Here is a 54,093-nt window from a genome sequence, read left to right on the forward strand (position 1 = left end):
GAGCGGCCCACGCTCATCGTGCTGAACGAGCCGGAGCGCAGCCTGCACGCCGAGCTCTTCGCGCCGCTCGCCGCGCTCATCCGCCGCGCGAGCGAGCAGACGCAGGTGCTCGTCGTGACGCATCAGCGGCAGCTCGCCGACGCGCTCGACGGCGCGCGCATCGAGCTCGAGAAGGAGCACGGGCAGACGGTGGTCGCGGGCCGCGAGGGCCTGCTCGATCAGCCGGGCTGGCACTGGCCGAAGCGCTGACGCCGCGCCGGGCGCTCGTCAGAAGAGCGTGGGCGCTGCGACGAGCGGCTCGCTCGTCGACGCGAGCTGCCGCGCTCGCGGCGGCGGCGCGCTCCCGGGCGCGGCGAGGCCCGTGCCAGCGGTCACCTGCACCGGTCCGAGCCGGTGCTCGCGCATGAGCGGGCGGATGCGGTCGCGCAGCCAGTCGCGGTAGCCGCGGTCGGCGTAGCTGCCGGTCCCGTAGATGCGCGCGTAGAGCGGCACCAGGTGCGGGTGCGCCTCGCGCAGCCACTGCGTGTACCACTCGCGGGCGCCGGGCCGCAGGTGCAGGGCGCTCGCGATCGCGCGCGTCGCGCCCGCCTCGGCGATCGACGCGAAGGCCGTCTCGAGGTGCGCGCGCGTGTCGGTGAGCCCCGGCAGCACCGGCATCGCGAAGACCGCGCAGTCGAGCCCGGCGTCGCGCACCGCGCGGACGGTCTCGAGCCGCGACCGGGTCGTCGGCGTGCCGGGCTCGACCTGCTGCTGCAGCTCGTCGTCGAAGATGGCGATCGACATCGCGATCGAGACCGGCACGTCGCGCGCGATCGCGGCGAGCAGCGGCAGGTCCCGGCGCAGCAGCGTGCCCTTCGTGAGGATCGAGATCGAGGCCCCGTGCCGCGCGAGCGCCCGCAGCACGCCGGGCATGAGCCGGTAGCGGCCCTCCGCGCGCTGGTAGGGGTCAGTGTTCGTGCCGAGCTGCACCGCGGTGACGTCCTTGCGCGGCCCGGCGAGCTCGCGCTCGAGCACCTCGACGAGGTTCGCCTTCACGACGATGCGTGAGTCGAAGTCGGCACCCGCGTCGAGGTCGAGGTAGGTGTGCGTGTTGCGCGCGAAGCAGTAGCGGCACGCGTGCTGGCAGCCGCGGTAGGGGTTGATCGTCCACGCGCCGCCCATGAAGCCGTCGCCGGCGACGTGGTTGAGGGCGCTCTTCGCCGTCACCTCGAGGAAGGAGGCGCCGTCGAAGCCGGGCGTCGGCCACGACTCCAGCACGCTGCCGCGCTCCTCGAGCCCCGGCAGCGCGTCCGCGTCGACGTGCGTCGCCGTCTGTCCTTCCCACCGCATGCGACCATTCGAACACACGTTCGATCGCCGCGCAACCTCGCCCCGCGGCCGACCCCGCGCGCCGCGGGAGCCTCCCCTCGTGCGCGCACAACGCAAGCCCGCCGGGCTGGTCCAGCGGGCGAGCGGGCGAGCGTCACCCGATGGGGCCGGATCCGGGCTGCCGGGCTTGCGTGGTGCGGAGGGGTCGGCGGGCCGCGGAGCTCGCCGGGAGGCGCGAGCGGGGAGGCCGGCGCGGCTAGGGTGCTGAGGTGGCGATGCGACGGCGGATGCGCGTGCTCGCCCCGGCGCTGTGGGCGGCGGTCGTCGTCGCCACCGGCGCGCTGCTCGCCGCGAGGCTGCTGCAGCAGCCGGTCGCCGCGTGGCTCGACGTGCCGCTCGAGCACGGCGGATGGGCGCTGCTCGTCACCGTCGCGGCGATCGCGACCCTCGGCCTCGGCGCCGCCTCGCTGTGGCACGCGCTCATGCTGCCCCGGCTCGTGCGCGTCCGCCGCGTCGATCGGCTGATCGCTGCGCTGGGCGCCGGCATGGCGGGGTTGGCCTCGGCGATCGCCGTGGCCGGCGCGATCGACCCTCCGCTCGCCCGGGCGGCGCTGCTCGTCGCGCTCCCGCTCTGGGCCGCTGGCCTCGGCACCGCCGTGCTCGTCGTCGCGATGCTCGTGCACGCCCGCGCGGCGCGCACGCCGCCACCGCCCGGCACCGTGCTCATCCTCGGCGCCGGCCTCCGCGGTCGCGAGGTCGGCCCGCTGCTGCGCCGCCGCGTGCAGCGGGGCGCCGAGGTGTGGCGCGATGCGCTGGCCCAGCGGCCGGACGCGCGGATCGTCGTCTCGGGCGGCCAGGGCGCCGACGAGGTGCGCTCCGAGGCGTCGGCGATGGCCGAGCACCTCGAGCGGCAGCTGGGCGTGCCGGCAGCGGCGATCGACCTCGAGGACGCGTCCACCACGACCCGCGAGAACCTGCGGCTGTCGAGGCCGCTCGTCACCGCGCCCGGTCGGGCGCCGCTCGCCGTCGTGACGAGCGAGTACCACGCCTACCGCACCGCGGGCCTGCTCGCCGAGGCCGGCATCGACGGCACCGTGATCGGCGCATGGACCCGGCCCTCCTACCGCCCCGGCGCGATCGTGCGCGAGGCGCTCGCCATCGCCGCCGACCTGCGGTGGTGGTGCCTCGCCGCCGCGATCGCGCTCGAGGCGCTCGCGGTCTGGGCGGTCGTCGCCACGCAGCGGGTGAGCCCGTAGCCGGTCCGCCACCGCGGGGCCGGACCGTAGGATTGAGCGACCCCCGCCGCCGCAGAGGAGACGCATGTCCGAGATCACTCGCGAGGAGGTCCAGCATCTGGCTGGACTCGCTCGCATCGCGCTGACCGACGACGAGGTGACGAGCCTCACGACCGAGCTCTCCGCCATCGTCGACGCGATCGCCACCGTGCGCGAGATCGCCGGCGACGACGTCCCCGCCACGAGCCACCCGGTGCCGCTCACGAACGTGCTGCGCGCCGACGTCGTCGGCGAGACCCTCGTGCACGAGCAGACCTTCGCCGGCGCTCCCAGCCACGACGGCGAGCGCTTCCGCGTCTCGGCGATCCTGGGGGAGGAGCAGTGAGCGGCGACCTCACGCGCCTCGCAGGCCACGAGCTCGCCGGCCTGCTCGCCTCCGGCGACGTCTCGAGCGTCGAGGCCACGCAGGCCCACCTCGACCGCATCGCTGCGGTCGACGGCGAGATCCACGCTTTCCTGCACGTCAACGACGGCGCGCTCGACGCCGCCCGGGCGATCGACGAGCGCCGAGCAGCCGGGGAGCAGCTGCACGCGCTCGCGGGCGCCCCGATCGCGATCAAGGACGTGCTCTGCACGATCGGCATGCCCTCGACGGCAGGCTCCCGCATCCTCGAGGGCTGGATCCCGCCCTACGACGCGACCGTCGTCGAGCGCGTGAAGGCGGCCGGCCTCGTCGCGCTCGGCAAGACGAACATGGACGAGTTCGCGATGGGATCGTCGACCGAGCACTCCGCCTACGGCCCCACCCGCAACCCCTGGGACCGCGAGCGCATCCCCGGCGGCTCGGGCGGCGGCTCGGCCGCTGCCGTCGCCGCCTTCGAGGCGCCGTTCGCGCTCGGCTCCGACACCGGCGGCTCGATCCGCCAGCCCGCCGCGGTCACCGGCACCGTCGGCGTCAAGCCGACCTACGGCGGCGTGAGCCGCTACGGCGCCATCGCGCTCGCCTCGAGCCTCGACCAGGTCGGCCCCGTCACCCGCACGGTGCTCGACTCGGCGCTCATCCACGACGTCATCGGCGGGCACGACCCGCACGACTCCACGAGCCTCGCGCGCGAGTGGCCGTCGTTCACGGCCGCGGCCCGCGAGGGCGCCGCATCCGGCAGCCTGCAGGGCGTGCGCGTCGGCATCGTCAAGGAGCTCGACGCCGAGGGCATCGCCGCCGACGTGCAGGCGCGCTTCCGCGAGACCGTCGACGTGCTGACGGCCGCTGGCGCCGAGGTCGTCGAGGTCTCGTGCCCGTCGTTCGCCTACTCGGTCGCCGCGTACTACCTGATCCTGCCGGCCGAGGCGTCGAGCAACCTCGCGCGCTTCGACTCCGTGCGCTTCGGGCTGCGCGTCGAGGGCCTGGGCCAGACGGTCGAGGACGTCATGGCGGCCACCCGCGAGGCAGGCTTCGGCGCCGAGGTCAAGCGACGCATCATCCTCGGCACCTACGCGCTGTCGGCCGGCTACTACGACGCCTACTACGGCTCTGCGCAGAAGGTGCGCACGCTCATCCAGCGCGACTTCGACGCCGCGTTCGAGCAGGCCGACCTGCTCATCAGCCCCGCGGCGCCCACGACGGCGTTCAAGCTCGGCGAGAAGCTCGACGACCCGCTGGCGATGTACGTCAACGACATCACGACGATCCCCGCGAACCTCGCGGGCATCCCCGGCATGGGGCTCCCGATGGGGCTCGGCGACGACGGTATGCCCGTCGGCCTGCAGATCCTCGCGCCGATGTTCGAGGACGAGCGGCTCTACCGCGCCGGCGCCGCGATCGAGGCGCTGCTCGCCGACCGCTGGGGCGGCATCCTCACGACCAAGGCACCCGAGCTCACGGAGGCGGCGCGATGAAGGACAAGCTGATGGACTTCGACGAGGCGCTCGAGCGCTTCGAGCCGGTGATGGGCTTCGAGGTGCACGTAGAGCTCGGCACGCGCACGAAGATGTTCTCGGCGGCGCCCAACCCCGCGCACCCCGACTTCCACGACGTCGAGCCGAACACGCTCGTCGACCCGCTGAGCCTCGGCCTGCCGGGCAGCCTGCCGGTGGTGAACGAGCAGGCGGTGCGCTACTCGATCGCGCTCGGCCTCGCGCTGAACTGCGAGATCGCGACCTCGAGCCGCTTCGCGCGGAAGAACTACTTCTACCCGGACACGCCGAAGAACTACCAGATCTCGCAGTACGACGAGCCCATCGCCTTCGAGGGCTCGGTCGAGGTCGAGCTGGCCGACGGCCGACGGATCACGATCCCGATCGAGCGCGCGCACATGGAGGAGGACGCCGGCAAGCTCACGCACGTCGGCGGCTCGACCGGCCGCATCCAGGGCGCGGAGTACTCGCTCGTCGACTACAACCGCGCAGGGGTGCCGCTCGTCGAGATCGTGACGAAGCCGATCTTCGGCGGCGAGCACTCGGCGCCCGAGATCGCGAGGGCCTACGTGGCGACGATCCGCGACATCGTGCTGTCGCTCGGCATCTCGGAGGCGCGGATGGAGCGCGGCAACCTGCGCTGCGACGCGAACGTGAGCCTGCGCCCGCGCGGCCAGGAGGCGCTCGGCACGCGCACCGAGACGAAGAACGTCAACTCGATGCGCTCGGTCGAGCGCGCCGTGCGCTACGAGATCCAGCGGCAGGCCGCGATCCTCGCGGCCGGCGGCACGATCGTGCAGGAGACGCGGCACTGGCACGAGGACACCGGCACGACGAGCCCCGGTCGCCCGAAGTCGGACGCCGACGACTACCGCTACTTCCCGGAGCCCGACCTGCTGCCCGTCGCGCCGAGCCGCGAGCTCGTCGAGGAGCTGCGCGCGCAGCTGCCCGAGCAGCCCGTCGCCCGCCGTCGCCGGCTGAAGGCCGACTGGGGCTTCACCGACCTCGAGCTCCAGGACGTCGTGAACGGCGACATGCTGCACCTCGTCGAGGCGACGGTCGCCGCCGGTGCGACGCCGCAGTCGGCCCGCAAGTGGTGGACGGGCGAGCTCGCCCGCGTCGCCAACGAGCGCGGCGTCGAGGCGTCGACCCTCGTCGATCCTGCGCACATCGCGGAGCTGCAGCGGCTCATCGACGAGGGCACGCTCACCGACCGGCTCGCGCGCCAGGCGCTCGAGGGCGTCATCGCCGGGGAAGGGTCGCCGAGCGAGGTCGCGGCCGCTCGCGGCCTGCAGGTGGTCACCGACGAGTCGGCGCTCGTCGCGGCGGTGGACGACGCGCTCTCGGCGCAGCCCGACGTGCTGCAGAAGATCCGAGACGGCAAGGTGCAGGCTGCCGGAGCGGTGATCGGCGCGGTCATGAAGGCGATGCGGGGACAGGCAGACGCAGCAAGGGTCCGCGAGATCGTACTCGAGCGCGCCCAGGCCTAGTCAGGCGAGTTCCCAGGAATTCTCAATGAATCCGCGTACGCTTGCAGTCGGACATCGCAGAGCGCGAAGTCCCGGCGGAGCGACACCCTTGCACCGCTGCGACACGGAAGGATCACTTACATGGGATTCCTCGTCTTCCTCATCTTCGGCCTCATCGCAGGCGCACTGGCCAAGCTCATCCTGCCCGGCAAGCAGGGCGGCGGCTGGATCACGACGCTGATCCTCGGCGTCGTCGGCGCCATGATCGGTGGCTGGATCGCCGGTGGCATCTTCAACCTCGACATCTACAACAGCTTCTTCGAGCCGCTGGCGTGGGTGTTCGCGATCGGCGGCGCGATCATCGTGCTGCTCATCTGGGGCCTCGTCACCAAGAACCGCGGTCGTACGCGCGCCTGAGTCTCGGCGCACACGGAGGGGGCTGCCTGCGGGCGGCCCCCTTTCGCGTGCCCGGACGGCGCGCCGAGCGCCCGGCAGCATCCCGACACTCGCCGGCGAGCTCGCCCCTGGCGATCGGCGAGTGTCGGCTTCGTGCAGGAGTGTCGGGACACTCGAGCAGCATCCCGACGCTCGCCGCACCGGGTCAGGCGGCGCGGACCCCGGCGAAGGCCGCGATCTCGTCGAGGTGATCGAGGTCGGTCATGTCGAGCACCTGCAGGTAGACGCGCTCCACGCCGTCGTCGGCGAGCGCGCCGAGCCGGTCCTCGACCTCAGCGCGCGAACCGGCGATGCCGTGCTCGCGCAGCTCCGCCGGCTCGCGGCCGATCGCGGCGGCGCGACGGGCGAACGTCGCCTCGTCGTCGCCCACGACCGCCACGAGCGCCGCCGACCGCACGACCGGCGTGGTGCGCTCGGCGCGCTCGATCGCGCGGTCGAGCGCCGCGAAGAGCGGTCGGATGCGGTCGAGCTCGGGGAAGGGCAGGTTGTGCTCGTCGGCGAACTCGGCGGCGAGGCGAGGCGTGCGCCGCTCACCCAGGCCCCCGACGATCACCGGCAGCCGCTCCTGCGCGGGCTTCGGCAGCGCGGGGGAGTCGTCGAGCCGGTAGTGCTCGCCCTCGAACGAGAAGCGTGCGCCGACCGGCGTCGCCCACAGCCCGGTCACGATCGCGAGCTGCTCCTCGAGCAGGTCGAACCGGCGCTCCGGGAACGGGATGCCGAACGCCGAGTGCTCCTCGGCGAACCAGCCCGTGCCGAGCCCGAGCTCCACGCGGCCGCCCGACATCTGGTCGACGTTCGCGACCTGCACGGCGAGGATGCCCGGCAGCCGGTAGGTGACGGACGACACGAGCGTGCCGAGCCGCACCCGCACGGTGTCGCGCGCGAGGCCGGCGAGCGACGTCCACGCATCCGTCGGGCCGTAGCCGGGATCGCCGTCGCCCATCCGGAGGTAGTGGTCGGAGCGGAAGAAGCCGTCGAAGCCGAGCTGCTCGGTGCGCTGCGCGATCGCGAGCAGCTCGTCGTAGGAGGCGCCCTGCTGCGGCTCGGTGAAGATGCGGAGGTCCATGCCGGAAGCCTGGCACAGCGCGCCTCACGGGCCGCGGCGCGACGCCCGCGTACGCTCGATCGGTGCCGAACGACAGCCTGCGGATCGACTGGGATGCCTGGGGCGGCGACGTGCTGTCGCCCGAGGCGAAGGCCGCCAGGAAGCCGGCGCCGCCGAAGCGGGTCCCGGCCGAGCGCGACCTCGTGGTCGAGCGGCACGACGGCTGGGTGGGTGCCGTCGTGCGCGTCGAGACCGGCAACGTGCACCTCGAGGATCGTCGCGGCCGGGTGCGCGCCTTCCCGCTCGGCCGCGGCTTCTTCGTCGACGGCGTCGAGGTCGAGCTCGTGCCGGCAGCGTCGCGACAGCAGGCGGCGACGCGCACGGCGTCCGGATCCCGCGCGGTCGCCGACGTGCGGGCGCGCGTCGCGCTGCCGAGCCGCATCCTCGTCGAGGGCGTGCACGACGCCGAGCTCGTCGAGCAGGTCTGGGGGCACGACCTGCGGGTCGAGGGCGTCGTCGTCGAGCCGCTCCACGGCGCCGACGACCTCGCCGGCATCGTCGCGGACTTCGCACCGACCGCGGAGAAGCGGCTCGGCATCCTGCTCGACCACCTCGTGCGCGGCTCGAAGGAGACGCGCATCGCCGAGGCCGTGCTGCGCGGCCCGCACGGGGCGCACGTGCGCATCGTCGGCCATCCGTTCATCGACATCTGGCAGGCGATCAAGCCAGCCAGGCTGGGCATCCCGGCGTGGCCGGACGTGCCGAAGGGCGAGGACTGGAAGCGCGGCACGCTGCGCAGGCTCGGCATGCCGCACGAGTCGCAGGAGGACGTCGGCCGCGCGTGGCAGCGGATGCGCACGCGCGTGCGCGACTGGAACGACCTCGAGCCCGCGCTGCTCGCGCGCGTCGAGGAGCTCATCGACTTCGTGACGACCAACCGCCACTGAGGGGCGCCGGCGTCGCGCTACGCGATCGGCTGCACCTCGGTGAGCGTCGGCAGCTTGGGGTCGCGGCCGTCGCCGGAGGAGCGCCCGGTGAACCGGCGCCCGAGCCACGGCAGCACGTACTCGCGGTAGTAGCCCAGGTCGCGCCGGCCCTCCGCCGTGCTCGCGCCGGCCAGGTCGCGCCAGCCGGGAGGCGCCTCGTGCCCGAGCGCGCGCAGCACGTTGCGCGCGACGTGCGCGTGCCCGGCCGCGTTGAGGTGCAGCCGGTCGACCGACCAGAAGCGGGGGCTCGCGAGCTCCGGGTCCGACCAGTTGTCGACGTAGGGCGCGTCGAGGTCGCGGATGCGTGCGTGGACGGCGCGGGCGAGCGCGTCGCCCCGGCGCTGCATGACGGCACCGATCGGCATGACCTGGCTCGGGTTGCCGCCCGAGAGCAGGATCGGGCGGATGCCGGCGGCGGCGATGCGGTGCGCCGCGTCGGCGAGCCGCTCGCCCACGTGCTCGATCGAGACCTTCGGGCGCAGGATGTCGTTGCCGCCGCCGTTGAGGCTGATCGCGTCGGGCTGCAGCGCGATGGCCGCATCGAGCTGCTCGTGCAGGATGCCGGCGAGCTTGCGCCCCCGGATGGCCAGGTTGGCGTAGCGCACCGGCTGCCCCTGCGCGGTCGCGAGGCCCGCGGCGACGAAGTCGGCCCAGCCGCGCACGCTGCCGTCGGGCAGCTCGTCGCCGACGCCCTCGGTGAAGCTGTCGCCGATGGCGACGAACGATCGGATCGGCTGCACCGCTCCACCCTACGCGCGCCGCGAGGGGGCACGCGCGGCGCCGTCGGCCGGTCGGACCGCGGGGCTACACTGAGGGCATCACGGGAGTCCGGTGCGCCGGGCTGAGAGGAAGGCCGAAGCCTTCGACCGTCAAACCTGATCTGGATCATGCCAGCGCAGGGAGGACACCACACCCGTGCCATCTCCTCGAGGAAGGCACTGCAATGACCACCACCGCACCCGCGCCCACGCGCACCCGCTCCAGCCGCTGGCGCGTCGTCGACATCGTCGTCGCCGCGGTGCTCGGCGTCGCGACCGGCCTGCTGTTCGTCGTCTGGAACGGCGTCGGCTACGTCTGGTTCAGCGCGATGGACGCGCTCACCCCCGGCTTCGGCGGCCTCGCGGCCGGCATCTGGCTCATCGGCGGCGTGCTCGGCGGGCTCATCATCCGCAAGCCCGGCGCCGCGCTCTTCGTCGAGCTGCTCGCCGCCAGCGTCTCCATGCTGCTCGGCTCGCAGTGGTCGATCGAGACCGTGTACTCCGGCATCGCGCAGGGACTGGGCGCCGAGCTGATCTTCCTGCTCTTCGCGTACCGCCGCTTCGGCCTCCCGGTCGCGATGCTGGCCGGCGTCGGCGCCGCCGTCGCCGCCTGGACGCTCGAGCTCTTCACCTCCGGCAACCTCGCGAAGGGCGCCGAGTTCCTCGGCATCTACCTCGGCTGCCTCGTCGTCTCCGGCGCCCTGCTCGCCGGCCTCGTCGGCTGGCTGCTCACCCGCGCGCTCGCCGCGACCGGCGTGCTCGACCGCTTCGCCTCTGGTCGGTCGCGCTCCCGGTGACCGGCTCCCGCATCCGCGCGCGCGGGTGGGGCTGGCGGCACGCGAGCCGGTCGGCGCCCGCCGTCGCCGGGCTCGACCTCGACGTCGAGCCCGGCGAGCGCGTGCTGCTGCTCGGGCCGTCCGGGGCGGGCAAGTCGACGCTGCTCGCGGCGCTCGCCGGCGTGCTCGGCGGCGAGGACGAGGGCGACGAGACCGGCGAGCTCTCGGTCGACGGCGTGCATCCGTCGGTCAGGCGGGGCGTGCACGGCCGCGGCACCGCCGGGCTCGTGCTGCAGGACCCGCAGGCGAACACGATCATGTCGCGCGTCGGCGACGACGTGGCGTTCGGCTGCGAGAACCTCGCCGTGCCGCGCGACGAGATCTGGCGGCGGGTCGGAGCCGCGCTCGACGCGGTCGGGCTCGACGTGCAGCTCGACCGCTCGACCGCGGCGCTCTCCGGCGGGCAGCGGCAGCGGCTCGCCCTCGCCGGGGTCATCGCGATGCGGCCGGGGCTCATCCTGCTCGACGAGCCGACCGCCAACCTCGACCCCGCGGGGGTCGCGGAGGTGCGCGATGCGGTCGCCCGCGTGACCGCTGAGACCGGGGCGACGCTCGTCGTCGTCGAGCACCGGGTCGAGACGTGGCTCCCGGTCGTCGACCGCGTCATCGTGCTCGAGCCTGGCGGGGGAGCAGCGGCCGACGGCTTGCCCGAACTGATGCTCGACGCCCACCGGGACGAGCTGGCAGCGCACGGCGTCTGGGTGCCGGGGCTGCCGGTCGGGGTGCCGCGCGGCCGCCGGTCGCCGGGCGACGCGCTGCTCGTCGCCGACGCCGTGCGCTCCGGCCGCGCCGGCGCGCCCGTGCACGCGGCGGTCGACCTCGAGATCCGGGCGGGAGAGGCGCTCGTCGTCACCGGCCCGAACGGCGCGGGCAAGTCGACGCTCGCCCTCACGCTCGCGGGACTGCTGCCGCCGGTCGCCGGTGCGGTGCGGGCCACGCCGGCGCTGCGCGGCGACGTCGCCGCCGAGGCGCCGATCCGGTGGCGGCCCAAGCAGCTCGCCACCCGCATCGGCACGGTGTTCCAGCAACCCGAGCACCAGTTCGTCGCCGCTCGCGTGGGCGACGAGGTCGCGGCGGGGCTCCGCGCGCTGCGGCTGCCGCCCGCCGAGATCGAGGCGCGCGTCGGCGGGCTGCTCGCCGCGCTGCGGCTCGACGCGCTCGCCGACGCCAACCCCTTCACGCTCTCCGGCGGCGAGCAGCGGCGGCTCTCGGTCGCGACCGTGCTCGCGCCGGCGCCGCGCGTCATGGTGCTCGACGAGCCCACGTTCGGGCAGGACCGCCGCACCTGGCAGGAGCTCGTGCGGCTCATCGCCTCGCTCGTCGACGATCGCGGCTGCGCCGTCGTCGCGGTGACGCATGACGCCGACGTCGAGCGGGTGCTCGGCGACCGCATGCTCCGGCTCGGCACGCAGGCGGCCGACGAGGCCGCGGCATGAGCGCGCTCGACCGCGTCAACCCGGTGACGCCGCTCGCGGCCGCCGTGCTGTACTCCATCCCCATGCTCATGACGATCGACGTCGTGACCGCGGCGGTGGCGCTCGGCGCCTGGCTCGTCGTCTTCGTTGCCGTGGGCATCGGCGCCCGCACGGTGCTGCGCCGCTCGTGGCCGCTGCTCATCGCTGCGCCCCTCTCGGCCGTGAGCATGCTGCTCTACGCCGAGCCGGCCGGGCGCATCCACGCGCAGGTGTGGCTCGCCACGATCAGCGACGGATCGATCGAGCTCGCGCTCGCGATCGGGCTGCGCGTGCTGGCGCTCGGCGTGCCGACGCTCGTCGCGCTCGTCGGGCTCGACCCGACGCGGCTCGCGGACGGCCTCGCGCAGGTCGCCCGACTGCCGCACCGCTTCGTGCTCGCGGCGCTCGCCGGCACGCGGCTGTTCGACGTGCTGGGCGAGGACTGGCGGCAGATCGCGCTCGCGCGGCGCGCGCGGGGGCTCGGCGACACGGGCGCCGTCCGGCGGGCGCTGCAGTCGGCGTTCGCCCTGCTCGTCGTCGCGCTCCGCCGCGGCGGGACGCTCGCGACCGCGATGGAGGCGCGCGGGTTCGGCGGGCCGACGCGCACGTGGGCGCGCCCGTCGACGATCGGTCGCGCCGACGCCGTGCTGCTGATCCTCGCGATCGCCGTCGCGGCGCTCGCGATCGGCGTCTCGATCGCGGCAGGATCGTTCCGACCCGTCTGGGAGGGAGCCTCGTGGTGACGCGCACGCCGATCACGATCGTCGACGGCCGCTCGGGCGCGGGCAAGACCGCGCTCGCCGCGCGGCTCGCCGAGGCGTCGGGAGCGCGCGTGCTGCACATGGACGACCTCTACGCCGGCTGGCACGGTCTCGCGACCGGCTCCCGCCTGCTCGAGCGCGGCATCCTCGCGCCGCTCGCCGCCGGTCGCCGCGCGGTCTGGCGACGCTGGGACTGGGAGATCGGCGACTGGGGCGCCGAGGACAGCGCGTCGCCGGGGGAGCCGCTCATCGTCGAGGGCTGCGGCTCGCTGACGCTCGAGAGCCGCGAGCACGCCGGCCACGCCATCTGGCTCGAGGCGCCGGAGGAGGTGCGGCGCAGCCGCGCGCTCGCCCGCGACGGCGACGACTCCTGGTGGCTGCTGTGGCGCGAGCAGGAGGACGCGCACGTCGCGGCGAACGACCCGGCGTCGCTCGCCGACGAGGTGCGCGCGACGTAGCGGCACCCGGCGAGCTCGCCGCTGCCCGGTCGTAGGCTTGCGGCCGGCGTCGCACGATGCCCCACGACGAGGAGGCGCCATGCCCATCCGCACCCGAGCCCTGCAGAAGACCGCACCCGACCAGCCGTTCCGGATCGCCGAGATCGAGCGGCGCGACCCCCGTCCCAACGACGTGGTCATCGCCATCAAGGCCGCCGGCATCTGCCACAGCGACATCCACACGATCCGCGACGAGTGGGGTGCGGCGCCGTTCCCGCTCACCGTCGGCCACGAGATCGCGGGCGTCGTCGAGGCGGTCGGCGAGGCCGTCACGCGCCACGCCGTCGGGGACCGCGTGGGCGTCGGCTGCATGGTCGACTCGTGCGGCGAGTGCGAGCAGTGCGTCGCCGACCAGGAGCAGGACTGCCTGAACGGCACCGTCGGCACCTACGCGTCCGTCGACCGCGACGGCACCGTCACGCAGGGCGGGTACAGCGAGCACGTCGTCGTCGACGAGCGCTTCGTGCTCGGCATCCCTGAGGGGATCGAGCTCGACGTCGCGGCGCCGCTGCTGTGCGCGGGCATCACGCTCTACTCGCCGATCGACCGCTGGGGCGTGGGCCCCGGCACGAAGGTCGCGGTCGTCGGGCTCGGCGGCCTCGGCCACATGGGCGTGCAGCTCGCGGCCGCGAAGGGCGCGGAGGTGACCGTGCTCTCGCGCTCGCTCTCGAAGGCCGACCTCGCGGCGGAGCTGGGCGCCGCGCGCACCGTCGCCACCGGTGAGGAGGGATGGGCGGCGGCGCACCGCGGCGAGTTCGACGTCATCCTCAACACGGTGAGCGCGGATCTCGACCTCGGCATGTACCTCTCGACGCTCAAGCCCCACGGCGCGATGGTCAACGTCGGACTGCCGCCCGAGCCGCAGCAGCTGTCGCTCGGCTCGCTGATCGGCGGCGGGAAGGTGCTCGCCGGCTCGAACATCGGCGGGATCCGGCAGACGCAGGAGATGCTCGACTTCTGCGCCGAGCACGGGATCGGCGCGGTCATCGAGCGCATCGGCGTCGACGATGTGGATGCGGCCTACGACCGGGTGGTCGACGGCGACGTGCGCTTCCGCTTCGTCATCGACACGGCGACCTTCGCCGACGCCGTCCCTTCCCGCTGATCGAGTAGCAGCCGGCGGAGCCGGCCGCGTATCGAGATCAGGTGCTGTCGTCTCGATACGCGGCCTCCGGCTGCTACTCGACGAGCGGGTGGGCGGAGCGCGGCGGCCGCCCTCTCCCGCTGATCGAGCAGCAGCCGCCCCACCCCGCTGATCGAGTAGCAGCCGGCGGAGCCGGCCGCGTATCGAGATCAACTTCTCTCGTCTCGATACGCGGCCTCCGGCTGCTCCTCGACGAGCGGTCGCCCGCGGACGCCGCTACGCCCAGCCCAGCTCGTGCAGCTGCTCGTCGTCGAGCCCGTAGAAGTGCGCGATCTCGTGCACGAGCGTCGTGCGCACCTCGGCGCGCAGCTCATCGAGGGTCTCGGTCGTCTCGAGGTGCGGCAGCCGGTAGACCATGATGCGGTCGGGCAGCTCGCCGAAGCCGTACTGCCCGCGCTCGGTGATCGCGACGCCCTCGTAGATGCCGAGCAGGTCCTCATCCGGGTGCTCGTCCTCGACGAGGAACACCACGTTGTCGAGGCCCTCGACCATCTCGTCGGGCAGTGCGTCGAGCACCTCGGTGACGAGCGCCTCGAACGCACCCTGGTCGAGGTCCAGCATGCGTCCTCCGGTCTCTGCACGATCATCGTGAGCCTACCCGCGGCTCGCGGGACGGCCCCGCATGAGCCCCGCTGCTAGCGTCGAGAGCACCATGAGCATCCCCGGTCGCGCGCCCCGCCCCAACCGCCCGCAGCACATCATGGAGGTCCTCCGCACGGAGCGGATCGCGCCGAGCCTCGTGCGGGTGTGGATCGGCGGACCGGGCTTCGGCACCTTCGTGCCGAACGACTTCACCGATGCCTACGTGAAGCTCCACTTCGTGAAGCCCGAGCTCGGCCTCGAGCCGCCCTACGACCTCGCCGCGCTGCGCGAGACGCTCGCGCCCGACGACCTGCCGGTCACGCGCACCTACTCGGTGCGGGCCGTCGCGTCCGACGCGATCGCGCTCGACTTCGTCGTGCACGGCGACGCCGGCATCGCCGGCCCCTGGGCGGCGCGCGTGCAGCCGGGGGAGCGGGTCGTCTTCGGCGGTCCGGGTGGCGCCTTCGCGCCCGACCCGGCCGCCGACTGGCACCTCTTCGCCGGCGACGAGTCGGCGCTCCCGGCGATCGCGCGCGCGGTCGAGGCGCTGCCCGACAACGCGCGCGGCATCGCGGTGCTCGAGGTGCGGGACGCCTCAGAGCAGATCCCGCTCCGGCACCCGGACGGCGTCGAGCTGCACTGGCTGCACCGCGGCGAGCCGAGCGAGGCGACCATCGGGCTGCTCGCCGACACCGTCGGCGCGCTCGCGTGGCCGGAGGGCCGCGTGCAGGTCTTCGCGCACGGCGAGCGGGAGTCGATGAAGGCGATGCGCGAGCAGCTCTTCGCGCAGCGCGGCCTCGAGCGGTCGCAGGTGTCGCTCTCGGGCTACTGGGCGCTCGGCCGCACGGAGGACCGCTTCCAGGCCGAGAAGCGCGAGCCGATCGGCGTCGTGCTGCCGCCGGCATGACGGCACGGATGCGCTGCGGCGCGTGCCGCGCCAGGATGGCGGCATGACCGACGACGCGATGGAGACGGCGATCCTCGAGCTGCTCGAGACGCGGCGGCCGGGCGCCACCATCTGCCCGAGCGACGCGGCACGGCGCGTGGCGGGCGACGATCCGGAGGCATGGCGGCCGCGCATGGACGACGCGCGAGCGGCGGCCGCACGGCTCGTCGGCCGCGGCGAGGTCGTCATCACGCAGCGCGGCGATCCGGTCGATCCGGAGCTCGCACGCGGGCCCATCCGCATCCGCCGCATCCATGAAGAGCAGGCGCCCGAGGACGAGTGAAGGCCCGGAGGACGAACCTCCGGGCCTCTCTGGGTGAGTAACGGGACTTGAACCCGCGACATCCGCCACCACAAGGCGGCGCTCTACCAGCTGAGCTATACCCACCATGTGCGCTCGAAACGCAACCAGGACAGCATACGACATCCTGAGCCCGATCGCCGCATCGGGCGATCCGGCGCCGATCACTCGGGCAGCAGCTCGCCGAATCCCTCGGTCACCTCGCGGGCGATGCCCTGCAGCTCGTCGCTCGGACGACCGGGCGCATCCGTGAAGACCGCGCGGCGGTAGTAGCGCAGCTCGCGGATCGACTCGAGGATGTCGGCGAGCGCGCGGTGCCCGCCGGCCTTCTCGGGCGCCTGGAAGTAGGCGCGAGGGAACCAGCGGCGCGACAGCTCCTTGATGCTCGACACGTCGATCGAGCGGTAGTGCAGGAAGCCGTCGAGGGTCGGCATGTAGCGCGCGATGAACATCCGATCGGTGCCGATCGTGTTGCCGCCGAGCGGCGCCGATCGCTCGACCGGCACGAAGCGCTGCACGTACTCGAGCACCTCGAGCTCGGCCTCGGCGAGCGAGACGCCGTGCGCGAGCTCCTGGTCGAGGCCGCTCGTCGCGTGCATCGTCCGCACGAAGTCGCCCATCTGCGCGAGGGCGGCGTCGGAGGGCTTGATGACGATCTGCAGCCCCGGGTCGAGCACCTCGAGCTCGAAGTCGGTGACGACGACGGCGATCTCGACGAGCTCGTCGACCGACGGGTCGAGCCCCGTCATCTCGCAGTCGATCCAGACGATCCGATCAGCAGCAGCCACGGGCAGAGTCTACGTCGCGGGGACCGAGCCGCCGAGCGCGGCGAAGAGCTCGTCGGCATCGACGTCGGCGAGCGTGCCGATCGTGCGCTCGGCGGGCACGGGGGATGCGGTGAGCTGCGTCGTGAGGAACCACAGCCGGGCGCCTGCTGCGGTCGCGGCGCGCGCACCGCTGCCCGAGTCCTCGAAGGCGATGGATGCGGCCGCGTCGGCGCCGAGCCGCTCGATCGCCCGGGCGTACGGCTCGGGGTCCGGCTTCGAGCGCGACACGTCGTCGGCGGAGATCGCGAAGCGCAGCGCTCCCTCCGGCGCGGCTTCGAGCATCGCGCGGGCGTTCTCCGCCGACGCGTTCGTGATGAGCGCCGCTGGGATGCCTGCCTCGGCGACGCGCTCGAGCAGGGCGAGGCTGCCGGGCAGCCACGGCACGTCGTCGCGCACGAGCGCCGCGACGGCGCCGGCGACCGTCGCGATGATCGACGGGGCCTCCATCGTCACGCCGCGCTCGCGCATCCGCTCCGCCCACTCGACCATCGGCCTGCCGGTCGTCCAGTGCGCGTCGTCGGCGGTCCACTCGATGCCGTGGTGGCGGGCGAAGACGCGCATCTGCTCGTGCCACATGGGCTCCGAGTCGATGAGGGTCCCGTCCATGTCGAACAGCAGAGCACCGGCCATGGCATCAGCCTGGCATGCCGACGCTGCGGGTGCTCACCAGCGGAAGCGCGTCACGTCCTTCGGGAACGAGAACCAGGCGAGCACCCGCTCGGGCGTGACGACGCGCAGCCCGCCGCCGTCGTCGCCCGACCAGGCGTCGGACGCGGGTGCGTAGCCGTCGTCGGCGTACTTGCCGAACGCCGCCGAGAGGCGCTCGCCCAGGCCGTCGGCCTCCGCCCGGGTGGCGACCGAGGTGCCCTCGACGATCACGACCTGGGTGCCGCTCTCGAGCGTGAGCGTGACCGCAGGATTGCGCTGAGCGTTCCGGGCGTGCTGCGTGGTCGGTGCGCCGTCGTACCACCAGCGGCCGTCGACCCACACGCCCCAGCGGGGGATGCTGTGGGGCCGGCCGTCCGGTCGCACCGACGAGATCCAGTAGTGCTTCGCCGTGACGAGGCGCGCCTCGACGTCGGCCCAGTCGAGCAGGCCGTCGTCGTCGGCGGGGAGGCCGTAGCCCTCGGGGAGTCGGGCGCGATCGCGGCGCGGAGCAGGCAGCACGGGCAGGGGAGCGTCCATGCGCCGGACGCTATGGGGTACCGCCCACACGGCACCAGGAGGCGGTCGTCGCTGCTCCCGGTAGATTGGATGAGCCCCCGTAGCTCAGCGGATAGAGCAGAGGCCTTCTAATCCTTTTGTCGCGGGTTCGACTCCCGCCGGGGGCGCACGGCTGCCTGCGAACCGCGGCGGCCGTTCAAGCCCAGGGCCGCCGTGCGCTTGTCGACAGGCTGTCGGTGGTGCGGCTTACCCTCCGGCCATGAAGCGCTGTGCGCGGTGCCTGGCGGAGCGACCGATCGACGACTTCAATCGGAGCCCGAAGAACAAGGACGGTCGGCACTCCTATTGCCGCGCGTGCCAGAAGGCGTACTACCGAGCGAACGCGGTCCGACACAAGGCCAACGTGCGCCGCACGAGCAAGGCCCGGCGTCAGCAAGCGCTCGAGGCGATCATGGAGCGGTTCTGTGCAGGCTGCGTCGACTGCGGCAGCTCGGACATCAGGGTGCTCGAATTCGACCACGTGCGCGGGACGAAGATCGCGAGCGTCAGCAGCATGGTTCGCAGAGGGCGTGCGCTGAGCATCATCCGGGCTGAGATCGCGAAGTGCGACGTGCGCTGTCGGAACTGCCATGCCATCGTCACGATCGAGCGCAGGGGCTCGTCGTGGCACGACGCGTACATGATGCGTTCCTGATGCGTCGGCCGGATCGACGACCGTAGGCTGTCGTGATGCTCCCGACGATCCTGCAGTCCGTTCCCGACACCTCCGAGCTCACCGGTGTCGCTGGCTGGGCCGTCGGGCTCATGGAGGCGGTCGGCGCGCCGGGAGCTGCGATCGCCATCGCCGCCGAGAACCTCTTCCCGCCGATCCCGAGCGAGGTCATCCTCCCGCTCGCCGGGCTCACCGCCTCTGCCGGCGGCTTCACGCTCGTCGAGGCGATCATCTGGACGACGGCCGGCTCCGTCGTCGGCGCCCTGCTGCTCTACACGCTCGGTCGCATCCTGGGCCACGAGCGGCTGTCGCGCATCGCAGCGAAGATGCCGCTCGTGCGGGCGAGCGACATCGACAAGACCACCGCGTGGTTCGCCAAGCACGGGTGGAAGACCGTGCTCTTCGGCAGGTTCCTGCCCATCTTCCGCAGCCTGATCTCGATCCCGGCGGGGATCGAGCGGATGCCCGTGCTGCTGTTCCTCGGCCTCACCGCGGTCGGCTCCGCCATCTGGAACACGATCTTCATCATGCTCGGGTTCACGCTGGGGCAGAACTGGCACGTCATCGAGCCCTACATGGACTGGCTGCAGTGGCTCGTGATCGCCGCGGTGGTCGTGGTGATCGCCTGGTGGGTGACGCGCCGCATGCTCCTCAACCGCCGCGAGGGGAAGCACCTCTTCCACGGCGAGTGAGGCGTCGCCCGGATCCGTCCGACGGATCGGGAATGGATCGGCGACGGAGGCAGTTCCCTCCTCTCGGACCGCTCGTTCGATTCTGAACGACTCCCCCTGACAGAGAGGCACCCATGCTGCAGAACATCCCCGGCTACCAGCCCGGCACCTACGTCATCGACGGCTCGCACTCGAACGTGACCTTCTCGGTCCGCCACATGATGGTGGCCAAGGTCCGCGGCGAGATCGAGGGCCTCGAGGGCACGATCGTCCTGGCCGAGCAGCCCGAGGCGTCGTCGATCACGGCGACCGTCGACCCGTCGACCATCAACACGAAGAACGCGGACCGCGACACGCACCTGCGCTCGGGCGACTTCTTCGCGACCGAGGAGCACCCCGAGTGGACGTTCACGTCCACCGGTGCGCGCGTCGAGGGCGACGACCTCTACATCGACGGCGACCTGCAGCTCCGCGGCGTGACCAAGCCGGTCTCGCTGCTCGTCGAGTTCGGTGGCATCGGCCCGGACACGTGGGGCAACACCCGCGCCGGCGCCTCCGCCCGCACGCGCATCAAGCGCAGCGACTTCGGCATCACCTGGAACGTCGCCATCGAGTCGGGCGGCGTCATGCTCTCCGACGACATCGACATCGAGATCGAGATCTCGGCGATCCAGCAGGCGCCCGTCGCGGCCTGAGCCGATCCCCAGCAGCGGGGCCGGGGCGCGAGCCTCGGCCCCGCTGTCGCGTTCGCAGGCTAGGGCCCGGTGAAGCACGCGAGCGCGTCGGCGAGCGACCACCCGCCGCCGATCGGCACCATCGCCGTGCCGCCGGGCAGCAGGCGCCGCGCCTCGAAGGCGGGCCCGGTCGGGCCGTCGACGCGCGCGATGTAGCCGAGCGCGAGGCCGGATGCGCTGACGACGCGCCAGAGGTCGTCGCGCACGCGGCGGGTGGCGACGTGGCTCGCCTGGGGCGCAGTGCGCCGCTGGGTGCTGGACATGATGGCCATGGCCGCTCCTCTCCCTCGTCTCCGACGCTACGACGGGCCACCCACACGGGCGCGGGCTAGGCTCGACCCATGCAGGAGATCGTGCTCGCCGGTGGTTGCTTCTGGTGCCTGGACGCCGCGTATCGCGTCGTCGAAGGCGTCGAGGATGTCGTGTCCGGCTACACGGGCGGCGACGTCGCCCACCCGAGCTACGAAGCGGTGTGCACCGGCAGCACCGGGCACGCGGAGGCCGTCAAGGTCGTCTACGACGAGGAGCGGCTGCCCACCGAGGTGGTGCTCGACATGTTCTTCACCATGCACGACCCGCGCCAGCTCAACCGGCAGGGCAACGACATCGGCACCCAGTACCGGTCGGCCATGTTCTACCGCGACGACGCCGAGCGCGAGCGCTTCGAGACGGCGATCGCCCGCGCGAGCGAGTGGTGGCCGGGCGAGATCGTCACGACGCTCGAGCCGCTCGGCGAGTTCTACGACGCCGAGGACTACCACCAGGACTTCTTCGCCAAGAACCCGACGCAGGGCTACTGCCTCGCCGTCGCAGCCCCCAAGGTGAACAAGATCCGCGCCGGCTTCGCCGACTACCTGCGCGTCTGACGGTCCCCGAGGACTGACGCTCTCCACAGGTCGCCCGGTCCGTCGCACGCCGTCGTGCGTCGCGGATGCATGCTCCGTGGCATGAACGAAGACGTCATCACCGTCGTCGGGCGCCTGGGCGGCGACCCGATGCTGAAGTCCGTGCACGGCGACCGCGTCGCCGAGTTCCGCCTGAGCAGCAAGCCGCGGCGCAAGGAGGGTGAGACCTGGGTCGACGGCCCTCCGAACTGGTACTCGGTCGAGGCCTGGGGCGACTTCGCGCAGCACGTCGCCACCTCGCTGCGGAAGGGCGACCTCGTCGTGGTGCTCGGCAAGCTCAAGGTCGAGCAGTGGGAGTCGGGGGAGCGGCGCGGCACGAGCGTGAAGATCCGCGCCGACCACATCGGCCACACGCTCCGCGCCGGTGCGGTCGCGAAGGACCGCAGGCCGCGTGAGCAGGACCCGGCGCGCGCGCCCGAGCACCAGCCGGTCGCGGCGGCCGAGCCGGACCGGGAGCCGGAGCGCGAGCCCGCGATGGCGCTCACGGCGCAGGAGGCGTGGACCGCGCCGCTCACGGAGCCCGACACGCCCTTCTGACACGCCTGGCTCGACGCCTCGAGGCGCAGAGCGCTGCCGCCGTAGGCTTGCACGGTCCGGCAGCGGCGGAGGAGGGTGCGTGCATCGGCATCGGCATCGGCATCAGATCGTCGCGGTCGCGGTCGCGCTCGCAGCCGCCGTGCTCGCCGGCTGCACCTCGACCGGCATCACCGAGCCGCCCGTCGCGAGCGAGGGTGCCGTCGAGACGCCGGGTGCGGCGGGTGGCGGCGCGGCAGACGCAGCGCCCGACGCCGAGCTCGACGCCTTCCGTGCCGCGATCGCCGGGCACGCCCCCACGGATCCCGACGCGCTCGTCGCCGCTGTCGAGTCCGCCGGCTTCCCGCGATCGGCGATCGAGCGCACCCGCGAGGTCGACTCGCTCGGCGCGCCGGTGACCTTCCTGCAGATCGCCGTGCGCACCGACGCGGGCTGCATCGTCGGCGAGGTGGGCGCCGGCGAGCCGAGGGCCGTGCGGGCGGCTGCGCTCGGCGGCGGCCGGTGCCTGGTCGGGGAGATCGTCACCGTAGACTGAGGGCATGGCCGAATACATCTTCTCGATGGTGCGCGCCCGCAAGACTGTGGGCGACAAGGTGATCCTCGACGACGTCACGACGGCGGTGATCCCGGGCGCCAAGATCGGCGTCGTGGGTCCCAACGGCGCGGGCAAGTCGACGATCCTCAAGATCATCGCCGGCCTCGACACGCCGTCGAACGGCGAGGCGAAGCTGACCCCCGGGTACTCCGTCGGCATCCTCATGCAGGAGCCCGAGCTCGACGAGTCGAAGACGGTGCTCGAGAACGTCCAGGAGGCGTTCGGTCACCTGACGGCGAAGCTCACGCGCTTCAACGAGATCTCGGCCGAGATGGCCGATCCGGATGCCGACTTCGACGCGCTCATGACGGAGATGGGGCAGCTGCAGGAGCAGATCGACGCCGCCGACGCGTGGGACCTCGACTCCCAGCTCGAGCAGGCGATGGACGCGCTCCGCTGCCCGCCCGGAGACTGGCCCGTCACGACCCTCTCCGGAGGTGAGCGCCGCCGCGTCGCGCTCTGCAAGCTGCTGCTCGAGAAGCCCGACCTGCTGCTGCTCGACGAGCCGACGAACCACCTCGACGCAGAGAGCGTGCTCTGGCTCGAGCAGCATCTCGCGAAGTACCCCGGCGCCGTCATGGCCGTCACCCACGACCGGTACTTCCTCGACCACGTGGCCGGCTGGATCTGCGAGGTCGACCGCGGTCGCCTCTACCCCTACGAGGGCAACTACTCGACCTACCTCGAGAAGAAGGCCGAGCGCCTCCAGGTGCAGGGCAAGAAGGACCAGAAGCTCGCGAAGCGCCTCTCGGACGAGCTCGAGTGGGTCCGCTCCAACGCGAAGGGCCGGCAGGCGAAGTCGAAGGCCCGCCTCGCCCGCTACGAGGAGATGGCAGCCGAGGCCGAGCGCACCAGGAAGCTCGACTTCGAGGAGATCACGATCCCGCCCGGCCCGCGCCTCGGATCGATCGTGCTCGAGGCGAACGGCCTCGAGAAGGGCTTCGGCGACCGCAAGCTCATCGACGGCCTGTCGTTCTCGCTGCCGCGCAACGGCATCGTCGGCGTCATCGGCCCGAACGGCGTCGGCAAGACGACGCTCTTCAAGACGATCGTCGGCCTCGAGCCGCTCGACGACGGCGCGCTGAAGATCGGCGAGACGGTCAAGCTCAGCTACGTCGACCAGAGCCGCTCGAACCTCGACCCGAACAAGAACCTGTGGGAGGTCGTGTCCGACGGGCTCGACTACATCCAGGTCGGCAACGTCGAGATCCCGTCGCGCGCCTACGTCAGCCAGTTCGGCTTCAAGGGTCCTGACCAGCAGAAGCGCGCCGGCATCCTCTCCGGTGGTGAGCGCAATCGCCTGAACCTGGCGCTCACGCTCAAGGAGGGCGGCAACCTGCTGCTGCTCGACGAGCCGACCAACGACCTCGACATCGAGACGCTCGGCAGCCTCGAGAACGCGCTGCTCGAGTTCCCCGGCTGCGCCGTGGTCATCACGCACGACCGGTGGTTCCTCGACCGCATCGCCACGCACATCCTCGCCTACGAGGGCACCGACGAGGACCCGGCGCAGTGGTACTGGTTCGAGGGCAACTTCGAGGCGTACGAGCAGAACAAGATCGAGCGCCTCGGCCCCGACGCCGCCAAGCCGCACCGCTCCGCATACCGGAAGCTCACGAGGGACTGATGCGCCTCGAGGTGCCGGTGCAGGTGCGCTGGTCGGACCTGGACGCGTACGGGCACGTCAACAACGCCTCGCTGCTGACGCTCCTCGAGGAGGCGCGGGTCTCGGCCTTCTGGGCGGGAGGGCCCGAGGGCTCGCCGACGACGGCGATCATCGACGCCGGTCCCGGCGCGACGAGCATCACTGTCATCGCCCGCCAGGAGGCGGAGTACCTCGGGCAGATCCCGCACCACCGGGAGCCGATCCTCGTCGACACGTGGGTGGGCCACCTCGGCGGCGCGAGCATGCAGGTCTGCTACGAGGTGCTCTCGCCCGACCGCACCGAGCTCTACGCGCGCGCCGCCACGATCGTCGTGATGCTGGATGCGTCGACGGGCGCGCCGAGGCGGCTCACGGATGCCGAGCGCGCGGCCTGGGAGCCGTACCTCGGGCCTCCGGTCGACTTCCGGCGCGGCTGAGCCTCGCTAGGCTGGCGGCGCAACGATGCCACCACGCCGAGGAGCTGCCACCATGACCGACACCGCCGTCGACACCGCGAACGCGCCCGCCGCCCCCACGTCGATCCCGCACTGGATCGCGGGCCGCCGCCAGGAGGGCTCGAGCCGCACCGCGCCGGTCTTCAACCCGGCGCTCGGCACCGCCGTGAGCGAGGTCGCGCTCGCGAGCGCCGACGAGGTGGCCGAGGCGATCGCGACGGCGAAGGCCGCCTACCCGGCCTGGCGCGACCTGTCGATCGCGAAGCGGCAGGCGATCATGTTCCGCTTCCGCGAGCTGATCGTCAGCCGCAAGGACGAGCTCGCGCAGATCATCACCCGCGAGCACGGCAAGGTGCACGCCGACGCACTCGGCGAGATCGCGCGTGCGATCGAGGTCGTCGAGCTCGCGACCGCCTTCCCGCTGCTGACGAAGGGCGAATACTCCGAGAACGCGTCGACCGGCGTCGACGTCTACTCGCTGCGGCAGCCGCTCGGCGTCGTCGGCATCATCAGCCCCTTCAACTTCCCCGCGATGGTGCCGCTGTGGTTCGCGCCCATCGCGCTCGCCTCCGGCAACGTCGTGGTGCTCAAGCCGAGCGAGAAGGACCCGTCGGCGTCGATCTTCATCGCCGAGCTCTACCAGGAGGCGGGGCTGCCGGACGGCGTGCTCACCGTCGTGCACGGCGACAAGGAGGCCGTCGACACGCTGCTCACGCATCCGGACGTCCAGGCCATCTCGTTCGTCGGCTCGACGCCGATCGCGCAGTACGTCTACGAGACGGGCTCGAAGCACGGCAAGCGCGTGCAGGCCCTCGGGGGTGCGAAGAACCACATGCTCGTGCTGCCCGACGCCGACCTCGACGTGACCGCCGAGGCCGCCGTCAACGCGGGCTTCGGCTCGGCGGGGGAGCGCTGCATGGCGATCTCCGTCGTCGTCGCGGTCGACGCGATCGCCGACGAGCTCGCCGCGAAGATCGCCGAGAAGATGGGCGGCATCCGCACCGGCGACGGCACGCGCGACAACGACATGGGACCGCTCATCACGGGCGCGCACCGCGACAAGGTGGCCGGCTACATCCAGACCGCCGCCGACGACGGCGCCGAGCTCGTCGTCGACGGGCGCGACCCCGAGGTCGACGGCGACCCGAACGGCTTCTGGATCAAGCCGACGCTCATCGACCGGGTGCCGACCACCTCCTCCGCCTACCGCGAGGAGATCTTCGGCCCGGTGCTCTCGATCGTGCGGGTCGCCTCCTACGAAGAGGGCCTCGCGCTCATCAACGACAACCCGTACGGCAACGGCACGGCCATCTTCACGAACGACGGCGGCGCCGCCCGGCGCTTCCAGAACGAGGTGCAGGTCGGCATGGTCGGCATCAACGTGCCGATCCCGGTGCCGGTGGGCTACCACTCGTTCGGCGGCTGGAAGCAGTCGATCTTCGGGCAGGGCAAGGCCTACGGCAAGCACGCGTACGACTTCTACACGCGCGAGAAGGTCATCACGAGCCGCTGGCTCGACCCGAGCCACGGCGGCCTGAACCTCGGCTTCCCCTCCAACTGACCGGCCTCCTCAACGTCGCCAGTGGTCGCACGGCCCGCCATGCGGGTTGCGCGACCACTAGGGACGTCGAGATCAGGTGCGGCGGATGGCCAGGATGAGCGAGGTGCCGAGCTCGCCGGTCGCGGGGTTGACCTCGTCCTCCACGTGCCGCGCCTCGACGACCATGCCGAGCCGCTCGGCCACGCGTCGCGACGCGACGTTCTCCTCGTCGAGGTGCGCGATCACCCGGTGCGCGCCCATCGCCCACGCGAGCTCGAGCGCGGCGCGCGCGGCCTCGGTCGCGACGCCCTTGCCCTGCGCCTCGGCGGCGACCATCCAGCCGAGCTCCGCCTGCCGGCTCCGCAGGCTCGTGATGCGCACCATCAGGTCGCCCACGAGCGCGCCGTCCAGCTCGATGCCGAGCTGCGTCGCGTCGCCGTCGCGCAGCACCACCGGGGCGCCGCCGGCCGTCCAGGCCATCAGCTCCGCCTCCGTCTGGTCCGGCGTGTAGGTCCAGCGGCGCTGGCCGGGCGCGTTGCGGTAGCCGCGCACGACGTCGATGTCGTCGGGGCGCAGCGTGCGCAGCACGAGCCGCTCCGTGCGGAGCGGCAGCGCGCCCCGCAGCGCGCGCATCGCGTCGGCCGGCGCGATCGGGTCGACCCTCATCGTGCGTCCTGGGGCACGCGCACCATGCCCTCCTGGGCGATCGTCGCGACGTGCGTGCCGTCGGCGCTGTAGACGAAGCCGTTCGCGAGCCCGCGGCCGCCGCCCGACGAGCTCGTCTCGAGCTCGAGCAGCAGCCACTCGTCGACGCGCGCCGGCCGGTGCCACCAGACGGCGTGGTCGAGGCTCGCCGCCTTGAGGCCCGGGGTCGCCCACGCGGCGCCGTGCATGCGCACGATCGGCTCGAGGATCGCGTAGTCCGACAGGTAGGCGAGCGCGGCGCGGTGGAGCGCGTCGTCATCGGGCAGCGGATCCTTCGCCTTGATCCAGACGTGCTGCTTGCCGTGGCGCGGGCGCGAGGGGTCGGGCACGTAGACCGGTCCCTCGACGTGGCGGATGTCGAACGGGCGCGCGATCACGGCGCGCGCCTGCGGGTGGCCGGCGTAGGGCGCGAGCAGGTCCTCCGAGCTCGGCAGCTCCTCCGGCGCGGGCAGCCCCGTCGGGATGGTGTGCTGTGAGCTGGGGCCGTCGTCGGGGTCCTGGAAGGAGGAGATCATCGACATGATCGGCAGCCCGTGCTGGTAGGCCTGCACGCGGCGCGTCGAGAACGACCGGCCGTCGTGGATGCGCTCGACCGAGAAGGTGATCGGCAGCTCGACGTCGCCCGGCCGCACGAAGTAGCCGTGCACCGAGTGGATGGGCCGCGGCGAGTCGACCGTGCGCTGCGCCGCGACGACCGCCTGCGCCATGACCTGGCCGCCGAAGACGCGACCGAACGGCATCGGGTGGCTCGCACCGGTGAAGATGTCCTCGCTCGTGCGCGCACCGGTGTCCTCCAGCGCGAGGGTCTCCAGCAGGATGCGGATGCGCTCGGTCATGCGGGTCCTCTCGACGGTGCCCGGTGCGGGGCCGCTCTAGTCTAGGGAGCGCATGCACGCCATCCTCGCCCTCGACGACCGCTCCCGCGCCGACCTCGTCCTGCTGCTCGACCGCGCAGCCGTGTTCGGCGATGGCTCCGTCCGGCTCGTCGCCGACGGCGAGGTCGCGCTGCTCACCACGCCGATGGCCGCCGCGAGCGGGCTGCTCGACACGGGGCCGACGGTGCTCGTCGCGCGCGCCTCGCGGATGCGCGCCCCGGCGCGCTTCGACGGCGTCGTGCCGCTCGCTGCGCTGCGCGACGCGCTGCGCGAGGGCGCCGACGTCGAGGTGCCGGACGCGATCGGCCGACCCGCGTGGGCGGCCGTGTCGCCGCCGCAGCGCGGCTGGGCGCACGGCGGTGACGTGACCGCCGAGGCGGTGCGCGCGCTCGCCACGCAGGCCGCCGCCGACGTCGAGGCAGCGCTGCCCCGATCGCCCGGCGAGGCGGTGCGTCGCCGCGCCGAGCGGGCGGTGTGGGCGCGCGCGGTCGACCCGAGCGGGCTCACCGCCGGGCAGGCGGCCGCGCTCGTGGCGATGCGGTTCCTCGGCGACGCGCCCGTGCGCGTGACGACGGCGGGCGGCTGGACGCGCGCCTCCGGCCGCGCCGGCGAGGTGCTCGCCCGCTAGCAGCCCTATCTAGCCAGCCGGAGCGGCTACGCGGCGGGGTCGAGCATGCCCGAGGGGTCGCCGATCTCCTCGGCGAGCTCGACGAGGATCTCCTCCGGTCCGCGCACGTAGCAGAGCAGGTAGATGCCGCGGTAGTCCTCGACCGTGCCGACCGTCTCGAAGCCGAGCCGGGCGAGCCGCTCGAGCATGCCGCGGAGGTCGGTCACCACGAAGGCGAGGTGCCGGATGCCGAGCCGGTTCGACTGCGCCGGCTGCGGCCCGTCCTCGTCCACGGGCTCGAGGAACCGGCTGACCTCGAGCCGGGCGTGCCCGTCGGGCGTCTCGAGCATGACGAGCTCGACCCGCTGGCCGGGCAGCCCCGTCACGCGCCCCGCCCACGGCTCGTCGACCCGCGCCTCGCCGACTGCGCGGAGGCCGATCTCCTCGAAGAAGGCGCGCGCGCCCGCGAGGTCCTCGACGATCACGCCCACGTGATCCATCCGCTGCACCGCCATGCGCCCACGCTCGCACGTCGGCCGCGCGAGCGGAAGGACCGGCTCGCGCTGCGGCTGAGGGGCACCGACAGGGCCTCCCGGCGAGCGGGCGACCACGCGAGACTCGACGAGGCGCGCCGACGCGCGCCATCCATCGACATCGCACACCCGGGCTCACCCATGCCCGGGAGAAGGAGCACGATGCTGACCGTCAACGCATACGCCGCACCATCGGCCACCGAGCCGCTCATCAAGACCACGATCCAGCGCCGCGACCTCGGCCCGAAGGACGTGCTGATCGAGATCGCCTACGCGGGCATCTGCCACTCCGACATCCACACCGTCCGCGGCGACTGGGGACCGATCACCTACCCGCAGGTCGTGGGTCACGAGATCGTCGGCCACGTCACCGAGGTCGGGTCCGAGGTCACGAAGCACCGCGTCGGCGACCGCGTCGGCGTCGGCTGCATGGTGAACTCCTGCGGCGAGTGCGAGCAGTGCCTCGCGGGCCAGGAGCAGTACTGCCTCGAAGGCAACATCCAGACGTACAACGGCGTCGACCCCGCCGACGGCACCATCACGCAGGGCGGCTACGCCCAGGCCGTCGTCGTCGACGAGAACTTCGTGCTCCGCGTGCCCGAGTCGCTCGACATCGAGAAGGTCGCGCCGCTGCTCTGCGCCGGCATCACCACCTACTCGCCCCTGCGCCGCTGGAACGCCGGACCCGGCACGAAGGTCGCCGTCGTCGGCATGGGCGGGCTCGGCCACATGGCCGTCAAGATCGCCGTCGCGCTCGGTGCCGAGGTGACCGTGCTGTCGCAGACGACCTCCAAGCGGGAGGACTCGCTCCGCTACGGCGCGACGGCGCACTACGCGACGAAGGACGCGGCGACGTTCGACGAGCTCGCCGGCACGTTCGACCTCATCATCAACACCGTCTCCGCGAAGATCGACATGGGTGCCTACCTGGGGCTGCTCGCCATCAAGGGGACGCTCGTGAACGTCGGCGCCCCGGCGGAGCCGCTCGAGGTCCCGGTGTTCCAGCTGATCATGGCCGGCCGCAGCTGGGCCGGCTCGGCCATCGGCGGCATCGCCGAGACCCAGGAGATGCTCGACTTCTGCGCGGAGCACGGCATCCTGCCCGAGACCGAGCTGATCGCTGCCGAGCAGATCAACGACGCCTACGAGCGCGTGCTCGCCTCCGACGTGCGCTACCGCTTCGTCATCGACGCGAAGACCTTCGCCTGATGCCTGATGCCAGATGCCTGATGCCTGATGCCTGATCACCGATGGCCGGCGGCGATGCCGCCGGCCATCGGTCTCGGCTAGCCCTCCGCGTCGAGCAGGTCGAGCAGCCCGTGGGGCACCACCTCGAGCGCGGGGTCGTCGAAGCGGTCGCGCTCGAGCCACCACACCGGATGCCCGGCGTCCGTCGTGGGCGGGAGCGTCGCATCCGCCGGCAGGTCGACCGCCAGGATCGCGACGCGCTCGTGCAGCGCGCGGCCGGCGAACACGATCCGGTGCTCGAGCTCGCCCATCGGGCGCGGGCGCGCGGCCTCGACGCCGAGCTCCTCGCGCAGCTCGCGCAGGACCGCATCCGCCGCGGTCTCGCCCGGGTCGATGCCGCCGCCGGGCGGTCTCGCGAGCGTGCGGCCGGTGCCGGGCTCGGTGGCGCTCGTCACGAGCAGCGCGCCGTCGGCGCGGCGGACGACCGCGATGGCGATCGCGCGCATGCCGGCCGGATCGGCCGTCACAGCACCTGCAGCTCGGGGAGCGAGGCGAGCTCCTTCACGAGCCCTCCGCCGTTCGGCGACCACACCCACGGGTGCATCGAGCGCGTCTCGGCGTGCTTGCGGCCACCGGCGAGCACCGCCTCCTGCGTCGACAGCTCGCGGATCGCGACGGCGCGCACGGAGGTGGGGTGCGCGTTCGCGAACTCGCCGTAGAGCTCCTCGTCGTGCTGGCCGTCGTCGCCGACGAGCAGCCACTGGATGTCGGGGAACTCGCGCGCGAGCCGCTGCAGCTGCGAGCGCTTGTGCTCCTTGCCGGAGCGGAAGAAGCGGTCGTGCGTGGGCCCCCAGTCGGTCAGCAGCATGCTGCCGGCCGGGTAGAGGTTGCGCGAGAGGAAGCGGGTGAGCGCGGGCGCCGCGTTCCAGGCCCCGGTCGAGAGGTAGACGAAGGGGCTGCCGGGGTGCTGCTGCTTGATGCGCTCGTAGAGCACCGCCATGCCCGGCACCGGGGTGCGGCCGTGCTCGTCGAGCACGAACGCGTTCCAGGCGGCGAGCAGCGGCCGGGGGAGCGACGTCACCATGACGGTGTCGTCGATGTCGCTCACCACGCCGAAGCGCGTCGCGGGGTCGACGACGAGCACGGGCGCGACGACGGGCAGCGAGCCGGCGACGGAGACCGTCACCTCGCGCCAGCCGGGCTCGAGGCGGATCGGCACGATCGCGTCCACGACGCCGCCGCGATCGGCGGTGACGACGTGCCGGTCGTCGCCGGCCGAGATGGTGACGTCGACGTCGTTGAGCGTCAGCGACGTGAAGGATCGCCAGCCGCGCACGTTCTCGTACTGGGCGCGCTGCTCGCCGCCCGGCTCGACGAGCAGCACGCGCGCGAGCACGCGCACCCAGCCGTCACCGCCGTAGCCCGGGTACGAGACGATCACGGGCAGCCTGCCCGAGCGCAGCGCCCGCGCCTCGCGCTGCTCGTGGAACCAGTCCTCGATGCGGGCGGCGGTGTGCTTGATCGGCTCCGGGATGCGGGCGAGCGGATCGAGCTCATCCATGCGTGACCTCCGAGCGCCGTGAACGATTCCCGACCCTACCCGGTGGTGCTTGCCGCGATGAGATCGGGACCCTGCTCGCGCACGTTCCCGACCCGGTTGTCGACGACGTGCGAGGACAGGTCGGCGACGACGGAGGGCGCCTCGGCGATGACGGCCTCGAGCGCGGCCTCGCCCTCCTCGGTGGGGTCGAGCCACGCGTCGCGCATCTCGGGGGAGACGACGAGCGGCATCCGCTCGTGGATCGCGGCGAGGTCGCCGGTGGCGGCGGTGGTGAGGATGCTCGTCGACAGCAGCCAGGTGCCGTCGGGCTGCTTCCACCACGCGTAGAGGCCCGCGAACGAGATCGGCGCGTCGCCGTGCACGTAGTGCGGCGTCTTCGCGTCGCCCTCGCGATGCCACTCGAACCAGCCGTCGGCGGGCACGAGCGCACGCCGCTCGCGCACGGCGTCGCGGAACATCGGCTTCTCGGCGGCCGACTCGCTGCGGGCGTTGAAGGCGCGCACCCCGACCGAGATGTCGTCGGCCCAGGCGGGCACGAGCCCCCAGCGCGCCGCCTCGAGCCGGCGGATGGGCGGCGAGTCGTCGCGCGGCGCGGGCTCGACGACGATCGGCACGGTGGTGGTCGGCGGGATGTTCCAGTTCGCCTCCGGCTGGTCGGGACCGACCTCGTCGATCTCGAAGAGCGCGACGAGGTCGCTCGTCGGGGTGGCCATCACATACCGTCCGCACATGGGTGAAATGGTCTCACCTTGACGTCCCCCGGTGCGAGAGGATGTGCGCATGAGCGATCGTCCGAACGGCCAGCCCTCGGTCACCGTGCGCCACGAGCCGGTGCAGGCGCGAGCCGCGCAGCGCGTCGAGGCGCTGCTGGACGCCGCCGCGGCGGTGGTGGTCGAGCACGGCATCGAGCACCTCACGACCGCGCTCGTCGCCGACCGCGCCGGCGCCTCGATCGGCACGGTCTACCGGTACTTCCCGGACCGCGTCGCGGTGCTCGTCGCGCTCGCGGAGCGCAACCTCGAGCGAATGCGCCACGCGGTCGGCCGGGTGCTCGCGCAGCCGCACGAGATCTGGACCGACGCGACGGATGCCGTGATCGGCGCCATGGTCGACACCTTCCGCGAGGTGCCCTCCTTCCGCTCGCTCCGCACCGGGGAAGGCCTCGACCTCGGGCCGGTCGCGCGGCAGGAGGTCGCGCCGCTCTTCGCCGACGTCATCGCCGAGTACGTCGCCGAGCGCTGGGGCATCGAGCTCGACGAGGAGGGGCGCGACGGCCTCGTGCTCGCGATCGGCGGCCTCGACGCGCTCGTCACCTACGCGTTCCTGCACGACCCGCACGGGGATCCGCGCTACCTCGCGCTCGGCCGCACGTGCGCGATGCAGCACCTGACCGCCGCCTTCGGCGACCCGGTGGCTCCGGACGACCCCCGAGACGGCGCACCTGTCACATAGGTATCGGCGTGTCGTTGCTGTCATATAGGTCGCGGCGAGAGGATGGAGGCATCCGAAAGGCGGCCTGATGCCCATCGTCCCTCTCGCGCAGGAGCTCGACCCGCTCGTCCTGTCCCAGTGGCAGTTCGGGCTCACGACGATCTACCACTTCCTCTTCGTGCCCATCACGCTCGGCATGGTGTGGCTGACCGCCGGCTTCCAGACGGCGTGGCTGCGCACCGGGAACGTGGACCACCTCCGGCTCACGCACTTCTTCGGCAAGCTCTTCCTCATCAACTTCGCGATCGGCGTCGCGACCGGCATCGTCCAGGAGTTCCAGTTCGGGATGAACTGGTCCGACTACTCCCGCTTCGTCGGCGACGTGTTCGGCGCCCCGCTGGCGTTCGAGGGCCTCATCGCCTTCTTCTTCGAGGCGACCTTCATCGGGCTTTGGATCTTCGGGTGGAACCGTCTGTCGCCGAAGCTCCACCTCGCGACGATCTACATGGTCGCCCTCGGCACGATGGCGAGCGCCTACTTCATCCTCGCCGCCAACGCGTTCATGCAGAACCCCGTCGGCTTCGCGATCAACGAGGCGCGCGAGCGCGCGGAGCTCACTGACATCGGCGCGGTGCTCACCAACCCGGTGCTGCTCGCCTCGTTCCCGCACACGATGTTCGCCTCCGTCATGGTCGCGGGGGCCGTCATGGTCGGCGTCGCGGCATGGCACCTCAAGCGCGCGCAGCACGCGTCGATGATGTACACCGCGCTCCGGGTGGGCCTCTGGAGCGTCATCGGCGGCGGGATGCTGACCTTCATCACCGGTGACATGGTCTCGATCGCGATGGTCGCCGCGCAGCCGATGAAGATGGCCGCTGCCGAGGCGATGTACGACACGTCCTCCGGCTACGACGCATCCTTCTCGCTCTTCAGCCTCGGCACGCCCGACGGCGAGCACGAGATCTTCTCGGTGCGGGTGCCGTACCTGCTCGCACTGCTGTCGACGCACGACCCGCTCGGCACGGTCGAGGGCATCAACGACCTCGAGGCGGAGTACACCGCGCTCTGGGGACCGGACGACTACACGCCGATCATCTGGGTCACGTACTGGTCGTTCCGCTGGATGATGGGCCTCGGCTTCCTGGCCTTCGCGATCGCGATCGTCGGCCTGTGGCTGACCAGGAAGCGCCGCATCGAGCAGCCGCGGTGGGTGTGGAACGTCGCCATCTGGAGCCTGCCGCTGCCGCTCCTCGGGATGACGGTCGGCTGGATCTTCACCGAGATGGGCCGCCAGCCGTGGCTCGTCTTCTCGCAGATGCGCACCGAGGACGGCGTGAGCCCCGGGGTGAGCGGCGGCGAGGTGCTCACGTCGCTGCTGGCCTTCACCGCGATCTACGCGATCCTCGGCGTCATCGAGTTCCGGCTCATGCAGCGGGCCGCGCAGCGCGGTCCCGCCGAGGCGCCCGAGCTCGACGAGTCCGGCCGGCCCGCGCAGCCCGTCACGGTCTACTAGGAGGCTGCCGTGGATCTCCCGCTCATCTGGTTCCTCGTCATCGGGTTCATGTTCGTCATGTACTTCGTGCTCGACGGCTTCGATTTCGGCGTCGGCATGAGCCTGCCGATCCTGGGCCGCAGCGAGACCGACCGCCGGCGCATCATCAACGCGATCGGCCCGGTCTGGGACCTCAACGAGACGTGGCTCATCGTGGCCGGCGCGAGCCTGTTCGCGGCGTTCCCGGAGTGGTACGCGACGATGTTCTCGGGCTTCTTCCTGGCGCTGCTCGTGCTGCTGCTCGGCCTCATCGCGCGCGCCGTCTCGTTCGAGTTCCGGCACCAGCGCGACTCCGCCCGCTGGCGCGCGGGCTGGGACGCGTGCATCGTCGCCGGCTCCGTGATCCCCGCGCTGCTGTGGGGCGTCGCGTTCGCGAACGTCGCGCAGGGCGTGCCGATGGAGCCGCACCAGGGCGGCGCCCTCGTCACCGGCTCGCTGCTCTCGCTGCTGAACCCCTACGGGTTGCTCGGCGGGCTCACGTTGGTCGCCCTCTGCCTCGCGCACGGCGCCGTCTTCCTCTCGCTCAAGACCGACGGCGACCTGAAGGCTCGGGCGCACCGCCTCGCGGACCGCGCGCTGCTCACCAGCGCCGGGCTCGCCGTGGTGTTCCTGCTGTGGACGGTCATCCAGAACCCGGCACCGCTCGTCATCGTGCTCGCGGCGCTCGCCGCGATCACGTGCCTCGCGGCGTGGATGCTCAACCGCGTCGAGCGCGACGGATGGGCGTTCGCGTCGACGGCGGCGACGGTCGTGCTCGCCGTCTCGACGCTCTTCGGCTCGCTGCTGACGCGAGCGGGCGGGCCGTTCGTGATGCCCGCCTCCGACCCGGAGGGCGGCTTCGTCGGCCTCACGGTCGCCAACGCCTCGTCGAGCGCGTACACGCTCGAGGTGATGAGCTGGGCGGCGCTCGTCTGCCTCCCGCTCGTGCTCGCCTACCAGGCGTGGACCTATTGGGTGTTCCGCCGGCGCGTCACCACCGCGGCCGTCGAGGTGCTGCACTGAACGAGCAGGGATCGGACCAGCGGCGCCCGGCGGGTCCCGCTCGCCGCGGCCCGCTCGATCCGCGGCTGCTGCGGCACGCGCCGGGCGCCCGCGCGCACCTCGCGCTCGAGGCCACGATCGCGCTCGTGCAGACCGGCGCGATCGTCGCCTTCGCGTGGTTCGCCGGCCACGCGATCGGCGCGGTCGTGCAGGGTGCGCCGCCGGCGTCGATCCTGCCCGACCTCGGCCTCGCGGCGATCGCCGTCGTCGTGCGTGCCGCGGGTGCCTGGCTGTCGGGATCGCTCGCCCCTGCCGCCGCCGCGCGCGTGCAGTCGCAGCTGCGCACCGCCGCGCTCGCCGGCATCGGCGCGCATGGCAGCCCGGCCGGCGCGGCCGACACCGCGACCGCGCTCGGCCGCGGGCTCGCCGCGCTCGACGGCTGGTTCGGGCAGTTCCTGCCGCAGCTCGTGCGCACGGTCGTGGCGACGCCCATCATCGTGCTCGCGCTCTGGTCGCAGGATGCGTTCAGCGGCATCGCGGTGCTCGTCTGCCTCCCGCTCATCCCCGTCTTCATGGTGCTCATCGGGCTCGCGACCGAGCACGTGCAGCGCGAGCAGTGGGCGGCGACCGGCAGGCTCGCGCGCTCGTGGCTCGACACGCTCGAGGGGCTCGCGACGCTGCGGCTGTTCGGCCGCGACCGCCGCGCGGGGGCGCGGGTCGACGCGCTGAGCGACGAGCACCGCATCCGCACGATGGCCGTGCTGCGCGTCTCGTTCGTGTCGTCGATGGTGCTCGAGCTCGCCGGCGCGCTGTCGGTCGCGCTCGTCGCCGTCTCGGTCGGCATCCGGCTGGTCGAGGGCGACATCGCGCTCGGCCTCGCGCTCAGCGTGCTCATCCTGGTGCCGGATGCCTTCCTCCCGGTCCGGCAGGTGGGCGCTGCCTATCACGCGTCCACCGAGGGCATCGAGGCGTCGCGCGCCGTGCTCGACCTCATCGAGGCGCCGGCGCTCGCGGAGCGGCCCGGCGTCGCGTCGGTCTCGGGGCTCGAGGTCGGTGCCAGGCTCGTCGTCGACGCCGGGCTCGTCGTCGAGGCGCTCGAGGTGCGCCGCGGCGAGCGGTGGCTGCCGCCGGTCTCGCTCTCGGCACGACCCGGCGAGCTCGTCGTGCTCGCGGGGCCGTCCGGCGCGGGCAAGTCGAGCGTCATCGCCGCGCTGCTGGGCCTCGCGCCCGCTCGCGGCACCGCATCCCTCGACGGCGCAGCGCTGGAGCCCGATCGGCTCGCGTGGGCGCCGCAGGGCGCGTGGGATGCCGTCGTCACCGGCACGGTGCGCGAGAACCTGGCGCTCGGCCGAGCGTCCGCCGACGACGCGGGGCTGCGCGCCGCGCTCGCCCGCGCGGGCGTCGACGTCGAGCTCGACGCGCGCATCGAGCCGGCCACCGGCGGCTCCCTCGGTCTCTCCGGCGGACAGGCGCAGCGCGTCGTGCTCGCGCGGGCGCTCCACCGCGTCGCGACCGGCGCGGCCGTGCTGCTCGCCGACGAGCCGACGAGCGCGCTCGACGACGACGCCGAGCGGCAGGTGATCGCGGGCCTCCGCGCCGCCGCCGCCGAGGGCACGATCGTCGTCGTCGCGAGCCACCGACCCGCCGTGATCGAGGCCGCGGACCGGGTGGTGCGGCTCGCTGGGGCGCCCAGCATCGAGGTGCGCGCATGACCGGCCGCGACGTGCTCGCGACGCTCGGGCAGCGCCGCCGCATGGCCGGCGGCATCGCGGCCGCGGCGCTCACCGCCGTCCTCGCGATCGCGCTCATGGCGACCGCCGGCTGGCTGCTCGCCGCAGCCTCCTTCCAGCCGCCGATCCTGCACCTGCAGATGGCGATCGTGGGCGTGCGCGCCTTCGCGGTCGGCCGCGCGGCCGGCCGGTACCTCGAGCGGGTCGTCTCGCACGACGCGGCCCTCCGGATGCTCGGCTCGGCCAGGCGCGCCGCGTTCGACCGACTCCGCCCGGTCGCGCCCGTCGGCGTTGGCCGCTCGAGCGAACTCATGCCGCGCCTCGTCGGCGACGTCGACCGGCTGCAGGACTGGCCGCTGCGGGTGCTCGGGCCGCTGTCGTCGAGCGGCATCGCGGTCGGCCTCGCCATCGCGACGGTCACCTGGATCCTGCCGGCCGCCGGGCTCGCGCTGCTCGTCGCGGTCGTGGTGGCGGGCGGGCTCGCCGCGCTCGTCACCGCGCGCATCGCGGGCGCCGCCGATGCCGCGCTCGGTCCGCTGCGATCTCGGCTCGAGAGCGCGCTCGTCGACCACGTGCGCGCGCTCGACCTGCTGCGCGCCTACGGCGCCGAGCCCCAGCGCCGCGCCGAGATCGACGCGCTCGATCGCGAGATCGCGGAGCGGGCGCGTCGGCACGCGCTGGCGGCCGGCGCGGGCGCCGGTCTCATCGCGCTCGCCGCCGGCGGGAGCGTGCTCGTCGCGACGCTCATCGCCGCGCCCGCGGTCGCCGACGGCGGCCTCGCGGGCCCGCTCGCGGCGCTCGTCGCGCTTATCGGCCTCGCGGTGTTCGAGGTGTGGGGCGCGGTGCCGCCCGCCGTGCTCGCGAGTCGCGAGTCGCGCGCCGCGGCTGCACGCGTGGCGGAGGCCCTCCCGGGCGACGAGGCGCTCGTCGCCGTGCCCGCCGAGGGGGGCGAGCAGGAGCCGCCGGTCGGCGCGCTCGAGCTCGTCGGTCTCCAGGCGGCGTGGCCCGGCGGCGGCCCGGCCTTCGCACCGGTCGACCTGCGAGCCGAGCCGGGCGAGGCGGTCGCGATCGTCGGCGCATCCGGAGCCGGCAAGTCGACGCTCGGCCTCGCGCTCGTGCGACTGCTCGAGTCGACCGGCGACTACCGGATCGGCGGCCGCGACGTGCGCACGATCGACCCGGATGCGCTCCGCCGCTCGGTGCTGCTCGCCGAGCAGCGCCCGCACATCTTCGACGAGGACCTCGAGCAGAACCTGCGCTTCGCCCGCGAGGACGCGACCGCTGAGGAGCTGTGGGCGGTGCTCGAGCGCGTGGGGCTCGCCGGGTGGGCGCGCGAGCGCGACGGGCTCGCGACGCGGCTGGGGGAGCGCGGCGGGCTCGTCTCCGGCGGGCAGGCGCAGCGGATCGCGCTCGCCCGCGCGCTGCTCGCCGACGCGCGCATCCTCGTGCTCGACGAGCCGACGGCGAACGTCGACCGCGAGCTCGCCGAGCCGCTGCTGCGCGACATCCTCGAGGCCGCACGCGGCGACGGCCGCATCCTGCTCGTCATCAGCCACGCGCCGCTGCCCGCCGACCTCGTGAGCCGGACCGTGCGGATCCGTGCGGCAGCAGCGCGCTGACCGGCCTCAGTCGTCGAGGTGCCTGGCCTCGCCGCGGGCGATGAGGCGCTTGACGACGTAGACGGCGATGACGAACACCGCGACGACCGCCACGAGCACGTATCCGGCGCCATGCAGCTCGTCGGCGAGCTCTCGGTAGCTGCCGCCGGCGAGCCACCCGGCGGTCGAGTACGCGGTCGCCCACAGCAGGCACGCGGGCAGCGTCCAGGCGAGGAACCGGCGGTAGGCCATGCCCGCGCTGCCGGCGATCAGCGGCACGAGCGAGTGCGCGACGGGCAGGAAGCGGGAGAGGAAGATCGCGATGCCGCCGCGGCGTGCGAGGTAGCGCTCGGTCCTGCGCCAGCGCAGCGACGCCTTCGGCCAGCGGCGCTCGAGCCAGCGATCGATCGCCGGTCCGATCCAACGGCCGATCGCGAAGCCGATCGACTCGCCGCACAGCGCGCCGATCACCGTCGCGCCGATGAGCGCGAGCCACCACGGCCACTCCTCGACCGCGAGCGCGGCGATGATGACGATCGTGTCGCCGGGCACGGCGAGCCCGAGCAGCACGCTCGTCTCGAGCAGCATCGCGAGCCCGGCGAGCACCGTGCGCAGCAGCGGGTCGATCGATCCGATCGTCTCGAGCAGCACGCCGATCGCGTCGTCGATCACCGCCGGCTCGCGATCGGCGCGTCCGCCGCGGGTGCCTGCCGCAGCGCCGTGAGCCGCTCCTGCCACGCGGTCGCGCGCTCGCCCAGGCCGACCTCCGGGCCGCCGTGCCAGCGGGTCACGACGCGGATGCCGCGCAGCGCGTTCGCGAGCCAGACCTCGGCGCCCGCGAGGTCGTCGGGCGTCGCGTGCACCTCGCGCACCCGGACCCCGTCGGCGTTGGCGAGGTCGAGGAGGACATCCGCCGTCACCGAGGGCAGCCGCGGGACGTCAGCGGCCGGCACGCGCAGCTCGTGGCCGTGCCACCACAGCAGCGCCGACCAGGCACCCTCGGCGACGAGGCCACCCGCATCCGCACCGGTCGTCAGGACCGGCTCGACCTCCGCGCCGGCGCGTTCGCGCTCCTCCGCCTGCAGCAGCGCGAGCGCGGCGAGGTCCGGTCCCTTGCGGAGCGGCACGGTGCGAGGGTCGCGCGACGCCGTGACGACCTCGACGGTGCCGCGCGCCTCGGGGGCGGGGCGGATGCGCAGGCGGATGCCCTCGGGCGTGAGGTCGAGCCGGGGCGACCAGGCGCCCGCGGGCACGTGGTGCATCGCGGCGCCGACGGCTGCGCGCGCGGCCACTGGATCGTCGCCGACCTCGGCGGCGGCGCGCGCGAACCGCTCGCGGTGGCGGTCGAGCGCGAGCACCGCGCCGTCGACGACGAGCCAGGAGTCGGCTGCGAGGATGAGGTCGTTCGCGCCGTGCTCGGCGGGGTCCGCGGGCTCGAAGCCGGCGCCCGTCCAGGCGCGCACGACATCCCTCCCGCTCATAGGATCGACCCTATGCCAGCGACCCCTGCGGCTCTCCTGCCGCACCTCGGGGCGCGCTGGACGCAGCCTGTGACGACGACGCCCGAGGCCGCGTTCGCCGCGCTCGAGGCGGCGTCGACCGACGTCGTCTGGCTCGACTCCTCCTCGGAGGGCGCGCACGTCATCGGCGTCGGGGCGCACGTGCTGGTCGTGCGCGGGGGCGTCGCGAGCCTCGACGGACGGCTGATCCCGGGCGACGCGGTCGCCGCGCTCGAGGCGGCGCGCGCGGAGCTGCCCGGTGCGTGGGTCGGCTGGCTCGGGTTCGAGGCGGGCGTGCGGATGCTCGGGCTCGAGCCCGCCGAGAGCCGCTTCCCGGAGGCGGCGTGGCTGCTGCTCGACCGCTGGGTCGTGATCGAGGGCGGGCAGGCGCAGCTGCAGTCGCGCGACGGGGTGCCGTGGTCGCTGCCGGACGGTCCGGTGCCGGCGAGATCGGTGCCGGCGCTGCCGCCGATCGCGCGGGTCGAGCCGAGCGCGCTCCGCTGGCGGGACGACGATGCCGCCTACGCCGCGAAGGTCGAGCGGTGCCGCGCGCACATCCGCGAGGGCGACTCCTACGTCCTGTGCCTCACGACCGCGATCGAGGCGCCGCCGATCGACCCGATCGCGACCCATGCGCGGCTGCGGTCGGCGAGCCCGGTGCACCACGGCGGGCTGCTGCGCATCGCAGGCGTCACCGTCTCGAGCGCGAGCCCCGAGACGTTCCTGCGCGTGCAGGACGGCGTCGCGACGACCCGGCCGATCAAGGGCACGCGACGGCGCGGGGCGGAGGATGACGCCGCGCTCGCGCGCGAGCTGTTCGACAGCGAGAAGGAGCGCGCCGAGAACGTCATGATCGTCGACCTGTGCCGCAACGACCTGCAGCGGGTGTGCGCGCCGGGGACCGTCGACGTCACGAGCCTGCTCGGCGTCGAGACGTTCCCGACCGTGCACCAGCTCGTGTCGACCGTGCAGGGACGTCTGCTGCCGGGGCTCGGCCCGCTCGACGCCGTGCGTGCGCTCTTCCCGGCAGGCTCGATGACGGGAGCGCCCAAGCGCCGCACGGTGCAGCTGCTGCAGAAGCTCGAGGGCGCGCCGCGCGGCGTGTACGCCGGGTGCTTCGGGCTCGTCGCGGGGGAGACGTGCCAGCTCGCGATGGTGATCAGGAGCGTCGTGGCCGACGCGGACGGCGCGCACATCGGCGTCGGCGGCGGCGTCACCGCGCTCTCGGAGGCCGCCTTCGAGGTCGACGAGCTGCACGTGAAGGCGGCGGCCCTGCTCGCGGCCCTCGTCCCCGCCGCCCAGCCCCGCTGACCGCCTCGCTGATCGAGCAGCAGCCGGCCACGCCCTGCTGATCGAGTAGCAGCCGGCCAATCCCTGCTGATCGAGTAGCAGCCGGCGGAGCCGGCCGCGTATCGAGATCACGCCCAGGCGGGAGGTTCGTCTCGATACGCGGCGCCTGCGGCGCTGCTACTCGACGAGCGAGTACCGCTGATCGAGTAGCAGCCGGCGGAGCCGGCCCCACCCCGCTGATCGAGTAGCAGCCGGCGGAGCCGGCCGCGTATCGAGATCACGTCTGGGCGCGAGGTTTGTCTCGATACGCGGCGCCTCCGGCGCTGCTACTCGACGAGCAGGTGTTGCTGATCGAGTAGCAGCCGGCGGAGCCGGCCGCGTATCGAGATCACGTCGTCTCGATACGCGGCGCCTGCGGCGCTGCTACTCGACGAGCGAGTACTGCTGATCGAGTAGCAGCCGGCGGAGCCGGCCCCACGTTGCTGATCGAGTAGCAGCGGGCGGAGCCGGCCGCGTATCGAGATCACGCCCAGGCGAGAGGTTCGTCTCGATACGCGGCGCCTGCGGCGCTGCTACTCGACGAGCGAGTACTGCTGATCGAGGAGCAGCCGGCGGAGCCGGCCGCGTATCGAGATCACGCCCGGGCGGGAGGTTCGTCTCGATACGCGGCGCCTCCGGCGCTGCTACTCGACGAGCAAGTACCGCTGATCGAGTAGCAGCCGGCGGAGCCGGCCGCGTATCGAGATCACCTCGTCTCGATACGCGGCGCCTCCGGCGCTGCTACTCGACGAGCGAGTAGGGCTGATCGAGTAGCAGCCGGCGGAGCCGGCCGCGTATCGAGATCACACCGCTACTCCGCGGGAGAAGACCCCGCCCGCGCCTCCGCGATGCGCGCGACGCGGTCGAGCCGCGACTCCCACTGCCGGCCGATCGCGTCCAGCCGGTCGGCCAGCGCGCTCAGGCTCGCGCCGATCGCCCGGTACTGCAGCGAGCGGCCGTCGCGCTCGGCGTCGACGAGCCCGGCTGCGTCGAGCACGGCGAGGTGCTTCGCGATGGCCTGCCGCGAGACCGGCAGCTCGCGCGCGAGGTCGCTCGCCGAGCGCGGCTGGCTGCCGAGCAGCTCGAGGATCGCCCACCGGGTGTCGTCGGCGAGGGCCGCGAGCTGCACCACCACGAGCTCCCGCGTCGGCGCCCCGGATGCGCCGGTCACGGCGCGACCGCGCCCAGCACGTGCGCCCGCAGGCCGTCGAGCACCTGCTCCCACCCGCCCGCGTTGCCGCGCATCCGCTCGTCGCGCTCCTCGTCGGGCACGCGCATCCACCCCGACTCGACCACCGTCACCCGCGTGCCGCCGTGCTCGAGCTCGTCCAGGTCGAAGCGAACGTCGCACGCGCGTGGGCCCGGCTCGGCCTCGCCGAACTCGCCCCACCGGAACGCGAACGTCTGCTCGGGGCGCAGCACGCCGATGGCGACGGGCCATCGCTGCCCCTCGTGCTCGAACGTGCCCGTGACGCCCTCGCGGAGGCCGCCGGGGAAGACGGCCGGATGCCCCCACCACGCCTCGATCGACGCGGGATCGGTGAGGTGCTGCCAGACGCGCGAGCGCGGCGCCGGGATGTCGAGCACGCGCGTGATCGTGCCGGCGAGCCGGTCGACGGTCGCGGGTGTCCAGCGGCGGGCGAGGAGCGCGACGAGCTCGTCGAGCTCGTGCGTCCAGCCGTGCTGGTTGTCGCGCATCGCGGCGCGCGCCGCTGCGGCGTCGCCAAGCCGCTCGAAGCCGGTCTCGACGACCGTGAGCCGCGTCCCTGCGTCGAGCGGCTCGAGCGTGAAGGTCGCGAGCGTGCTGTTGTCGTCACGCAGCTCCTCGCCGGGCCGCCCCCAGCGGAATGCCCAGACGTGCGGGCGCTCCGAGCGCTCGATGAGTGCGGGGAACAAGCCATGGTCGCTCCAGCCGAAGCTGCCGACCGCGCCGACGCCGGTGCCGTCGGGGAAGTCCGCGCTGTCGCCGAACCACTCGGCGATCTCGCGCGGATCCGTGAGCGACTCCCAGACGATCTCGATCGGCGCCCGCACCTCGATCGTGCGGGTGACGCGCGTCGCGCCCGCGTCGATGACGGCCTCCGCCTCGTGCCTGCCGCCCTGGTGCTCGCTCCGCACTGCGTCGTCCATGACCCCTCCTGCAATCGTCCGGTTGCACGAGACGCTACGCCGCCGCCGTCACCGCCGCAACCTTTCGGTTGCACATCCCGGGCGACGTGACGTCGAACTTCCCCTAGCTGCGAGATCTCGGCCGCGAACCGCGCAGTTCGGGCAAGCTCGGCGACGGGGGAGGGCTCAGCGGGCGAGCGACTCAGCGAGGTCGACGAGCTCGTCGAGCTCGACCGTCCAGCCCGCGGCGAGCGCGCGCAGCGCCTCGCGCCGCGTGGCGTCGTCGCCCTCGAGCGGGAAGCCGTGCTCGACGAGGTGCAGCTGCGTCGAGCCGTCGATGTCGCGCAGCCCGATCTCGACCGTCGAGGCGCGGCCGGAGAGGATCCCCTCGGCCCAGTCGAAGACGAAGCGCTCCTCGGCGTCGACCTCGAGGATGCGCGCAGCGAGCACCACTTCGCCGGTCCAGGCGAAGCGTCCGGTCGCACCTGCGACCACCCCATCCGGGAACGCGGCGATGTCGCCGAGCCAGCGCGCCAGCAGGTCGGGCTCGGTGAGACAGCGCCACACGGCGCTGCGAGGAGCGTCGATCGCGACGATGCGCGTCACGCGCGAGGCGGGCACGTCGACCGTCGCTGGCGGGTTCTCGAACTCCGGCACCGACGACTCCCTTCCGCCACCCCGGCGGCCGTGGCGGCCGCGGGAACGGTCTCGATCATGCCATGCGGGGCTCTGCCTGGCTCGCCGTAGACTGGGAAGCCGTCGTGCCGCCTCCGGCCGACGACACCCAGGAGCATCTGTGACCGACGAGACCTACGACTTCGCCCGCATCCAGCAGCGCTGGCTGCCGGTGTGGGACCGCATCCGCCCCTTCGCGACCGACGACGAGACCGACGCACGGCCGCGCAAGTACGTGCTCGACATGTTCCCGTACCCCTCGGGCGACCTCCACATGGGGCACGCGGAGTCGTACGCGTACGGCGACGTGCTCGCGCGCTACTGGCGCCAGCAGGGCTTCAACGTGCTGCACCCGATCGGGTGGGACTCCTTCGGGCTGCCCGCCGAGAACGCGGCGATCCAGCGCGGCATCGACCCCAAGGCCTGGACGGCCGACAACATCGAGCAGCACAAGCGCTCGATGCGCCAGTACGCGACGGCGTTCGACTGGGACCGCATCCTGCACACGTCCGACCCGGCCTACTACAAGTGGAACCAGTGGCTGTTCCTCGAGCTCTACAAGGCGGGCCTCGCCTACCGGAAGCCGTCGAACGTCAACTGGTGCCCGAAGGACCAGACGGTGCTCGCCAACGAGCAGGTCGTCGCCGGCGCGTGCGAGCGCTGCGGCACGCCCGTGGTGAAGAAAAAGCTCACGCAGTGGTACTTCAAGATCACCGACTACGCCGACCGCCTGCTCGACGACCTCAACCAGCTCGAGGGCCGCTGGCCCGACAAGGTGCTGCGCATGCAGCGCAACTGGATCGGCCGCTCCGTCGGCGCAGAGGTCGAGTTCGAGATCGAGGGCCACCACAGCCGCGTGCCCGTCTTCACGACGCGCCCCGACACCCTCTACGGCGCGACCTTCATGGTCGTCGCGCCCGATTCCGACCTGGCCGCCGAGCTCGCCTCTGGAGCGTCGCCGGAGGTGCGGATGCGGTTCCAGGCGTACCTGGAGGACGTCGGTCGGATGACCGAGATCGACCGCCAGAACGCCGAGCGCACGAAGACGGGCGTCGACCTGGGCCGCTTCGCGATCCACCCGCTGACGGGGGAGCGCCTGCCGATCTGGGCCGCCGACTACGTGCTGGCCGACTACGGCCACGGCGCGGTCATGGCCGTGCCGGCGCACGACCAGCGCGACCTCGACTTCGCGCGCGCCTTCGACCTGCCGGTCAAGGTGGTCGTCGACACGAACGCGGCGGTCACGGGCGTCATGCCGATGATCCCGATCGACGACGAGGGCAACGCGATCGAGCCCGAGGGCTTCGAGCCGCTCGACCCGAAGGCGACCGGCGAGGCGCTCACCGGCGACGGCCGGATGGTGAACTCGGGCGACCTCGACGGCATGTCGAAGCAGCACGCCATCGGCCGCATGGTGCAGATGCTCGAGGCGAAGGGCGTCGGCCGCGCCGCGAAGTCGTTCCGCCTGCGCGACTGGCTCGTGAGCCGGCAGCGCTACTGGGGCACGCCCATCCCGATCATCCACGCCGCCGACGGCCAGGAGGTGCCGGTGCCGCTCGAGCAACTGCCCGTCACGCTGCCCGACACCGCCGGCCTCGACCTGACGCCGAAGGGCACGAGCCCGCTCGGCGCCGCCGAGGACTGGGTCAACGTGCCGTCGCCGATCGACGGCAGCCCCGCGCGTCGCGACGCCGACACGATGGACACCTTCGTCGACTCGTCCTGGTACTACCTGCGCTTCCTGAGCCCGAACGACGACACCCAGCCGTTCGACCGCGCACAGGTCGAGCGCTGGGCGCCCGTCGACCGCTACGTCGGCGGCGTCGAGCACGCGATCCTGCACCTGCTCTACGCGCGCTTCATCACGAAGGTGCTCTTCGACCTCGGCCACGTGCCGTTCACGGAGCCCTTCGAGTCGCTGCTCAACCAGGGCATGGTCATCCTCGACGGCGCGAAGATGTCGAAGTCGAAGGGCAACCTCGTCACGCTCTCGGAGGAGCTCGAGCAGTACGGCGTCGACGCCGTGCGGCTGGCGATGAGCTTCGCCGGCCCGCCCGAGGACGACATCGACTGGAAGGACGTCAGCCCGACCGGCGCGCAGAAGTTCCTGGCGCGCGCGTGGCGGCTCTCGAAGGAGTCGCTCGCGAAGCCGGGCACCGACCCGAAGCCCGGCGACCGCACGCTGCGCCGCGAGACGCACCGCTTCCTCGCGGATGCGCCGGGGCTCATCGAGGCGCTGAAGTTCAACGTGGTCGTCGCTCGCCTCATGGAGCTGACCAACGCCGCGCGGAAGACCGTCGACACCGGTGCCGGTGCCGCCGACCCTGCGGTGCGCGAGGCGGTCGAGACGATCGCGCTCGGCCTGTCGCTCTTCGCGCCGTACACGGCCGAGGAGATGTGGGCGAACCTGGGCTTCGAGCCGTCGATCGCGAACGCCGGCTGGCGGAAGGCCGACCGCTCGCTGCTCGTCGAGCAGACGGTCACCGCGGTGGTGCAGGTCAACGGCAAGGTGCGCGACCGCATCGAGGTGGCGGCGGACGTCGCCGGTGACGAGCTGGAGCGGCTCGCGCGCGAGCTTCCGGGCGTCGCGCGCTCGATCGGTGACGCGACCGTGCGGCAGGCGATCGTGCGGGCGCCGCGGCTCGTGAACTTCGTCGTCGGGTAGCGCTTTCCCTGCTGGTCGAGCCGCACGGCGAGGCCGCGCGAGTCGAGACCGCCGCGAGATCGATCGGGCTGAGCCCGTCGCCAGCACCCCATCCGGGTCGGCGCGCGGCTCAGCCCGATCGAGCTTGCTCGCCCGGGCTCTCTCAACCGGAGTGCCGCGCGCGACCTCAGCCCTGCATCCACAGGGCTGACCGGGGCGCGCTCGCAGGCGGTCCCGCCAGCCCTAGGTTGCCGGGATGGCCGGTGAGGGCGAGCGCGGTGCGAACGCGCGCTGGCGCCTCGGCGCTGGTGCCGCGGTCGTGCTCGTGCTCGGCGCCGTGGCGGGCGGCGTCGTGCAGCGGATGGTCGCCGACGCCCAGCCCGCGGTCGTCGCCGCCACGCCGGTCACGACCGCCTCGACGGCACCGGCCGAGGTCGTCGTCGACGTGCAGGGCGCGGTCACGCATCCGGGCGTCTACCGGCTGCCGGCCGGCTCGCGCGTGCTCGATGCGATCGCCCGCGCCGGCGGCACGAGCGCGGAGGCTGCGCCCGGCGCGCTGAACCTCGCGCGATCGGTCGTCGACGGCGAGCAGCTGCTCGTGCCGACCGAGGGGGAGGAGGCGGAGGCGGCTGCCTCGTCTCCGGAGGAGGGCGCGCTCGTCTCGCTCAACCAGGCAGATCAAGCCGCGCTCGAGACGCTGCCGCGCGTCGGCCCCACGCTCGCGCTCGCCATCATCGCCCACCGCGAGGCGCAGGGTCCCTTCACCGACGTCGCCCAGCTCGACGACGTGCCGGGCATCGGCCCCGCGCTGCTCGCGGCGCTGACGCCGCTCGTGACGCTGTGAGCGTGCGCGGGCGCCGGTCATGCGCACCCACCGATCGTGCGCACCCTCCGACCATGCGCACGCACCCAGCATGAGCAGGCACTGATGCGCGACCTCCGGCTCGCCCTGCCGGTGGCCATCGCGTGGGCGGTGCTCGCCGCGCTCAGCCCGCACGCGGCGATGCTCGGTCCTGCCGCAGCCGGCAGCGCCGTCGTGGCCGGCGCCTGCCTGCTCGCAGCACGCGGCGCATCCGGTGGGCACGACCGAGTCGCGGCTGGTCTGCGCACGCTCGCGGTCGGCGCCGGCCTCGCGGTGCCGCTGCTCGCTGGCGCCGCCTCGGCGACCTCGGTGCCGCTCGACGGGTGCGACACGATGTCGCTGCTGGTGCTTGGCGCATCGACGCCGGCCGAGGTGCTCGTCACCGGCTGCGACCGCGGGACGGCGGCATCCATCCCGCCGAGCGCGCTGCTGCTGCGCGCCGACGCCCCGCTCGCGATCGGCGCGACCGCCGCCGGCGCGTGCGACGCGTGGCTCGACGGATCGCGCTGGTTGCTCGCCTGCGTCCGGCTCGAGGTGGCGGAGGCCGCCGCGTGGGCGGCGTGGGCGAGTCCGCTGCGTGACGGGCTGCTCACCGCGTCGGCGCAGCTGCCCGGCGCGGGCGGCCAGCTGCTGCCGGGGCTCGCGATCGGCGATGAGCGCCGCATCGGGCCAGCGCTCGAGGCCGCGATGCTCGGCGCCGGCCTCAGCCACCTCACCGCCGTGTCGGGGGCGAACTGCGTCATCGTCGTCGGCGCCGCGTTCCACGCCGCTGCCGCGCTCGGGGCCCGGCGAGGAGCGCGGGTCGCGATCGCCGCGGGCGCGCTGGCCGGCTTCGTGCTGCTCGTCACGCCGGAGCCCTCGGTCGTGCGCGCGGGCACGATGGCGGGCACCGCCCTGGTCGGCCTCATGACCGGCCGTCGCGCTGGTGCGCTCGCGCTGCTCGCCCTCGCCGTGCTGCTCGCGCTCGCCGTGCAGCCCCACCTGGCGACGAGCGCCGGCTTCGCGCTCTCGGTGCTTGCGACCTGCGGCCTCATCGTGCACGCGCGGCCCATCGCCGTCCTGCTCGCGCGGGTGCTGCCGATGCCGGTGGCCGCGCTCATCGCCGTGCCGGCGGCCGCGCAGCTCTGGTGCATGCCGGTGCTCGTCGCCCTCGACGCGAGCGTCAGCCTCGTCGCGGTGCTCGCCAACCTGCTCGCGGGTCCCGCGGCGCCGCTTGCGACGGTGCTCGGGCTCGCGGCGTGCGTCACGGCACCGCTTGCGACGGGCGTCGCAGCGGCCCTCGCGTGGATCGCGTGGCTGCCGGCCGCGTGGATCGCGCAGGTCGCGATGCTCGCGCAGCAGCTGCCGGCCTCGCAGACCGGGTGGCCCGCCGCGCCCGGGGGCGTGGTCGCCGCATCCGTCATGCTCGCCGCGGTCGTGCTGGGCCACGCACGGCGGCACCTCCTACAAGGCGTGGCGGTCGCCTCGGTCGTCGGTCTCGTCGCGGCGGGCGCCGCGGCGTGGCCGGCCGTCCGGCTCGGGTCGCTCGCCGACTGGACGATCGCGCAGTGCGACGTGGGCCAGGGGAGCGCGACCGTCGTGCGGCATGCCGGCGCCACCGTGCTCGTCGACGCGGGCCGCGAGCCGGAGCCGATCGACCGGTGCCTGCGGATGCTCGGGGTCGCTCGCGTCGACCTGCTCGTGCTGACCCACTTCGACGTCGACCACGCGGGCGGTGCGCCGGCGCTCGCCGGACGCATCGGCACGCTCGCGCACGGCCCGGTCGACGAGCGCGCCGCGCCGCTCGTCGCCGAGCTCGTCGCTGGTGGTGCGACGGCGCAGGAGGCGCGCCGCGGCGACGCGTGGACGCTCGGCGAGCTGCGCGTCGACGCGCTGTGGCCGACGGGCGACGACGAGCCGGGCAACGACGCGAGCGTCGCGGTCGCGATCGATCTGCCCGATGCGGCCGGTGCGCTCGAGCTCGTCGTGCTCGGCGACCTCAGCGCCGATGCGCAGTCCCGCCTGCTGCGCGCGGGCGTGCCGGGTCCGGCCTCCGTGATCGTCGTCGCGCATCACGGCTCCGCCGACCAGCTGCCCGCGCTCTACCGCCGGCTCAGCGCGGCGGTCGGGCTCGTCGGCGTCGGACCGAACGACTACGGGCATCCGACGGATGCGGCGCTGCAGCTCGTGCGTGACACCGGGGGAGCGCCACTGCGCACCGACGAGCTCGGCACGATCGCGCTCGCCGTCGACGACCAGGGCGTCCGTGTCTGGTCCGAACGCGTCGGCGGCCCGCCGTAGGCTGAACGCATGGCCGCGAGCATCCCCAAGATCAGCTGGGAGCAGGTGTCGCCCGCACCCGTCGTGCTGGTCTTCGGCAAGGAGTCGTTCCTCGCCGACCGCGCGCTCCAGCGCCTGCGAGCGCTGCTGCTGCTCGAGGATCCCGAGCTCGAGGTCCACGACGTCGATGCCGGCCAGTACAGCGACGGCGCGCTCGAGCTCATCGCGAGCCCGTCGCTCTTCGACGAGCCACGGCTCGTGCGGGTCGCCGACGGCGTCAAGGCGACGGATGCGTTCATCGCCGACGTCCTCCGCTACCTCGCGCAGCCGGTCGACGGCACGACCCTCGTCATCCGTCACGACGGCTCGACCGTGCGCGGCAAGAAGATGCTCGACGCCATCCGGCAGACGCCCGGCGCGATCGAGGTCGTCTGCCAGCCGCTCAAGCGCGGCGACATGGTGCCGTTCGCGCGCACCGAGCTGCGCTTGCTCGAGCGCGAGGCGACGCCCGGCGCGATCGCCGCGCTCGTCGACGCCTTCGCCTCCGACGTCGCCGAGCTCGCGAACGCGATCCGCCAGGTGGCGCTCGACACCGAGGGCGAGGTCACCGAGCAGGTCGTGCGCACCTACTACGCGGGGCGCGTCGAGACGACGGCGTTCGCGGTCGTCGACGCGGTCGTCGCCGGCGACGTCGCCCGCGCGCTCGTCACCTTGCGGCAGGCGATCGCGACCGGGGCAGACCCCGTGCCGATCGTCGCGGCGTTCGCGATGCGCTACCGCCAGCTCGCGAAGGTGTCGGGTGCTGGCGGCTCCGACTCGCAGGCGGCGCGGCAGCTCGGCATGCAGGACTGGCAGGTCGGCAACGCGCGCCGCGACCTGCGGTCGTTCACGGATGCGTCGCTGTGCGACGCGATCGAGGCGATCGCGACGGCGGATGCGGCGGTGAAGGGTGCCGAGCGCAGCCCCGGCCACTCGGTGGAGCGGCTCGTGCGCCAGCTCGCGGCGCGCACCGCCTGATCCGGGCGCCCTCGCGCTGCGGCGGAGACAGCAAGCGGTCGTCGTCGAGCCTCCGGTACCGATCTCCGGTACCGATCTGCGGGTGGCGGGGCTGCGCACCCGCAGATCGGTACCGGAACCGCCCCTTCGCGACGCGGGAGCGTGGGCGCGGCTCAGGCCGAGCCGCTCCACGGCGCCGGCACGATCGTCCAGAGCACGACGGCGGGCTCGCCACCCTCGACGCGCCAGGTGTGCGGCTCGCGACCCGGCAGGGTGAGTGCCGCGCCGGCCTCGACCGTCACCGTTCGGTCGGCGAAGCGCACCGAGACGGAGCCGCTCACGACGTGCAGCACCTCGACGTCGCAGTTGATCGTGTAGAGGTCGCTGCCGCCGTGCGCGTCGGGCTCGAGCTCGGAGCGCAGCAGCTGCACGCGCTCCTGCCCGCGCGGCGACAGCATCCGCTCGTCGGCGCCGAAGCCGCCCAGGTTGATCGGCGGCGCCTCCTCCCACGTGACGAGCTGCACCTCCGGCTCGACGAACAGTGCGCCGACGGGGAGCGACAGCACCTGGCACAGCTGCACGAGCGTCGCGACGCTCGGCGACGTCTCGTCGCGCTCGACCCGGCTGAGGAACCCCTTCGAGAGCCCCGTCGTCGTCGCGACCTGGCTGAGCGACATGCCCTGTGCGGTCCGCGCCGCGCGCAGCTTCGCCCCGATCGGGGTCGCGCCCTCGTCGGCGGCGGGATGGATCGAGCGCATGGATGCTCCTGGTCGCGCGGGCCCGCTTGACGCGTCCGTGCGCGAGGCGTACCTTGTGGGCAATCGTTGCGTCTAGAGTATCGAAGGTTGTCAAATATGCAACTCCCGCAGGAACAGGACCGAGCAGCAGCCGACGCGGTCGTCGAGCGCCACCCGGCGCCGCGCGGGCCGGTCGACGCGAGCGTCGTCCCGCGCTTCGCCGGCATCGCCACGTTCGCCCGACTGCCGAGGCTCGACGAGGTCGGCCGCGCCGACATCGCGATCGCCGGCGTGCCGTTCGACAGCGGCGTGAGCTACCGCCCGGGCGCCCGCTTCGGCCCGGCGCACGTGCGCGAGGCATCCCGCCTGCTGCGGCCCTACAACCCCGCGCAGGACGTCTTCCCGTTCGCCTCGCAGCAGGTGGCCGACGCGGGCGACCTCGTCGCCAACCCCTTCGACCTCACAGCCGCGGTCGCCGAGATCGAGGCCGGCGCGCTCGAGCTGCGGCGGAGCGCCGACCGCCTCGTCGTCATCGGCGGCGACCACACGATCGCGCTGCCGCTGCTGCGCGCGGTGCACGCCGAGCACGGCCCCGTCGCGGTGCTCCACTTCGACGCGCACCTCGACACCTGGGACACCTACTTCGGCGCGCCCATCACGCACGGCACGCCGTTCCGCCGCGCGTCGGAGGAGGGCCTCATCGACCTCACCGCGAGCATGCACGTCGGCACCCGCGGGCCCCTCTACGACAAGGGCGACCTCGAGGACGACGAGCGGCTCGGCTTCGCGGTCGTCACGAGCGAGTTCGTCGAGGAGCACGGCGTGGCCACGGCCATCGACCGCATCCGCGCGCGCGTCGGCACCGCACCGCTCTACATCTCGATCGACATCGACGTGCTCGACCCCGCGCACGCCCCTGGCACCGGCACGCCCGAGGCTGGCGGGCTCACGAGCCGTGAGCTGCTGCGCATCCTGCGCGCGCTCTCCGACCTGCGGATCGTCGGCGCCGACGTCGTCGAGGTCGCCCCCGCGTACGACCACGCGCAGGTCACGGCGATCGCCGCGAGCCACGTCGTCTACGAGCTGCTGAGCGCGATGGCACCGAGGGATGCCCGAGCATGACGACCGAGGAGCATGGCGTGCGCACGCCCGATCGAGCAGCGGTCGAGGCCGCGGCCGACGCCATCATCGACGCCTTCGCGGCGACCGACGGCGAGCGCTACTTCGCGGGCTTCTCGCCCGACGCGACGTTCATCTTCCACACCGAGCCCGCGCGGCTTTACGACCGCGCCGCATACGAGCGGCTGTGGGGCGGATGGGTCGACAGCGGCTGGCGCGTGGCCTCCTGCGCGTCGACCGACCGCCTCGTGCAGGTCTGGCCCGGCGGCGCCGTCTTCACCCACACGGTCGACACCGCCGTCGAGACCACCGACGGGCCCTCTGCCTACCGCGAGCGCGAGTCGATCGTCTTCGCGCTCGACGGCGACCGCCTGGTCGCCGTGCACGAGCACCTGTCGCCGCTCACCGAGCCCACCCCCGCCTGACCCTGCACGACCCGCGCACGCCGCGCACCTGACGACATCCGCCGAAGGAGTCCCATGTCGCTCTACTCACGCCTCGAACGCCGACTGGAGGCGAGCTCCGACGACGCCGGCCCCGTGCGCGGCACGTACTCGTCCGGCCGGATGCTCATGATCTGGCTCGCCGCGAACCTCGTCGTCACGACGCTGCTCACCGGCACGCTCTTCGTGCCCGACGTGCCCTACGGCCTCGTGCTCGGGCTCATCGTCGGCGGCACGGTCGTCGGCGCTGCGGTGCTCGTGCTCATCGGCGCGATCGGCACCCGCACCGGCCTGCCGACCATGGCGCTCACGCGGGGCCCGTTCGGGACCCGCGGCAGCCTGCTGCCGCTCGCCGCGAACGTGATCATCCTCATGGGCTGGAGCTGGGTGCAAGCGATGCTCGCCGGCATCTCGCTCGACTTCATCGTGGCGTCGGTCACGGGCTTCTCGAACCCGGTGATCTTCGCCGTGCTCTGCCAGACGATCGTCGTCGTGCTCGCGATCTTCGGCCACGCGGGGGTCGCGCGCGTCGAGCCGTGGTTCGCCGCGGTCATCCTGGCGATCGCCGCGTACGTCTTCATCGCGTCGTTCACGACCTTCGCGCCCGCCGACTTCGCCGCGATCCCCGGCAACCCGGAGGCGTTCTACACCCCGGGGCTGGTCTTCGACGTCGTGCTCGCGACCGCCATCTCCTGGACCGTGCTCTCGGCCGACTTCAACCGCTTCGCGCGGACGACTCGCGCCGGCGTCATCGGCTCGGGCATCGGCTACACGCTCTCGACCATCGTCTCGATGGCGCTCGGCGCGACGGCGATCGGCTACGTCGCCCTCAGCGGCGGCGAGGTCGTCGCGTTCGACCCGGTCACGATCATCGACGCCTTCGGCGTGCTGTTCGCGGTCGCGATCTTCCTCTCGGTGATGGCGACGAACACGATGGTCGTCTACGGCATGGTGACGTCGGTCATCAACGCGCTGCCCGGTCGGAAGGTGCCGTTCCTCGCCACCGCGCTCGTGCTCGGCGCCATCTCGATCATCGGCTCGACGTTCTTCGGCCTGCTCGCGCAGTTCACGACCTTCCTCGTCACGATCAGCGCCCTCTTCGCGCCGGTCTTCGCGATCATGATCGTCGACTACTACCTGCTCAAGCGCCGCTCCTACGACGCCGACATCCTGCGGCCGACGGGTG

58 protein-coding genes, 2 tRNA genes and 1 riboswitch (2 of these 61 only partly in view) are annotated in these 54,093 nt (G+C 73.1%); of the genes, 39 read left to right on the plus strand and 21 right to left on the minus strand.

The window, feature by feature from the left end; translation table 11 throughout:
- Positions 1-249, plus strand: partial view of an AAA family ATPase gene (locus ABIB37_RS10675; protein ID WP_354260240.1) — the final stretch only. The gene continues 918 nt to the left of window position 1, outside the view; the window shows 249 of its 1,167 coding nt (coding positions 919-1,167); its start codon lies beyond the left edge, outside the window; the stop codon is at positions 247-249.
- 18 nt (positions 250-267) lie between these two features.
- Here ABIB37_RS10675 and ABIB37_RS10680 read toward each other — a convergent pair whose 3' ends face one another.
- Complete coding sequence (locus tag ABIB37_RS10680; RefSeq protein WP_354260242.1) at positions 268-1,329, minus strand: Rv2578c family radical SAM protein; 1,062 nt, start codon at positions 1,327-1,329, stop codon at positions 268-270.
- 254 nt (positions 1,330-1,583) lie between these two features.
- On the opposite strand from ABIB37_RS10680, the gene ABIB37_RS10685 reads away from it, so the two are divergent.
- The 5 genes from ABIB37_RS10685 (at position 1,584) to ABIB37_RS10705 (ending at position 6,343) form a co-directional block, all read left to right on the plus strand.
- Entirely contained in the window at positions 1,584-2,564 is a 981-nt protein-coding gene (locus ABIB37_RS10685; RefSeq protein ID WP_354261595.1) for a YdcF family protein, read from the plus strand.
- 64 nt (positions 2,565-2,628) lie between these two features.
- The gene (gatC, locus tag ABIB37_RS10690) at positions 2,629-2,928 is read left to right on the plus strand and encodes an Asp-tRNA(Asn)/Glu-tRNA(Gln) amidotransferase subunit GatC (RefSeq protein ID WP_354260244.1); all 300 of its coding nucleotides are present in this window, start codon (positions 2,629-2,631) and stop codon (positions 2,926-2,928) included.
- A complete protein-coding gene (gatA, locus tag ABIB37_RS10695; RefSeq protein ID WP_354260246.1) occupies positions 2,925-4,439 on the plus strand; it encodes an Asp-tRNA(Asn)/Glu-tRNA(Gln) amidotransferase subunit GatA in 1,515 nt (504 codons plus the stop codon). Before gatC ends, gatA begins: the two co-directional genes overlap by 4 nt.
- Positions 4,436-5,947 (plus strand): Asp-tRNA(Asn)/Glu-tRNA(Gln) amidotransferase subunit GatB, encoded by a 1,512-nt coding sequence (gatB, locus tag ABIB37_RS10700; RefSeq protein WP_354260248.1) that lies wholly within the window; start codon positions 4,436-4,438, stop codon positions 5,945-5,947. Before gatA ends, gatB begins: the two co-directional genes overlap by 4 nt.
- A 120-nt stretch (positions 5,948-6,067) precedes the next feature.
- Positions 6,068-6,343 carry a GlsB/YeaQ/YmgE family stress response membrane protein gene (locus ABIB37_RS10705; protein WP_354260250.1) on the plus strand — a complete coding sequence of 92 codons (276 nt, stop codon included), beginning with the start codon at positions 6,068-6,070 and terminating at the stop codon, positions 6,341-6,343.
- Between the two features lie 184 nt (positions 6,344-6,527).
- Here the strand turns inward: ABIB37_RS10705 and ABIB37_RS10710 are convergent, their stop codons facing one another.
- A complete protein-coding gene (locus ABIB37_RS10710; RefSeq protein ID WP_354260252.1) occupies positions 6,528-7,448 on the minus strand; it encodes a TIGR03560 family F420-dependent LLM class oxidoreductase in 921 nt (306 codons plus the stop codon).
- A 62-nt stretch (positions 7,449-7,510) separates the two neighbouring features.
- On the opposite strand from ABIB37_RS10710, the gene ABIB37_RS10715 reads away from it, so the two are divergent.
- Positions 7,511-8,374: a DUF3097 family protein gene (locus ABIB37_RS10715; protein ID WP_354260254.1), complete on the plus strand. Its 864-nt coding sequence runs from the start codon at positions 7,511-7,513 to the stop codon at positions 8,372-8,374.
- Between the two features lie 17 nt (positions 8,375-8,391).
- Here ABIB37_RS10715 and ABIB37_RS10720 read toward each other — a convergent pair whose 3' ends face one another.
- Entirely contained in the window at positions 8,392-9,153 is a 762-nt protein-coding gene (locus ABIB37_RS10720) for an SGNH/GDSL hydrolase family protein (protein ID WP_354260256.1), read from the minus strand.
- A 70-nt stretch (positions 9,154-9,223) separates the two neighbouring features.
- Positions 9,224-9,333: riboswitch (TPP riboswitch) on the plus strand.
- A 23-nt stretch (positions 9,334-9,356) separates the two neighbouring features.
- Here ABIB37_RS10720 and ABIB37_RS10725 point away from each other — a divergent pair.
- The 5 genes from ABIB37_RS10725 to ABIB37_RS10745 all read left to right on the plus strand — a co-directional run bounded on the left by ABIB37_RS10725 (position 9,357) and on the right by ABIB37_RS10745 (position 13,824).
- Entirely contained in the window at positions 9,357-9,968 is a 612-nt protein-coding gene (locus ABIB37_RS10725; protein ID WP_354260258.1) for an ECF transporter S component, read from the plus strand.
- Positions 9,965-11,443 (plus strand): ABC transporter ATP-binding protein, encoded by a 1,479-nt coding sequence (locus tag ABIB37_RS10730; protein ID WP_354260260.1) that lies wholly within the window; start codon positions 9,965-9,967, stop codon positions 11,441-11,443. Before ABIB37_RS10725 ends, ABIB37_RS10730 begins: the two co-directional genes overlap by 4 nt.
- Positions 11,440-12,204 (plus strand): energy-coupling factor transporter transmembrane component T family protein, encoded by a 765-nt coding sequence (locus ABIB37_RS10735; protein WP_354260262.1) that lies wholly within the window; start codon positions 11,440-11,442, stop codon positions 12,202-12,204. The genes ABIB37_RS10730 and ABIB37_RS10735 overlap by 4 nt, the downstream gene beginning before the upstream one ends.
- Positions 12,201-12,680, plus strand: a complete 480-nt coding sequence (locus tag ABIB37_RS10740; RefSeq protein WP_354260264.1) for a nucleoside/nucleotide kinase family protein — start codon at positions 12,201-12,203, stop codon at positions 12,678-12,680. The genes ABIB37_RS10735 and ABIB37_RS10740 overlap by 4 nt, the downstream gene beginning before the upstream one ends.
- A 79-nt stretch (positions 12,681-12,759) precedes the next feature.
- Complete coding sequence (locus tag ABIB37_RS10745; protein WP_354260266.1) at positions 12,760-13,824, plus strand: NAD(P)-dependent alcohol dehydrogenase; 1,065 nt, start codon at positions 12,760-12,762, stop codon at positions 13,822-13,824.
- A gap of 255 nt (positions 13,825-14,079) precedes the next feature.
- Here the strand turns inward: ABIB37_RS10745 and ABIB37_RS10750 are convergent, their stop codons facing one another.
- The gene (locus ABIB37_RS10750; protein ID WP_354260268.1) at positions 14,080-14,424 is read right to left on the minus strand and encodes a metallopeptidase family protein; all 345 of its coding nucleotides are present in this window, start codon (positions 14,422-14,424) and stop codon (positions 14,080-14,082) included.
- Between the two features lie 91 nt (positions 14,425-14,515).
- On the opposite strand from ABIB37_RS10750, the gene ABIB37_RS10755 reads away from it, so the two are divergent.
- Positions 14,516-15,352: a siderophore-interacting protein gene (locus ABIB37_RS10755; protein ID WP_354260270.1), complete on the plus strand. Its 837-nt coding sequence runs from the start codon at positions 14,516-14,518 to the stop codon at positions 15,350-15,352.
- A 43-nt stretch (positions 15,353-15,395) separates the two neighbouring features.
- Positions 15,396-15,674, plus strand: coding sequence for a DUF3253 domain-containing protein (locus tag ABIB37_RS10760; protein WP_354260271.1), 279 nt, complete (start codon positions 15,396-15,398; stop codon positions 15,672-15,674).
- A 32-nt stretch (positions 15,675-15,706) separates the two neighbouring features.
- On the opposite strand, the gene ABIB37_RS10765 is transcribed toward ABIB37_RS10760, so the two are convergent.
- The 4 genes from ABIB37_RS10765 to ABIB37_RS10780 form a co-directional block, all read right to left on the minus strand.
- Positions 15,707-15,779 (minus strand) — tRNA-His (locus tag ABIB37_RS10765).
- 77 nt (positions 15,780-15,856) lie between these two features.
- Positions 15,857-16,480: an oligoribonuclease gene (gene orn / locus ABIB37_RS10770; protein ID WP_281273321.1), complete on the minus strand. Its 624-nt coding sequence runs from the start codon at positions 16,478-16,480 to the stop codon at positions 15,857-15,859.
- Positions 16,481-16,489: 9 nt separating this feature from the next.
- Positions 16,490-17,149 carry an HAD family hydrolase gene (locus ABIB37_RS10775; protein ID WP_354260273.1) on the minus strand — a complete coding sequence of 220 codons (660 nt, stop codon included), beginning with the start codon at positions 17,147-17,149 and terminating at the stop codon, positions 16,490-16,492.
- Positions 17,150-17,182: 33 nt separating this feature from the next.
- Positions 17,183-17,704 (minus strand): pyridoxamine 5'-phosphate oxidase family protein, encoded by a 522-nt coding sequence (locus tag ABIB37_RS10780; RefSeq protein ID WP_354260275.1) that lies wholly within the window; start codon positions 17,702-17,704, stop codon positions 17,183-17,185.
- A gap of 73 nt (positions 17,705-17,777) precedes the next feature.
- Here ABIB37_RS10780 and ABIB37_RS10785 point away from each other — a divergent pair.
- The 4 genes from ABIB37_RS10785 (at position 17,778) to ABIB37_RS10800 (ending at position 19,761) form a co-directional block, all read left to right on the plus strand.
- A tRNA-Arg gene (locus ABIB37_RS10785) sits at positions 17,778-17,850 on the plus strand.
- A 92-nt stretch (positions 17,851-17,942) separates the two neighbouring features.
- Entirely contained in the window at positions 17,943-18,377 is a 435-nt protein-coding gene (locus tag ABIB37_RS10790) for a hypothetical protein (RefSeq protein WP_354260277.1), read from the plus strand.
- 35 nt (positions 18,378-18,412) lie between these two features.
- Entirely contained in the window at positions 18,413-19,087 is a 675-nt protein-coding gene (locus ABIB37_RS10795; protein WP_354260279.1) for a DedA family protein, read from the plus strand.
- Positions 19,088-19,200: 113 nt separating this feature from the next.
- Complete coding sequence (locus ABIB37_RS10800; RefSeq protein WP_123698148.1) at positions 19,201-19,761, plus strand: YceI family protein; 561 nt, start codon at positions 19,201-19,203, stop codon at positions 19,759-19,761.
- A gap of 59 nt (positions 19,762-19,820) precedes the next feature.
- Here the strand turns inward: ABIB37_RS10800 and ABIB37_RS10805 are convergent, their stop codons facing one another.
- Positions 19,821-20,072: a hypothetical protein gene (locus tag ABIB37_RS10805; protein WP_354260281.1), complete on the minus strand. Its 252-nt coding sequence runs from the start codon at positions 20,070-20,072 to the stop codon at positions 19,821-19,823.
- Positions 20,073-20,141: 69 nt separating this feature from the next.
- Between ABIB37_RS10805 and msrA the strand changes: the two genes are divergently transcribed.
- The 6 genes from msrA (at position 20,142) to ABIB37_RS10835 (ending at position 25,495) form a co-directional block, all read left to right on the plus strand.
- The gene (msrA, locus tag ABIB37_RS10810) at positions 20,142-20,666 is read left to right on the plus strand and encodes a peptide-methionine (S)-S-oxide reductase MsrA (protein ID WP_354260283.1); all 525 of its coding nucleotides are present in this window, start codon (positions 20,142-20,144) and stop codon (positions 20,664-20,666) included.
- An 81-nt stretch (positions 20,667-20,747) separates the two neighbouring features.
- Positions 20,748-21,242, plus strand: coding sequence for a single-stranded DNA-binding protein (locus ABIB37_RS10815; protein ID WP_354260285.1), 495 nt, complete (start codon positions 20,748-20,750; stop codon positions 21,240-21,242).
- A 79-nt stretch (positions 21,243-21,321) separates the two neighbouring features.
- A complete protein-coding gene (locus ABIB37_RS10820; RefSeq protein ID WP_354260287.1) occupies positions 21,322-21,774 on the plus strand; it encodes a DUF6993 domain-containing protein in 453 nt (150 codons plus the stop codon).
- A 4-nt stretch (positions 21,775-21,778) separates the two neighbouring features.
- A complete protein-coding gene (gene ettA / locus ABIB37_RS10825; protein ID WP_354260289.1) occupies positions 21,779-23,461 on the plus strand; it encodes an energy-dependent translational throttle protein EttA in 1,683 nt (560 codons plus the stop codon).
- Positions 23,461-23,916, plus strand: a complete 456-nt coding sequence (locus ABIB37_RS10830) for an acyl-CoA thioesterase (protein WP_123698142.1) — start codon at positions 23,461-23,463, stop codon at positions 23,914-23,916. The genes ettA and ABIB37_RS10830 overlap by 1 nt, the downstream gene beginning before the upstream one ends.
- Before the next feature lie 52 nt (positions 23,917-23,968).
- Complete coding sequence (locus ABIB37_RS10835; RefSeq protein WP_354260291.1) at positions 23,969-25,495, plus strand: CoA-acylating methylmalonate-semialdehyde dehydrogenase; 1,527 nt, start codon at positions 23,969-23,971, stop codon at positions 25,493-25,495.
- A gap of 72 nt (positions 25,496-25,567) precedes the next feature.
- Here the strand turns inward: ABIB37_RS10835 and ABIB37_RS10840 are convergent, their stop codons facing one another.
- Both ABIB37_RS10840 and ABIB37_RS10845 read right to left on the minus strand, forming a co-directional pair.
- Positions 25,568-26,140: a GNAT family N-acetyltransferase gene (locus ABIB37_RS10840; RefSeq protein ID WP_354260293.1), complete on the minus strand. Its 573-nt coding sequence runs from the start codon at positions 26,138-26,140 to the stop codon at positions 25,568-25,570.
- A complete protein-coding gene (locus tag ABIB37_RS10845; RefSeq protein ID WP_354260295.1) occupies positions 26,137-27,015 on the minus strand; it encodes an acyl-CoA thioesterase in 879 nt (292 codons plus the stop codon). Before ABIB37_RS10845 ends, ABIB37_RS10840 begins: the two co-directional genes overlap by 4 nt.
- A gap of 52 nt (positions 27,016-27,067) precedes the next feature.
- Here ABIB37_RS10845 and ABIB37_RS10850 point away from each other — a divergent pair, with 52 nt between their 5' ends.
- Positions 27,068-27,682 (plus strand): DUF8185 domain-containing protein, encoded by a 615-nt coding sequence (locus tag ABIB37_RS10850; protein WP_354260297.1) that lies wholly within the window; start codon positions 27,068-27,070, stop codon positions 27,680-27,682.
- 26 nt (positions 27,683-27,708) lie between these two features.
- Here ABIB37_RS10850 and ABIB37_RS10855 read toward each other — a convergent pair whose 3' ends face one another.
- Positions 27,709-28,176 carry a VOC family protein gene (locus ABIB37_RS10855; RefSeq protein ID WP_354260299.1) on the minus strand — a complete coding sequence of 156 codons (468 nt, stop codon included), beginning with the start codon at positions 28,174-28,176 and terminating at the stop codon, positions 27,709-27,711.
- A gap of 180 nt (positions 28,177-28,356) precedes the next feature.
- Between ABIB37_RS10855 and ABIB37_RS10860 the strand changes: the two genes are divergently transcribed.
- Positions 28,357-29,403, plus strand: coding sequence for an NAD(P)-dependent alcohol dehydrogenase (locus ABIB37_RS10860; RefSeq protein ID WP_354260301.1), 1,047 nt, complete (start codon positions 28,357-28,359; stop codon positions 29,401-29,403).
- A 77-nt stretch (positions 29,404-29,480) separates the two neighbouring features.
- On the opposite strand, the gene ABIB37_RS10865 is transcribed toward ABIB37_RS10860, so the two are convergent.
- Genes ABIB37_RS10865 through ABIB37_RS10875 form a run of 3 tightly spaced genes read right to left on the minus strand, consistent with a single transcriptional unit; the run spans position 29,481 to position 31,656 of the window.
- Entirely contained in the window at positions 29,481-29,888 is a 408-nt protein-coding gene (locus tag ABIB37_RS10865; protein WP_354260303.1) for an NUDIX domain-containing protein, read from the minus strand.
- Positions 29,889-29,905: 17 nt separating this feature from the next.
- Positions 29,906-30,943, minus strand: a complete 1,038-nt coding sequence (locus tag ABIB37_RS10870) for an App1 family protein phosphatidate phosphatase (protein ID WP_354260305.1) — start codon at positions 30,941-30,943, stop codon at positions 29,906-29,908.
- Between the two features lie 35 nt (positions 30,944-30,978).
- Positions 30,979-31,656, minus strand: a complete 678-nt coding sequence (locus ABIB37_RS10875) for an SOS response-associated peptidase (RefSeq protein ID WP_502914045.1) — start codon at positions 31,654-31,656, stop codon at positions 30,979-30,981.
- 67 nt (positions 31,657-31,723) lie between these two features.
- Here ABIB37_RS10875 and ABIB37_RS10880 point away from each other — a divergent pair, with 67 nt between their 5' ends.
- From ABIB37_RS10880 to cydC, 5 genes are all read left to right on the plus strand, one after another.
- Positions 31,724-32,395: a TetR/AcrR family transcriptional regulator gene (locus ABIB37_RS10880; protein WP_354260309.1), complete on the plus strand. Its 672-nt coding sequence runs from the start codon at positions 31,724-31,726 to the stop codon at positions 32,393-32,395.
- 67 nt (positions 32,396-32,462) lie between these two features.
- A complete protein-coding gene (locus ABIB37_RS10885; protein WP_354260311.1) occupies positions 32,463-33,887 on the plus strand; it encodes a cytochrome ubiquinol oxidase subunit I in 1,425 nt (474 codons plus the stop codon).
- Between the two features lie 9 nt (positions 33,888-33,896).
- On the plus strand, positions 33,897-34,928 hold the full coding sequence (gene cydB, locus ABIB37_RS10890) for a cytochrome d ubiquinol oxidase subunit II (RefSeq protein ID WP_354260313.1): 1,032 nt from the start codon (positions 33,897-33,899) through the stop codon (positions 34,926-34,928).
- A gap of 68 nt (positions 34,929-34,996) precedes the next feature.
- The gene (gene cydD / locus ABIB37_RS10895; RefSeq protein WP_354261597.1) at positions 34,997-36,619 is read left to right on the plus strand and encodes a thiol reductant ABC exporter subunit CydD; all 1,623 of its coding nucleotides are present in this window, start codon (positions 34,997-34,999) and stop codon (positions 36,617-36,619) included.
- Positions 36,616-38,256: a thiol reductant ABC exporter subunit CydC gene (cydC, locus tag ABIB37_RS10900; RefSeq protein WP_354260315.1), complete on the plus strand. Its 1,641-nt coding sequence runs from the start codon at positions 36,616-36,618 to the stop codon at positions 38,254-38,256. Before cydD ends, cydC begins: the two co-directional genes overlap by 4 nt.
- Positions 38,257-38,262: 6 nt before the next feature.
- On the opposite strand, the gene ABIB37_RS10905 is transcribed toward cydC, so the two are convergent.
- Positions 38,263-38,907 carry a DedA family protein gene (locus ABIB37_RS10905; RefSeq protein ID WP_354260317.1) on the minus strand — a complete coding sequence of 215 codons (645 nt, stop codon included), beginning with the start codon at positions 38,905-38,907 and terminating at the stop codon, positions 38,263-38,265.
- On the minus strand, positions 38,904-39,716 hold the full coding sequence (locus ABIB37_RS10910; RefSeq protein WP_354260319.1) for an aminotransferase class IV: 813 nt from the start codon (positions 39,714-39,716) through the stop codon (positions 38,904-38,906). The genes ABIB37_RS10905 and ABIB37_RS10910 overlap by 4 nt, the downstream gene beginning before the upstream one ends.
- Before the next feature lie 12 nt (positions 39,717-39,728).
- Here ABIB37_RS10910 and ABIB37_RS10915 point away from each other — a divergent pair, with 12 nt between their 5' ends.
- On the plus strand, positions 39,729-41,045 hold the full coding sequence (locus ABIB37_RS10915) for an anthranilate synthase component I family protein (RefSeq protein ID WP_354260321.1): 1,317 nt from the start codon (positions 39,729-39,731) through the stop codon (positions 41,043-41,045).
- 829 nt (positions 41,046-41,874) lie between these two features.
- On the opposite strand, the gene ABIB37_RS10920 is transcribed toward ABIB37_RS10915, so the two are convergent.
- From ABIB37_RS10920 to ABIB37_RS10930, 3 genes are all read right to left on the minus strand, one after another.
- A complete protein-coding gene (locus ABIB37_RS10920) occupies positions 41,875-42,234 on the minus strand; it encodes an ArsR/SmtB family transcription factor (RefSeq protein ID WP_354260323.1) in 360 nt (119 codons plus the stop codon).
- On the minus strand, positions 42,231-43,193 hold the full coding sequence (locus tag ABIB37_RS10925; protein WP_354260325.1) for an SRPBCC domain-containing protein: 963 nt from the start codon (positions 43,191-43,193) through the stop codon (positions 42,231-42,233). The genes ABIB37_RS10920 and ABIB37_RS10925 overlap by 4 nt, the downstream gene beginning before the upstream one ends.
- A gap of 165 nt (positions 43,194-43,358) precedes the next feature.
- Positions 43,359-43,829, minus strand: a complete 471-nt coding sequence (locus ABIB37_RS10930; RefSeq protein ID WP_354260327.1) for an SRPBCC domain-containing protein — start codon at positions 43,827-43,829, stop codon at positions 43,359-43,361.
- A gap of 139 nt (positions 43,830-43,968) precedes the next feature.
- Between ABIB37_RS10930 and leuS the strand changes: the two genes are divergently transcribed.
- The 4 genes from leuS (at position 43,969) to holA (ending at position 50,629) form a co-directional block, all read left to right on the plus strand.
- The gene (gene leuS / locus ABIB37_RS10935; protein WP_354260329.1) at positions 43,969-46,512 is read left to right on the plus strand and encodes a leucine--tRNA ligase; all 2,544 of its coding nucleotides are present in this window, start codon (positions 43,969-43,971) and stop codon (positions 46,510-46,512) included.
- 235 nt (positions 46,513-46,747) lie between these two features.
- Positions 46,748-47,335 carry a helix-hairpin-helix domain-containing protein gene (locus ABIB37_RS10940; protein WP_354260331.1) on the plus strand — a complete coding sequence of 196 codons (588 nt, stop codon included), beginning with the start codon at positions 46,748-46,750 and terminating at the stop codon, positions 47,333-47,335.
- Between the two features lie 84 nt (positions 47,336-47,419).
- Entirely contained in the window at positions 47,420-49,633 is a 2,214-nt protein-coding gene (locus tag ABIB37_RS10945; RefSeq protein ID WP_354260333.1) for a ComEC/Rec2 family competence protein, read from the plus strand.
- A gap of 9 nt (positions 49,634-49,642) precedes the next feature.
- On the plus strand, positions 49,643-50,629 hold the full coding sequence (gene holA / locus ABIB37_RS10950) for a DNA polymerase III subunit delta (protein WP_354260335.1): 987 nt from the start codon (positions 49,643-49,645) through the stop codon (positions 50,627-50,629).
- Between the two features lie 152 nt (positions 50,630-50,781).
- On the opposite strand, the gene ABIB37_RS10955 is transcribed toward holA, so the two are convergent.
- Positions 50,782-51,366 carry a helix-turn-helix domain-containing protein gene (locus ABIB37_RS10955; RefSeq protein WP_354260337.1) on the minus strand — a complete coding sequence of 195 codons (585 nt, stop codon included), beginning with the start codon at positions 51,364-51,366 and terminating at the stop codon, positions 50,782-50,784.
- 96 nt (positions 51,367-51,462) lie between these two features.
- Between ABIB37_RS10955 and speB the strand changes: the two genes are divergently transcribed.
- The 3 genes in view from speB to ABIB37_RS10970 are tightly spaced (at most 54 nt apart) and all read left to right on the plus strand, a layout consistent with a single transcriptional unit that may run on beyond the window.
- Positions 51,463-52,467, plus strand: coding sequence for an agmatinase (gene speB / locus ABIB37_RS10960; RefSeq protein ID WP_354260339.1), 1,005 nt, complete (start codon positions 51,463-51,465; stop codon positions 52,465-52,467).
- 17 nt (positions 52,468-52,484) lie between these two features.
- Entirely contained in the window at positions 52,485-52,889 is a 405-nt protein-coding gene (locus ABIB37_RS10965; protein ID WP_354260341.1) for a nuclear transport factor 2 family protein, read from the plus strand.
- A 54-nt stretch (positions 52,890-52,943) separates the two neighbouring features.
- On the plus strand, positions 52,944-54,093 hold the 5' portion of the coding sequence (locus tag ABIB37_RS10970; protein ID WP_354260343.1) for a purine-cytosine permease family protein. The gene runs 230 nt beyond the window's last position; the window shows 1,150 of its 1,380 coding nt (coding positions 1-1,150); it begins with the start codon at positions 52,944-52,946; the stop codon falls past the right edge of the window.

This window comes from Agrococcus sp. UYP10 (assembly GCF_040547205.1).
In the GTDB taxonomy this organism is placed as follows: domain Bacteria; phylum Actinomycetota; class Actinomycetes; order Actinomycetales; family Microbacteriaceae; genus Agrococcus; species Agrococcus jenensis.

Excerpts from the sequence above, each read along its gene's own strand:
- ABIB37_RS10850 (WP_354260297.1), top strand. The coding sequence starts at position 27,068 with ATGCACGCCATCCTCGCCCTCGACGACCGCTCCCGCGCCGACCTCGTC.
- ABIB37_RS10870 (WP_354260305.1), bottom strand. The coding sequence starts at position 30,943 with ATGGATGAGCTCGATCCGCTCGCCCGCATCCCGGAGCCGATCAAGCAC.
- ABIB37_RS10755 (WP_354260270.1), top strand. The coding sequence starts at position 14,516 with ATGAGCATCCCCGGTCGCGCGCCCCGCCCCAACCGCCCGCAGCACATC.
- cydC (WP_354260315.1), top strand. The coding sequence starts at position 36,616 with ATGACCGGCCGCGACGTGCTCGCGACGCTCGGGCAGCGCCGCCGCATG.
- ABIB37_RS10915 (WP_354260321.1), top strand. The coding sequence starts at position 39,729 with ATGCCAGCGACCCCTGCGGCTCTCCTGCCGCACCTCGGGGCGCGCTGG.
- ABIB37_RS10945 (WP_354260333.1), top strand. The coding sequence starts at position 47,420 with ATGCGCGACCTCCGGCTCGCCCTGCCGGTGGCCATCGCGTGGGCGGTG.
- ABIB37_RS10835 (WP_354260291.1), top strand. The coding sequence starts at position 23,969 with ATGACCGACACCGCCGTCGACACCGCGAACGCGCCCGCCGCCCCCACG.
- ABIB37_RS10680 (WP_354260242.1), bottom strand. The coding sequence starts at position 1,329 with ATGCGGTGGGAAGGACAGACGGCGACGCACGTCGACGCGGACGCGCTG.
- ABIB37_RS10925 (WP_354260325.1), bottom strand. The coding sequence starts at position 43,193 with ATGGACGACGCAGTGCGGAGCGAGCACCAGGGCGGCAGGCACGAGGCG.
- ABIB37_RS10855 (WP_354260299.1), bottom strand. The coding sequence starts at position 28,176 with ATGGCGGTGCAGCGGATGGATCACGTGGGCGTGATCGTCGAGGACCTC.
- ABIB37_RS10910 (WP_354260319.1), bottom strand. The coding sequence starts at position 39,716 with ATGAGCGGGAGGGATGTCGTGCGCGCCTGGACGGGCGCCGGCTTCGAG.
- ABIB37_RS10880 (WP_354260309.1), top strand. The coding sequence starts at position 31,724 with ATGAGCGATCGTCCGAACGGCCAGCCCTCGGTCACCGTGCGCCACGAG.
- ABIB37_RS10805 (WP_354260281.1), bottom strand. The coding sequence starts at position 20,072 with ATGGCCATCATGTCCAGCACCCAGCGGCGCACTGCGCCCCAGGCGAGC.
- ABIB37_RS10750 (WP_354260268.1), bottom strand. The coding sequence starts at position 14,424 with ATGCTGGACCTCGACCAGGGTGCGTTCGAGGCGCTCGTCACCGAGGTG.
- ABIB37_RS10860 (WP_354260301.1), top strand. The coding sequence starts at position 28,357 with ATGCTGACCGTCAACGCATACGCCGCACCATCGGCCACCGAGCCGCTC.
- ABIB37_RS10780 (WP_354260275.1), bottom strand. The coding sequence starts at position 17,704 with ATGGACGCTCCCCTGCCCGTGCTGCCTGCTCCGCGCCGCGATCGCGCC.
- ABIB37_RS10760 (WP_354260271.1), top strand. The coding sequence starts at position 15,396 with ATGACCGACGACGCGATGGAGACGGCGATCCTCGAGCTGCTCGAGACG.
- ABIB37_RS10940 (WP_354260331.1), top strand. The coding sequence starts at position 46,748 with ATGGCCGGTGAGGGCGAGCGCGGTGCGAACGCGCGCTGGCGCCTCGGC.
- ABIB37_RS10830 (WP_123698142.1), top strand. The coding sequence starts at position 23,461 with ATGCGCCTCGAGGTGCCGGTGCAGGTGCGCTGGTCGGACCTGGACGCG.
- ABIB37_RS10725 (WP_354260258.1), top strand. The coding sequence starts at position 9,357 with ATGACCACCACCGCACCCGCGCCCACGCGCACCCGCTCCAGCCGCTGG.
- ABIB37_RS10705 (WP_354260250.1), top strand. The coding sequence starts at position 6,068 with ATGGGATTCCTCGTCTTCCTCATCTTCGGCCTCATCGCAGGCGCACTG.
- ABIB37_RS10790 (WP_354260277.1), top strand. The coding sequence starts at position 17,943 with ATGAAGCGCTGTGCGCGGTGCCTGGCGGAGCGACCGATCGACGACTTC.
- ABIB37_RS10745 (WP_354260266.1), top strand. The coding sequence starts at position 12,760 with ATGCCCATCCGCACCCGAGCCCTGCAGAAGACCGCACCCGACCAGCCG.
- ABIB37_RS10840 (WP_354260293.1), bottom strand. The coding sequence starts at position 26,140 with ATGAGGGTCGACCCGATCGCGCCGGCCGACGCGATGCGCGCGCTGCGG.
- ABIB37_RS10685 (WP_354261595.1), top strand. The coding sequence starts at position 1,584 with ATGCGACGGCGGATGCGCGTGCTCGCCCCGGCGCTGTGGGCGGCGGTC.
- ettA (WP_354260289.1), top strand. The coding sequence starts at position 21,779 with ATGGCCGAATACATCTTCTCGATGGTGCGCGCCCGCAAGACTGTGGGC.
- ABIB37_RS10865 (WP_354260303.1), bottom strand. The coding sequence starts at position 29,888 with ATGCGCGCGATCGCCATCGCGGTCGTCCGCCGCGCCGACGGCGCGCTG.
- ABIB37_RS10955 (WP_354260337.1), bottom strand. The coding sequence starts at position 51,366 with ATGCGCTCGATCCATCCCGCCGCCGACGAGGGCGCGACCCCGATCGGG.
- holA (WP_354260335.1), top strand. The coding sequence starts at position 49,643 with ATGGCCGCGAGCATCCCCAAGATCAGCTGGGAGCAGGTGTCGCCCGCA.
- ABIB37_RS10775 (WP_354260273.1), bottom strand. The coding sequence starts at position 17,149 with ATGGCCGGTGCTCTGCTGTTCGACATGGACGGGACCCTCATCGACTCG.
- ABIB37_RS10845 (WP_354260295.1), bottom strand. The coding sequence starts at position 27,015 with ATGACCGAGCGCATCCGCATCCTGCTGGAGACCCTCGCGCTGGAGGAC.
- speB (WP_354260339.1), top strand. The coding sequence starts at position 51,463 with ATGCAACTCCCGCAGGAACAGGACCGAGCAGCAGCCGACGCGGTCGTC.
- ABIB37_RS10815 (WP_354260285.1), top strand. The coding sequence starts at position 20,748 with ATGAACGAAGACGTCATCACCGTCGTCGGGCGCCTGGGCGGCGACCCG.
- msrA (WP_354260283.1), top strand. The coding sequence starts at position 20,142 with ATGCAGGAGATCGTGCTCGCCGGTGGTTGCTTCTGGTGCCTGGACGCC.
- ABIB37_RS10735 (WP_354260262.1), top strand. The coding sequence starts at position 11,440 with ATGAGCGCGCTCGACCGCGTCAACCCGGTGACGCCGCTCGCGGCCGCC.
- ABIB37_RS10710 (WP_354260252.1), bottom strand. The coding sequence starts at position 7,448 with ATGGACCTCCGCATCTTCACCGAGCCGCAGCAGGGCGCCTCCTACGAC.
- ABIB37_RS10885 (WP_354260311.1), top strand. The coding sequence starts at position 32,463 with ATGCCCATCGTCCCTCTCGCGCAGGAGCTCGACCCGCTCGTCCTGTCC.
- ABIB37_RS10875 (WP_502914045.1), bottom strand. The coding sequence starts at position 31,656 with ATGGCCACCCCGACGAGCGACCTCGTCGCGCTCTTCGAGATCGACGAG.
- gatC (WP_354260244.1), top strand. The coding sequence starts at position 2,629 with ATGTCCGAGATCACTCGCGAGGAGGTCCAGCATCTGGCTGGACTCGCT.
- ABIB37_RS10795 (WP_354260279.1), top strand. The coding sequence starts at position 18,413 with ATGCTCCCGACGATCCTGCAGTCCGTTCCCGACACCTCCGAGCTCACC.
- ABIB37_RS10800 (WP_123698148.1), top strand. The coding sequence starts at position 19,201 with ATGCTGCAGAACATCCCCGGCTACCAGCCCGGCACCTACGTCATCGAC.
- gatB (WP_354260248.1), top strand. The coding sequence starts at position 4,436 with ATGAAGGACAAGCTGATGGACTTCGACGAGGCGCTCGAGCGCTTCGAG.